60 protein-coding genes, 2 tRNA genes and 1 other annotated feature (1 of these 63 running past the window's edge) are annotated in these 57,671 nt (G+C 36.2%); of the genes, 16 read left to right on the top strand and 46 right to left on the bottom strand.

Translation table 11 applies throughout. The features are described 5' to 3' along the window. From EKM60_RS03860 to EKM60_RS03830, 7 genes are all read right to left on the bottom strand, one after another. Positions 1-995, bottom strand: the 5' portion of a protein-coding gene (locus EKM60_RS03860; protein ID WP_057765642.1) for a rod shape-determining protein. 7 nt of this gene lie to the left of the window's left edge; 995 of the gene's 1,002 nt are visible here — the first part of the coding sequence; it begins with the start codon at positions 993-995; its stop codon lies off the left edge, out of view. A gap of 94 nt (positions 996-1,089) precedes the next feature. Beyond that, entirely contained in the window at positions 1,090-1,725 is a 636-nt protein-coding gene (gene radC / locus EKM60_RS03855; RefSeq protein WP_125712630.1) for a RadC family protein, read from the bottom strand. An 11-nt stretch (positions 1,726-1,736) separates the two neighbouring features. Next, on the bottom strand, positions 1,737-2,999 hold the full coding sequence (locus tag EKM60_RS03850; RefSeq protein ID WP_225426991.1) for a bifunctional folylpolyglutamate synthase/dihydrofolate synthase: 1,263 nt from the start codon (positions 2,997-2,999) through the stop codon (positions 1,737-1,739). A gap of 130 nt (positions 3,000-3,129) precedes the next feature. Continuing rightward, a complete protein-coding gene (locus EKM60_RS03845; RefSeq protein ID WP_125712626.1) occupies positions 3,130-5,778 on the bottom strand; it encodes a valine--tRNA ligase in 2,649 nt (882 codons plus the stop codon). A 37-nt stretch (positions 5,779-5,815) separates the two neighbouring features. After that, positions 5,816-6,003, bottom strand: a binding site (T-box leader). 39 nt (positions 6,004-6,042) lie between these two features. Then, the gene (gene thiI / locus EKM60_RS03840; protein ID WP_125712624.1) at positions 6,043-7,260 is read right to left on the bottom strand and encodes a tRNA uracil 4-sulfurtransferase ThiI; all 1,218 of its coding nucleotides are present in this window, start codon (positions 7,258-7,260) and stop codon (positions 6,043-6,045) included. A gap of 23 nt (positions 7,261-7,283) precedes the next feature. After that, on the bottom strand, positions 7,284-8,429 hold the full coding sequence (locus EKM60_RS03835; protein ID WP_125712622.1) for a cysteine desulfurase family protein: 1,146 nt from the start codon (positions 8,427-8,429) through the stop codon (positions 7,284-7,286). A gap of 74 nt (positions 8,430-8,503) precedes the next feature. Continuing rightward, positions 8,504-10,192 (bottom strand): septation ring formation regulator EzrA, encoded by a 1,689-nt coding sequence (locus EKM60_RS03830; RefSeq protein WP_125712620.1) that lies wholly within the window; start codon positions 10,190-10,192, stop codon positions 8,504-8,506. A 310-nt stretch (positions 10,193-10,502) separates the two neighbouring features. On the opposite strand from EKM60_RS03830, the gene rpsD reads away from it, so the two are divergent. Continuing rightward, complete coding sequence (gene rpsD, locus EKM60_RS03825) at positions 10,503-11,111, top strand: 30S ribosomal protein S4 (protein ID WP_125712618.1); 609 nt, start codon at positions 10,503-10,505, stop codon at positions 11,109-11,111. Positions 11,112-11,166: 55 nt separating this feature from the next. On the opposite strand, the gene EKM60_RS03820 is transcribed toward rpsD, so the two are convergent. Further along, the gene (locus EKM60_RS03820) at positions 11,167-11,769 is read right to left on the bottom strand and encodes a DUF1054 family protein (RefSeq protein WP_125712616.1); all 603 of its coding nucleotides are present in this window, start codon (positions 11,767-11,769) and stop codon (positions 11,167-11,169) included. 51 nt (positions 11,770-11,820) lie between these two features. On the opposite strand from EKM60_RS03820, the gene EKM60_RS03815 reads away from it, so the two are divergent. The 3 genes from EKM60_RS03815 (at position 11,821) to EKM60_RS03805 (ending at position 13,951) form a co-directional block, all read left to right on the top strand. Continuing rightward, complete coding sequence (locus EKM60_RS03815; protein ID WP_125712614.1) at positions 11,821-13,125, top strand: replication-associated recombination protein A; 1,305 nt, start codon at positions 11,821-11,823, stop codon at positions 13,123-13,125. Then, positions 13,115-13,396: a hypothetical protein gene (locus tag EKM60_RS03810; protein WP_125712613.1), complete on the top strand. Its 282-nt coding sequence runs from the start codon at positions 13,115-13,117 to the stop codon at positions 13,394-13,396. Before EKM60_RS03815 ends, EKM60_RS03810 begins: the two co-directional genes overlap by 11 nt. Positions 13,397-13,474: 78 nt before the next feature. Further along, positions 13,475-13,951, top strand: coding sequence for a universal stress protein (locus EKM60_RS03805; protein WP_164508309.1), 477 nt, complete (start codon positions 13,475-13,477; stop codon positions 13,949-13,951). Between the two features lie 65 nt (positions 13,952-14,016). On the opposite strand, the gene EKM60_RS03800 is transcribed toward EKM60_RS03805, so the two are convergent. The 22 genes from EKM60_RS03800 to EKM60_RS03695 form a co-directional block, all read right to left on the bottom strand. Next, positions 14,017-14,880 carry a helix-turn-helix transcriptional regulator gene (locus EKM60_RS03800; protein ID WP_125712609.1) on the bottom strand — a complete coding sequence of 288 codons (864 nt, stop codon included), beginning with the start codon at positions 14,878-14,880 and terminating at the stop codon, positions 14,017-14,019. Positions 14,881-14,981: 101 nt separating this feature from the next. Beyond that, entirely contained in the window at positions 14,982-15,275 is a 294-nt protein-coding gene (locus tag EKM60_RS03795) for a glycine cleavage system protein H (RefSeq protein ID WP_125712607.1), read from the bottom strand. 10 nt (positions 15,276-15,285) lie between these two features. Next, entirely contained in the window at positions 15,286-16,488 is a 1,203-nt protein-coding gene (locus EKM60_RS03790) for an FtsW/RodA/SpoVE family cell cycle protein (protein ID WP_125712605.1), read from the bottom strand. 11 nt (positions 16,489-16,499) lie between these two features. Beyond that, a complete protein-coding gene (locus tag EKM60_RS03785) occupies positions 16,500-16,721 on the bottom strand; it encodes a DUF2969 family protein (RefSeq protein ID WP_125712602.1) in 222 nt (73 codons plus the stop codon). 9 nt (positions 16,722-16,730) lie between these two features. Beyond that, on the bottom strand, positions 16,731-17,021 hold the full coding sequence (gene yidD, locus EKM60_RS03780; protein WP_125712600.1) for a membrane protein insertion efficiency factor YidD: 291 nt from the start codon (positions 17,019-17,021) through the stop codon (positions 16,731-16,733). A 4-nt stretch (positions 17,022-17,025) separates the two neighbouring features. Then, a complete protein-coding gene (locus EKM60_RS03775; RefSeq protein ID WP_125712599.1) occupies positions 17,026-17,208 on the bottom strand; it encodes a DNA-directed RNA polymerase subunit beta in 183 nt (60 codons plus the stop codon). Positions 17,209-17,216: 8 nt separating this feature from the next. Further along, positions 17,217-18,206 carry a rod shape-determining protein gene (gene mreB, locus EKM60_RS03770; protein WP_125712596.1) on the bottom strand — a complete coding sequence of 330 codons (990 nt, stop codon included), beginning with the start codon at positions 18,204-18,206 and terminating at the stop codon, positions 17,217-17,219. 96 nt (positions 18,207-18,302) lie between these two features. Then, positions 18,303-19,625, bottom strand: coding sequence for a UDP-N-acetylglucosamine 1-carboxyvinyltransferase (gene murA / locus EKM60_RS03765; RefSeq protein WP_125712594.1), 1,323 nt, complete (start codon positions 19,623-19,625; stop codon positions 18,303-18,305). Positions 19,626-19,659: 34 nt separating this feature from the next. Next, on the bottom strand, positions 19,660-19,893 hold the full coding sequence (locus EKM60_RS03760; protein WP_125712592.1) for a DUF1146 family protein: 234 nt from the start codon (positions 19,891-19,893) through the stop codon (positions 19,660-19,662). Positions 19,894-20,028: 135 nt separating this feature from the next. After that, complete coding sequence (locus tag EKM60_RS03755) at positions 20,029-20,472, bottom strand: F0F1 ATP synthase subunit epsilon (RefSeq protein ID WP_125712590.1); 444 nt, start codon at positions 20,470-20,472, stop codon at positions 20,029-20,031. 17 nt (positions 20,473-20,489) lie between these two features. Next, positions 20,490-21,941 (bottom strand): F0F1 ATP synthase subunit beta, encoded by a 1,452-nt coding sequence (gene atpD, locus EKM60_RS03750; protein WP_125712588.1) that lies wholly within the window; start codon positions 21,939-21,941, stop codon positions 20,490-20,492. A gap of 20 nt (positions 21,942-21,961) precedes the next feature. Then, positions 21,962-22,879 carry a F0F1 ATP synthase subunit gamma gene (locus EKM60_RS03745; RefSeq protein WP_125712586.1) on the bottom strand — a complete coding sequence of 306 codons (918 nt, stop codon included), beginning with the start codon at positions 22,877-22,879 and terminating at the stop codon, positions 21,962-21,964. 17 nt (positions 22,880-22,896) lie between these two features. After that, positions 22,897-24,423, bottom strand: a complete 1,527-nt coding sequence (gene atpA, locus EKM60_RS03740) for a F0F1 ATP synthase subunit alpha (protein WP_125712584.1) — start codon at positions 24,421-24,423, stop codon at positions 22,897-22,899. 15 nt (positions 24,424-24,438) lie between these two features. Next, positions 24,439-24,987, bottom strand: coding sequence for an ATP synthase F1 subunit delta (atpH, locus tag EKM60_RS03735; protein ID WP_125712582.1), 549 nt, complete (start codon positions 24,985-24,987; stop codon positions 24,439-24,441). Further along, complete coding sequence (gene atpF / locus EKM60_RS03730) at positions 24,974-25,495, bottom strand: F0F1 ATP synthase subunit B (protein ID WP_125712580.1); 522 nt, start codon at positions 25,493-25,495, stop codon at positions 24,974-24,976. The genes atpH and atpF overlap by 14 nt, the downstream gene beginning before the upstream one ends. Positions 25,496-25,569: 74 nt before the next feature. Next, positions 25,570-25,782 (bottom strand): F0F1 ATP synthase subunit C, encoded by a 213-nt coding sequence (atpE, locus tag EKM60_RS03725; protein WP_057765691.1) that lies wholly within the window; start codon positions 25,780-25,782, stop codon positions 25,570-25,572. 26 nt (positions 25,783-25,808) lie between these two features. Further along, entirely contained in the window at positions 25,809-26,519 is a 711-nt protein-coding gene (gene atpB / locus EKM60_RS03720) for a F0F1 ATP synthase subunit A (RefSeq protein ID WP_125712578.1), read from the bottom strand. Positions 26,520-26,607: 88 nt separating this feature from the next. Further along, positions 26,608-27,237, bottom strand: coding sequence for a uracil phosphoribosyltransferase (upp, locus tag EKM60_RS03715; RefSeq protein WP_125676680.1), 630 nt, complete (start codon positions 27,235-27,237; stop codon positions 26,608-26,610). A gap of 11 nt (positions 27,238-27,248) precedes the next feature. Further along, on the bottom strand, positions 27,249-28,259 hold the full coding sequence (locus EKM60_RS03710; protein ID WP_125712576.1) for an L-threonylcarbamoyladenylate synthase: 1,011 nt from the start codon (positions 28,257-28,259) through the stop codon (positions 27,249-27,251). A 2-nt stretch (positions 28,260-28,261) separates the two neighbouring features. Beyond that, on the bottom strand, positions 28,262-29,113 hold the full coding sequence (gene prmC / locus EKM60_RS03705) for a peptide chain release factor N(5)-glutamine methyltransferase (RefSeq protein WP_125712574.1): 852 nt from the start codon (positions 29,111-29,113) through the stop codon (positions 28,262-28,264). Then, positions 29,091-30,188 (bottom strand): peptide chain release factor 1, encoded by a 1,098-nt coding sequence (gene prfA, locus EKM60_RS03700; RefSeq protein WP_125712572.1) that lies wholly within the window; start codon positions 30,186-30,188, stop codon positions 29,091-29,093. Before prfA ends, prmC begins: the two co-directional genes overlap by 23 nt. Before the next feature lie 20 nt (positions 30,189-30,208). After that, positions 30,209-30,781, bottom strand: coding sequence for a thymidine kinase (locus EKM60_RS03695; RefSeq protein ID WP_125712570.1), 573 nt, complete (start codon positions 30,779-30,781; stop codon positions 30,209-30,211). 149 nt (positions 30,782-30,930) lie between these two features. On the opposite strand from EKM60_RS03695, the gene EKM60_RS03690 reads away from it, so the two are divergent. Then, positions 30,931-32,268 (top strand): Mur ligase family protein, encoded by a 1,338-nt coding sequence (locus tag EKM60_RS03690; protein ID WP_125712568.1) that lies wholly within the window; start codon positions 30,931-30,933, stop codon positions 32,266-32,268. A gap of 168 nt (positions 32,269-32,436) precedes the next feature. Here the strand turns inward: EKM60_RS03690 and EKM60_RS03685 are convergent, their stop codons facing one another. The 4 genes from EKM60_RS03685 to EKM60_RS03670 form a co-directional block, all read right to left on the bottom strand. Continuing rightward, positions 32,437-33,417: a serine hydrolase domain-containing protein gene (locus EKM60_RS03685; protein ID WP_125712566.1), complete on the bottom strand. Its 981-nt coding sequence runs from the start codon at positions 33,415-33,417 to the stop codon at positions 32,437-32,439. A gap of 141 nt (positions 33,418-33,558) precedes the next feature. Then, the gene (locus tag EKM60_RS03680; RefSeq protein ID WP_164508308.1) at positions 33,559-35,943 is read right to left on the bottom strand and encodes a BspA family leucine-rich repeat surface protein; all 2,385 of its coding nucleotides are present in this window, start codon (positions 35,941-35,943) and stop codon (positions 33,559-33,561) included. A gap of 194 nt (positions 35,944-36,137) precedes the next feature. Continuing rightward, positions 36,138-38,012, bottom strand: coding sequence for an ABC transporter ATP-binding protein (locus EKM60_RS03675; RefSeq protein ID WP_125712561.1), 1,875 nt, complete (start codon positions 38,010-38,012; stop codon positions 36,138-36,140). Beyond that, the gene (locus tag EKM60_RS03670; protein ID WP_125712559.1) at positions 38,012-39,733 is read right to left on the bottom strand and encodes an ABC transporter ATP-binding protein; all 1,722 of its coding nucleotides are present in this window, start codon (positions 39,731-39,733) and stop codon (positions 38,012-38,014) included. The genes EKM60_RS03675 and EKM60_RS03670 overlap by 1 nt, the downstream gene beginning before the upstream one ends. A gap of 89 nt (positions 39,734-39,822) precedes the next feature. Here EKM60_RS03670 and EKM60_RS03665 point away from each other — a divergent pair, with 89 nt between their 5' ends. Together EKM60_RS03665 and EKM60_RS03660 are read left to right on the top strand one after the other, a co-directional pair. After that, on the top strand, positions 39,823-40,506 hold the full coding sequence (locus EKM60_RS03665; RefSeq protein ID WP_225426990.1) for a CPBP family intramembrane glutamic endopeptidase: 684 nt from the start codon (positions 39,823-39,825) through the stop codon (positions 40,504-40,506). Next, the gene (locus tag EKM60_RS03660; protein ID WP_125712557.1) at positions 40,506-40,712 is read left to right on the top strand and encodes a hypothetical protein; all 207 of its coding nucleotides are present in this window, start codon (positions 40,506-40,508) and stop codon (positions 40,710-40,712) included. Before EKM60_RS03665 ends, EKM60_RS03660 begins: the two co-directional genes overlap by 1 nt. 21 nt (positions 40,713-40,733) lie before the next feature. On the opposite strand, the gene EKM60_RS03655 is transcribed toward EKM60_RS03660, so the two are convergent. Beyond that, on the bottom strand, positions 40,734-41,114 hold the full coding sequence (locus tag EKM60_RS03655) for a VOC family protein (protein WP_125712555.1): 381 nt from the start codon (positions 41,112-41,114) through the stop codon (positions 40,734-40,736). Positions 41,115-41,461: 347 nt separating this feature from the next. On the opposite strand from EKM60_RS03655, the gene EKM60_RS03650 reads away from it, so the two are divergent. Further along, complete coding sequence (locus tag EKM60_RS03650; RefSeq protein ID WP_125712552.1) at positions 41,462-42,070, top strand: hypothetical protein; 609 nt, start codon at positions 41,462-41,464, stop codon at positions 42,068-42,070. Between the two features lie 171 nt (positions 42,071-42,241). On the opposite strand, the gene EKM60_RS03645 is transcribed toward EKM60_RS03650, so the two are convergent. Then, positions 42,242-42,314 (bottom strand) — tRNA-Glu (locus tag EKM60_RS03645). 173 nt (positions 42,315-42,487) lie between these two features. On the opposite strand from EKM60_RS03645, the gene EKM60_RS03640 reads away from it, so the two are divergent. Together EKM60_RS03640 and EKM60_RS03635 are read left to right on the top strand one after the other, a co-directional pair. Then, the gene (locus EKM60_RS03640; RefSeq protein ID WP_225426989.1) at positions 42,488-43,297 is read left to right on the top strand and encodes a DUF5067 domain-containing protein; all 810 of its coding nucleotides are present in this window, start codon (positions 42,488-42,490) and stop codon (positions 43,295-43,297) included. A gap of 20 nt (positions 43,298-43,317) precedes the next feature. Beyond that, on the top strand, positions 43,318-43,932 hold the full coding sequence (locus EKM60_RS03635; RefSeq protein WP_125712550.1) for an Ltp family lipoprotein: 615 nt from the start codon (positions 43,318-43,320) through the stop codon (positions 43,930-43,932). A 30-nt stretch (positions 43,933-43,962) separates the two neighbouring features. Here EKM60_RS03635 and EKM60_RS11280 read toward each other — a convergent pair whose 3' ends face one another. The 3 genes from EKM60_RS11280 to EKM60_RS03625 form a co-directional block, all read right to left on the bottom strand. Then, positions 43,963-44,091: a hypothetical protein gene (locus EKM60_RS11280; protein WP_263853080.1), complete on the bottom strand. Its 129-nt coding sequence runs from the start codon at positions 44,089-44,091 to the stop codon at positions 43,963-43,965. Positions 44,092-44,176: 85 nt separating this feature from the next. After that, positions 44,177-45,001: an aldo/keto reductase gene (locus EKM60_RS03630; protein WP_125712548.1), complete on the bottom strand. Its 825-nt coding sequence runs from the start codon at positions 44,999-45,001 to the stop codon at positions 44,177-44,179. Positions 45,002-45,063: 62 nt separating this feature from the next. Beyond that, on the bottom strand, positions 45,064-46,143 hold the full coding sequence (locus EKM60_RS03625; RefSeq protein ID WP_125712546.1) for a serine hydrolase domain-containing protein: 1,080 nt from the start codon (positions 46,141-46,143) through the stop codon (positions 45,064-45,066). A 167-nt stretch (positions 46,144-46,310) separates the two neighbouring features. Between EKM60_RS03625 and EKM60_RS03620 the strand changes: the two genes are divergently transcribed. The 4 genes from EKM60_RS03620 to glyA all read left to right on the top strand — a co-directional run bounded on the left by EKM60_RS03620 (position 46,311) and on the right by glyA (position 49,944). Continuing rightward, on the top strand, positions 46,311-46,859 hold the full coding sequence (locus tag EKM60_RS03620; protein WP_125712544.1) for a LemA family protein: 549 nt from the start codon (positions 46,311-46,313) through the stop codon (positions 46,857-46,859). A 12-nt stretch (positions 46,860-46,871) separates the two neighbouring features. Continuing rightward, the gene (gene htpX / locus EKM60_RS03615) at positions 46,872-47,786 is read left to right on the top strand and encodes a zinc metalloprotease HtpX (RefSeq protein ID WP_125712542.1); all 915 of its coding nucleotides are present in this window, start codon (positions 46,872-46,874) and stop codon (positions 47,784-47,786) included. A 97-nt stretch (positions 47,787-47,883) separates the two neighbouring features. Next, a complete protein-coding gene (locus EKM60_RS03610; protein ID WP_225426988.1) occupies positions 47,884-48,702 on the top strand; it encodes a DNA/RNA non-specific endonuclease in 819 nt (272 codons plus the stop codon). Positions 48,703-48,714: 12 nt separating this feature from the next. Beyond that, positions 48,715-49,944 (top strand): serine hydroxymethyltransferase, encoded by a 1,230-nt coding sequence (gene glyA, locus EKM60_RS03605; protein WP_125712538.1) that lies wholly within the window; start codon positions 48,715-48,717, stop codon positions 49,942-49,944. Between the two features lie 474 nt (positions 49,945-50,418). Here glyA and EKM60_RS03600 read toward each other — a convergent pair whose 3' ends face one another. The 3 genes from EKM60_RS03600 to EKM60_RS03590 all read right to left on the bottom strand — a co-directional run bounded on the left by EKM60_RS03600 (position 50,419) and on the right by EKM60_RS03590 (position 52,561). After that, positions 50,419-51,213 (bottom strand): DUF4931 domain-containing protein, encoded by a 795-nt coding sequence (locus tag EKM60_RS03600; RefSeq protein ID WP_125712536.1) that lies wholly within the window; start codon positions 51,211-51,213, stop codon positions 50,419-50,421. Positions 51,214-51,283: 70 nt separating this feature from the next. Then, positions 51,284-51,814 (bottom strand): DapH/DapD/GlmU-related protein, encoded by a 531-nt coding sequence (locus EKM60_RS03595; RefSeq protein WP_125712534.1) that lies wholly within the window; start codon positions 51,812-51,814, stop codon positions 51,284-51,286. 6 nt (positions 51,815-51,820) lie between these two features. Next, on the bottom strand, positions 51,821-52,561 hold the full coding sequence (locus EKM60_RS03590; protein WP_125712532.1) for an SDR family oxidoreductase: 741 nt from the start codon (positions 52,559-52,561) through the stop codon (positions 51,821-51,823). A gap of 109 nt (positions 52,562-52,670) precedes the next feature. Here EKM60_RS03590 and EKM60_RS03585 point away from each other — a divergent pair, with 109 nt between their 5' ends. After that, the gene (locus EKM60_RS03585; RefSeq protein WP_125712530.1) at positions 52,671-53,546 is read left to right on the top strand and encodes a LysR family transcriptional regulator; all 876 of its coding nucleotides are present in this window, start codon (positions 52,671-52,673) and stop codon (positions 53,544-53,546) included. 46 nt (positions 53,547-53,592) lie between these two features. On the opposite strand, the gene yjeM is transcribed toward EKM60_RS03585, so the two are convergent. The 3 genes from yjeM to EKM60_RS03570 are packed head-to-tail and all read right to left on the bottom strand — an operon-like array spanning position 53,593 to position 56,902. Beyond that, a complete protein-coding gene (gene yjeM / locus EKM60_RS03580) occupies positions 53,593-55,098 on the bottom strand; it encodes a glutamate/gamma-aminobutyrate family transporter YjeM (protein WP_125712528.1) in 1,506 nt (501 codons plus the stop codon). Between the two features lie 37 nt (positions 55,099-55,135). Beyond that, complete coding sequence (locus EKM60_RS03575) at positions 55,136-56,566, bottom strand: C69 family dipeptidase (RefSeq protein ID WP_125712526.1); 1,431 nt, start codon at positions 56,564-56,566, stop codon at positions 55,136-55,138. 9 nt (positions 56,567-56,575) lie between these two features. Continuing rightward, positions 56,576-56,902 (bottom strand): heavy metal-binding domain-containing protein, encoded by a 327-nt coding sequence (locus EKM60_RS03570; protein WP_125712524.1) that lies wholly within the window; start codon positions 56,900-56,902, stop codon positions 56,576-56,578. Between the two features lie 125 nt (positions 56,903-57,027). Between EKM60_RS03570 and EKM60_RS03565 the strand changes: the two genes are divergently transcribed. Next, a tRNA-Gln gene (locus EKM60_RS03565) sits at positions 57,028-57,099 on the top strand. Between the two features lie 453 nt (positions 57,100-57,552). On the opposite strand, the gene EKM60_RS03560 is transcribed toward EKM60_RS03565, so the two are convergent. After that, positions 57,553-57,671 (bottom strand): IS3 family transposase (locus EKM60_RS03560; RefSeq protein ID WP_164508307.1); only part of this gene is annotated, 119 nt, incomplete at its 5' end.

Genomic DNA, 57,671 nt, shown 5'->3' with positions numbered 1-57,671 from the left:
TGTCGACGCATTACATCGATATTTTTAAGAGACTCTCCAGTACCGATGGCTACACAATCTAGTGGGTCTTGAGCAATGAATACGGGTACTCCAGTTGCTTCAGAAATAACCTCTGGTAAATGATGTAATAAAGCACCACCACCAGTAAGTACGATACCATGATCAATTACATCCGCAGCAATTTCAGGAGAAGTTTCTTCAAGTGTTTCTTTGATAGTTTCAATGATTTCTTGAACATCTTCATGGATAGCTGTAGCTATGTCTTCACCAGTTAATTGAATTGTCTTTGGAAGACCTGTAACTAAATCTCTACCGCGAATTTGCATCGATTCAATTTCTTTGGCCTTCTCGATTGAAGCAGAACCAATTTGAATCTTAACGTCTTCAGCAGTTCTCTCACCAATTTGTAAGTTAAAGTTGGTTTTGATAAATGACGAAATAGACTCATCAAATTTATCTCCGGCCACTCTAATTGAACGTGATGAAACAATTCCGCCTAAGGAAATAGTAGCAACATCAGTAGTACCACCACCAATATCAACAACCATGTTACCAGTAGGATCCATAACAGGAAGACCAGCACCGATAGCTGCTGCAAATGGTTCTTCGATCACGTATGCTTCACGAGCTCCAGCATGTTGTGTTGCTTCAATAACAGCACGTTTTTCCACTTCAGTAACTCCACTTGGAACACAAACCATAACTGATGGTTTTGAGTTGCCAGCTGTTTTTTCAATGAAATATTTCATCATAGCTGCAGTTGTATCATAATCAGCAATAACTCCGTCACGCATAGGACGAATAGCTGAAATACTTCCGGGTGTACGACCAATCATTTCACGGGCATCGGAACCAACGGCAACGATTTCTCCAGTGTTGTTATTCTTTGCTACAACTGATGGTTCATTAAGGGCAATTCCCTTACCTTCTACATAGACAAGTGTATTAGCAGTACCTAAGTCTATACCAAGTTTCTTTGATCCAATACCAAACAATTTATATTCTCTCCTTTAAAGTACACACCACATTTTACGCTAAACAAAATTATATCATACAAAAGGCCAATTTAAAGTAGCACAGTAACTTAAACTAAATTAAATTAGACGACTTCATACTGAGATATGAATTTCTAGTTATAATCAAATGATCAACTAGACCAATACCAATTAATTGGCAACATTCTTGCAATCTTAAGGAAAAATCCTGATCATTTTTCGATGGCTTTAAATTACCACTTGGGTGATTATGTGCGATCACTACCCGCCGAGCCGAGATACTTAATGCATCTCGCATAATATCTCTCGGATGGACAGTTGCCGAATCAATCGTACCAATAAACACGATTCTTTCCATAATAATATGATTACTATTATCTAGATATACTGCGATTAATTTTTCTTGTGGTGAGCTTCCTATTTTTTTTATTAAGTGTTTCCCTAATATCGATAATTCCATTATCCGATCGGGTAACTTATCAGCTTTCAATTTACGATCGCCTAATTCTAAAGCAGCTAATACCTTGCAGGCTTGGGCAATGCCAACTCCTTTATTTTTCATCAACTGGTTTAAATTTAATTGAAGGTCTTCTGACTGCGACAAAATTCCTCTAGCTAATTCAAGAACGTTTTGTCCTTTAATACCATTGCCTAAGATCACAGCAATTAGTTCTTCGGTTTTTAAAGATTTGATTCCGTGACTTGAAATTTTTTCTCTTAATTTTATCATTGTAACCTAAATTACGAGAATAATTTCTCTAAATCAGAAACTAAGTAAAATGATCCGGTGACTAGTAAGATTTGCCGATTAGTCAAACCATTTTTTAATTCTTTTAACTTACTTTGATAGTCTCGAACAAAAGTTACATTATCATATGCTGAAAAATCATAATCAGTTACATCTGCTGAACGAGTCATTTCCAAAGTAGTTACATAAACTTGTTGTACATTTTTTGATAAATAATCTAAAATATCTTTTCGATCTTTGTCACGCATTCCAGCATACACTATAATTATATCTTTATTTGGCCAATTTGATATTAAAGAATTGATTAAATTGTGAATTGCTGAAAAATTATGCGATCCATCAAGGATCATCAACGGATCATTTTGAACAATTTGCATTCTTCCTAGGATCAAATGTGTTTCAGGACTACTTTTGATCAATTGAAGATCAATTTTTTCGTGATGGATCGTCTGATAAATTATAAAGGCCCGAATAGCAATGGCAATATTCATTGCAGTTGTTTTCTCAAATCCATGACATTCAATTTTCTTTATGGTCGTTCTGTCATCCAAGTAATCAAAGCGGCTGACACTACCATCAACCAAAAATCCATTGATTTTAAAATTATGGTCAAACTCAGACAAAAAGCTATCCTGTGATTTTGCCTTTTCTACTATAATATTGCGAATCTCTGGTTGCAAATACCCAGTTACGATCGGTTTGTTCTTTTTTATAATCCCTGATTTTTCTTTGGCGATATCTTGAATTGTTGGACCAATAATCTGTTCATGGTCCAAATCGATCGAAGTTATGATTGAAAGGTCAGGTATGATCACATTAGTTTTATCATGTTCAGCCCCAATGCCAACCTCAATAATAGCAACATCAACCTTTTTTTGAAAGTAGGCGAATCCCAAAATAGTAACAAATTCAAATTCGGTTAAATCAATCGCATCGGTAACTTTCCGAACACGACCCACCAACTCAACCAATTCATCATCACTGATCATTTGATGATTGATCTGAATTCGTTCATTAAATTTAGTGATAAAGGGAGAAGTAAACATCCCCACACGTTTCCCAGTTGCTTCTAAAAGATTTGCCAAATAATTACAAGTACTTCCCTTGCCGTTAGTCCCTGTCACATGAATAGTTGAATAACTATTTTGAGGATCACCTAGCTGTTTTAGCGCTTGTTTGATATTTTTAAGGCTATCCGTTCGATGAAATTTAGAAAAAGTATGGATATAATCAATCGTTTCTTGATAATTTAACACGAGATAAATCCCCCTAATATAATGAAAAAGTCGTCATTTGCTTAAGGCAAACAACGACTTTTTTTGTAGTCAAATAGAGATTGACTGCAAACTAACGATTCGTTAATTTGTCACATTCCCCATTATAAGACTATTTATTAGCTTTTAGTTGATCAATTCTTTGACTGATCTTAGCTTGACGTGATTGATAGTCAGCTAGTTTATCTTTTTGTTCATCAACAACCTTTTCAGGTGCTTTCTTAACAAAATTATCATTTGAAAGTTTCTTATTCAAACGAGTGATTTCTTTGTCCATCTTAGTCATTTCTTCTTCTTGACGGGCGATCTCTTCATCAAGGTCGATCAATTCTGCTAGCGGAATATAAACTTCAGTTCCATTTGTAACAGCAGTCATGGCCAAAGCTGGAGCTTTTAGATTTGTGTCGATTTGTAGTTCCTTAGGATGTGCAAAACGATCAACATAGTCTTTGTTATTTAGAATAACTTCTTTAACGGCTTCATCTTGAGGTTTGATCAAAATATCAATTGCCTTTGAAAGTGGTGCATTAGCTTCAAGACGGATCTTTCTAACTGATTTGATCAAGTCGATCAAGATATCCATGTCGTCCATTGCTTTCTCATTCTTAAACTCATCATGATTTTCTGGATAAGATGACAATGAGATTGACTTACCGTTATGTGGCATTGATAGCCAAATCTTTTCAGTAACAAATGGCATGATTGGGTGCATTAACTTCAAGATCTTGTCCAAAACATAAGTTAAGAGCATTCTCTTTTGATCCTTGGCATCCCCATCTTCGCCAGTTAATGTTGCCTTACTCATTTCAATATACCAGTCACAGAAATCATTCCAAATAAAGTTATATAGATTACGTCCAACTTCACCAAATTCAAATTTATCCATCAAACGGTTAACTTCATTAACTGTTTGATTCAACTTAGCCAAGATCCACTTATCTGAAAGGTCATAGTTAGTTACCTTAGATAGATCGTCCATTGCTGGTGTGTTTTCATCAAGATTCATAATAACAAAACGACTGGCATTCCAAATCTTATTGATAAAGTTCCAAGCTGAATCCATCTTATCATAACTGAATCGTGTATCTTGTCCAGGTGTTGAGCCATTCATCAAGAACCAACGCAAAGCATCAGCTCCATATTTTTCAATAACATCCATTGGATCGATACCATTACCAAGTGACTTACTCATCTTGCGTCCTTGTTCATCACGGATCAAACCATGAATAACAACGTGTTCAAATGGACGTTTCTCAGTAAATTTCAAACTAGTGAAGATCATTCTTGAGACCCAGAAGAAGATGATATCGTAGCCTGTAACCAAAGTATCGGTTGGGAAGTAACGTTTGTAGTCATCACTATCTGTATCTGGCCAACCCATAGTTGAAAATGGCCATAGAGCACTTGAGAACCATGTATCAAGAACATCACTTTCTTGAGTCCAGTTTTCAATATCTTTAGGTGCTTCTTCACCAACGTACATTTTACCCGTTTCGTTATTATACCAAGCGGGAATTTGATGTCCCCACCATAATTGTCTAGAAATTACCCAATCATGAACGTTATCCATCCATTGTGTAAAGGTATCTTCAAAACGATCAGGAACAAAGTTTACCTTAGAATCAGTCTTTTGATTCTTCAAGGCCATCTCTGCTAATGGCTTCATCTTAACAAACCATTGCGTTGATAAACGTGGTTCTACTTGCACACCAGAACGTTCTGAATGTCCAACACTGTGCACAATTGGTTCAACATTTAACATATAACCTTGATCTTGTAGATCCTTAACGATAGCTTTACGAGCCTCAAAACGGTCCATACCTTTATATTTACCAGCATTTTCGTTCATTGTTCCGTCAGCATTCATAGTATTGATTCTCTCAAGGTCATGACGATTACCGACAGCAAAGTCATTAGGGTCATGGGCTGGTGTGATCTTAACCATACCAGTACCAAATTCCTTATCAACATAATGGTCAGTAATAATTGGTGCTTTACGGTCAACTAATGGCACGATAACTTCTTTACCAACGATATCAGTGTAACGTTCGTCACTTGGATTGACGGCAATAGCAACATCACCAAACATTGTTTCTGGACGCGTTGTAGCAATTTCAATATATCCGGAACCATCAGCATATGGATACTTAACATGATAGAAAGCGCCTTGATCATCTTTGTGGATAACTTCAATATCTGACAAAGCTGTTTGTAGTTGTGGATCCCAGTTAATGATATATTCACCACGATAGATCAAACCTTCGTTATATAACTTAACGAAAACCTTACGTACAGCCTTTGATAAACCTTCATCAAGAGTGAATCGTTCACGGTCATAATCGAGTGATAGACCTAACTTACCCCATTGTGACTTAATGATTGAAGCAAACTCATCTTTCCATTTCCAAACTTCATCAACAAACTTCTCACGTCCAAGGTCATATCTAGAAATACCTTGTTCACGTAATTTAGCTTCAACCTTAGCCTGAGTGGCAATTCCGGCATGATCCATACCTGGAAGATACAAAGTATCATAGCCTTGCATACGTTTGTAACGAATCAAAGTATCTTGAATTGTTGTATCCCAAGCATGTCCTAAATGTAATTTACCAGTAACATTTGGTGGTGGGATAACGATTGAATAAGGCTTAGCCTTCTTATCGCCAGAAGGTTTGAAGTCACCTTCATCAAGCCATGTTTGATAACGGCCCTCTTCGACTTCTTTGGGGTTATATTTAGTATCCATGTCGATTTCTCTCATAAAAATTCCTCCATAAAATAAAAAAAGCACCCGTCCTGAATAGGACGAATGCTCGCGGTACCACCTAAATTAAGAGTCATAGACTCTTCTCTCAACAGATAACGGTGGCCCGATCATTTTTTTGATAGCTCACAGGTAACAACTAATAAACTTGAATAAGTACTTTTCAGCTAACGTACTCTCTCTAAAATCTTATTTACTAATACTCCTGATCAAAGCTGTTGATTATGATGATAAAACATTATTTAAAAAACGTCAATTGCTTTAAAGCAAGCTGTTGATATTTTCTTGATTACTTTCCATAAAATGATCACCATGCTCGATAGTCGTAATTTTAACTCCGGCAAGTGATCTCTCAATTAGACCATCAATATCTAAGCCACTTTCAAACTTACGTGTTTTTTCAACATTAGGTCTTGTTTTAGGACTTGGTGGAGCAAAAACTGTACAGCAGTCTTCGAATGGTTGAATTGAAAGATTGAACGTATCGATTTTTTCAGCGATACGAATAATCTCGGTCTTATCCATTGTAGCCACTGGACGTAAAATTGGTGTCGTCGTCACATCATTAATTGCCAACATACTTTCCAAAGTTTGTGAGGCAACTTGTCCAACTGCTTCACCATTAAAAATAGCTAGAGCATTTTCTTTTTCACGCAATAAATCAGTTAATCTAAGCATGAAACGACGTTGAATCGTCATTAAATATCCTTCAGGTACAGAAGCCTTGATCGTCTCTTGAATTTCAGCAAATGGTACTTCGATGAATTTGATATTGCCACCAAAGGCTGTCAACTTGCTAGTCAATTCCTTAGCTTTATTCAAAGCTTGTTCTGATGTATATGGTGGACTGAAAAAGTGAACCATTTCAATATCAACACCACGTTTTAGAGCAAAATATCCAGCAACAGGTGAATCAATCCCACCCGAAAGCATCAACATAGCTTTTCCAGCAGTTCCAACTGGCAAACCACCAGCACCTTTGATAGTTAAGTATGACAAGTAAATACCATCTTGTCGAACTTCAACCGAGATCTTAATATCCGGACGTTTCATTTCAACATCAATACCAGGAAATTCATCACAAATAGCATCCCCAAGTTGAAGGTTAATTTGGTTAGTATCCAAGTAGTAAGTATGATCTGAACGCTTAGTACCAACCTTAAAACTCATGCCTGGTTTGTATGCTTCATGCATCATTTCGATAGCTTTTTTCTTAACATCTTCAAAATCTTTTGAAACTTCAACACTCAATGAAAAAGTTTGAATACCAAAAACATTCTTTAACTTTTCCATAACTGGTTTAGCATCAACACCGTTCAATTCAATATGCAAACGGTCGCGATGTGGTCTCATTCTTAAATCAGGGTAATCTTTTAAAACTCGGGCAACATTACCGTGTAAACGGTCAATAAAACTTTTGCGGTTCTTACCCTTTGTCGAAAGTTCGCCGTAACGAACCATAATTTCAGTATATTCCATTAAATTCTCCTAGTTTTTGATACTTAGTTTAAAATTTGGAAATGCTCATGAATTTGATCCAAATTAGTAATAAATTCTTTCATCTCAGCTTCTGTATTATTCTCATCCAAGCTGACACGAACAGCGCTAGTAGCAACCTTTTCAGGTGTACTCATAGCTTTTAAGGTACTAGACTCCAAGCCCTTCTTCGAAGAACAAGCACTTGTAGTAGAAATATAGATGTCGCGATCCTCAAAAGTATGAACGACCGTTTCACCACGCACTCCATCAATCGTAAAGCAAATGATGTGTGGAGCAAAATCATCAGTTAGTTTTGAGAAAACATGCGTGTTAGGAAGACTTTGGATATGTTCGATCAATTCAGTCTTCAATTTTAACATCTTTTTTGCTTTTTGGGCTTCATTATCTTTTAGTAGACGTAAGGCCTTAGCCATAGCAGCTATTGCAGGTGTATTTTCAGTACCACTTCTAAGATTCTTTTCTTGACCGCCACCAGCCATAAGTGGTTCCAATTGTTTACCAGACTTCATGTAGATAAAGCCGATACCACGAGGAGCATGGAATTTATGTCCTGAGAAAGTATAGAAATCTACACGTGGATCCATAAATTTATCATCAATATTTTTACCAATAGCTTGTGTACCGTCAACGTGATAACTGATATTAGGATAATCGTCCAAAACACGAGCAATTTCATGGATCGGTTGAATCGAACCAATTTCATTATTTACAGCCATTGTTGAAACAAGGATCGTATCATCTCTAATAGCGTCTTTTAAATCTTGGGCACTAACATGACCAGTCTTATCAACTGGTAAATATGTAACATCATATCCAAGTTCTTCCAGTTGATGCATCGAATTCATTACTGAAGGATGCTCGATCGACGTTGTAATAATATGTTTACCAAATTCACGTTTTTTAAAAGCAGTTCCCTTGATGATCCAATTGTTACCTTCTGTACCACCACTTGTGAAAACCACCTCATAAGGTTTAAAACCCATTAGTTGAGCTATTTGTTTACGAGAAGTTTCTAGTAACTCATAAGCTTTCAAACCTAATTTATGCAAACTAGATGGATTACCAAAGTAATTCAAGCTAGCTGCATTATATGTTTGAAGCACTGATTCCTCAATTTTTGTTGTTGCACTGTTATCAAAATAAATCATATTTTTTCCCACCAAAACAAAAAGGCCCGTAGGCCTATATTTTTATCTCTTATACGATACATCAAAACAATTAATTATGCATTAATTGTCTCTCTAATTCTTTCGACTGAACCAGGTTCAACTCGTTCAAGTTCCCCGCTAATGATCTCGACTGACTTATTGTAATCGTAATCATTATCAAAAGCAGCTCTCGAACGTTCTAGTTGATCCTTTAATTCGCCGTCACTACCTGCATATCTATTAGCATATTGGATCAACTTTTCAGCTAAGCTAACTTGTTGCTTTAATTCAGTAGTTTTTTGAACCAAATTCTCTAAATCTTCTTGAGCAACGATCACTTGCTTACTAATATCTTCCATATTAATCTGTTCTGAATTCAACTCATCATATAATTTATTGATTTCGTCGTAGACCATGTAGAAGTAGTCCAAATAATAATCAGGTAATCCATTTAATCTTAATTGTTCAACAATTTTCTTTTGAATTTCTAATCGTTTAGCATATTGATCGACACTATTAACAGCAATTTTTTCACTCGAAACCATCTGGTTCAAGCTGTCATTGATCGATTTTTCTTCTTCTTCAATACGATCAAGTTTTTCGATTATCTCTTTAAAGGTAGCTTCGGCCTTAGAGTAGATGATCTTTTTATCCGCAATATCTTGCACATCTTGATCGTAACCTTCGCGTAAACTGGTCAAAGACTTTCTATTATCTTCCACAGAAGTTCTATCACTCTTTTTAAGAACATAGTGTTCTTCAAGTTCTTGCATACGATGTTCCAACTTATTATGTTGATAATTTGAGTGGTTAATATAGTCCAAAACTGGTTTTTGCTGTTTAAGGACACTTTGCTTAGACTCCACTTCGACTGTAAGAATATCATAAAGATTTTCAATATCAGACTTGATAGTATCATTTAAACTACTTGTCTCATCAAAGTTCAATTCACCTAAAGCATTGTCAGACTTGATCATATTCTCTTGAACACCATTGATCAATTCAGCAATATTGTCACCAAATTGAAACTGTTGATTCAATAATTTTTGATATACATCATTGATTTCTTCAACTTGTCCAGGAAAAACCTCATTTAACTCATGATGTAATGGCTCGATCACCTTAAGTTGATCAGTGATCAAGGCAATCTTGACTCTGGCATCATCCAAATACTGACTGGCTTCCAAATGATCACCACTTTTAGTAGAAGATTCTTCATCATCTAATAAAGTAGCAACTTCAGAAAGCTCATCCTCAAGATTATCAGCCGCTGATCCATAATCAAATGACTGTGTAAGAACCTTTTTACGTAATAACTGATAACCCTTATGTAACTCATCACGTCTCAAAGCATTTTGTTCATCACTATTCGACAAGTTATCTAATGAAGTTTCTAGATTTGAAAATTCTGCTTCAACATCAGAAATCTCAGTTCCAATAGTCTTTAACAGCTTATTAGCTCCGAAAATCTTAAACTGTGTATTCCGGTATTCTGCTTTACGCATGTCAGCTGAAATATTAGGAACGACCTCATTTAATTGCTTTTGATATTCCTCTTTTACGCTGACAAACCGTTCGCTACTGGAACCAGTTAAATTCATATCTTCAATTTTTTTGATTTTATCCTTGAAACGATCTTCCATTAAAGCGGTTATATTATCCTTAAAACCGTTTAATACACCAGCATTCTTCTTTTGTAAGAACCACATGTACCATAGGAAAACCAGCACCAATAAGATAATTATAATAATAATTATAGACACATTTACACCCCTAATGATGTTACTTAACATTCATACTCAAAATTATAACAAACATTTATGATACTATTACCCATGACAAGGATTCATAATAAAGTTTTAAAGATTTACTTTGACATTGGTTATTTTTCACGTTACACTAGTCTTCGTGTAAAATATGCAGCAAAGAGTGGCAAGAACGTCAACAGTTAAAGGCTTTTAGTTTGATCAGTAACCTGCGGGCTGCACAGGGTGAAAGTTATAGCAATAACTGCACGAATGCTAAACTCTTGTTAATTATTTTACTCCATTACAATTTTGGAGGAATTTATTTATGTCTAGATATACAGGACCTCGTTGGAAATTATCTCGTAGATTGGGAATTTCCCTATCAGGATCAGGAAAAGAAATCGCACGTCGTAACTATGCTCCAGGTCAACATGGACCAAATAGTCGTCGTAAGATCTCAGAATACGGCCAACAATTAACAGAAAAGCAAAAATTACGTTTCATGTATGACGTTAACGAACGTCAATTCCGTAATCTTTTCTTACGCGCTGGTAAGCTTGAAGGTATCCACGGTGTTAACTTGATGATCCTTCTTGAAACAAGACTTGACAACGTTGTTTACAGATTAGGTTTAGCAAGTTCACGTCCACAAGCTCGTCAACTTGTAAACCACGGTCACATCACTGTTGATGGCAAACGTGTTGATATTCCATCATACGAAGTTAAGATTGGTCAAAAGATCAGCCTTCGTGAAAAGTCAAAGGACTTGGCTATCGTTAAAGAAAACCTTGAAAATGTTGTTGGACGCCCTGGCTTTGTTAGCTTCGATGACAACACATTGACAGGTTCTCTAGTACGTAACCCAGAACGTGACGAACTAGAACCAAATGTTGATGAATCTCTAATCGTTGAATACTACAACCAAATTCTTTAATATTTGTAATCAAACATCCACCTGGTGGGTGTTTTTTTTATAGTAAAAAAGCCGCCTAATTGGCGACTTTTTCATTTATTTCAACCATTAACTGACACAACTTCATAAATTTATCAAATAATAATTTATCAAAGTCACCTGATTCCACTATTTCTGAATCTCTTTTTAAAACAAAACCGATGACAAAATCACTCGATTTAACGGACATGTATTTCTTGACTGATTTAGTATATACCTCTTCAGCAGGAAATAATTCAGGCTGAGTATGATCATTCGATACTCCCCAACCTTCTTGAACGACTCTCGAACTTAATTTTTGTATAAGCGGATAATATTCAGGCCTTTTATTTATATCGGCCAACAAACTAAATGTTATAAAATACCGATCTGGCCACAAGCCCAATTCAACATGTGGCGTTTTCTTGTATCCACGTTTATTTTGATTAATGGCCAACCAAGTATCTGGAGGCGGATTTTTAGTTCGTCTTTGATGCTTAGCTATTTTCATATAAAATTTAGCTTGATATTTATCTTCCAGGGCAATCATCAATTGATCTCCAATTTCTTGAAACTTAGGATCAAGTTGTTGTCGGATCAAATTCAGACGACCTGATAAGGTATTATCATTGAAAACTTCAAAATCACTTTTCTTAAACATCATATTCTTCCTTTGTTGTAGAATATACATATTGATTATATAGGAGGTATTATGCAAAAACCACTAGCATATCGAATGCGACCGACTAATATTGATGAAATTGTCGGTCAACAACACCTAGTTGGTCCAAACAAGATCATTCGTAGAATGGTTGAAGCTAAAATGTTATCTTCAATGATTCTCTATGGACCACCTGGTATTGGTAAAACCAGTATTGCCAGTGCTATCGCTGGAAGTACCAAATACGCTTTTAGAAAACTAAACGCTGCTACTGATAGTAAAAAGGATTTACAGATCGTAGCTGAAGAAGCAAAGATGAGCGGTACAGTTGTTTTACTTTTAGATGAGATTCACCGACTTGATAAAACTAAACAAGATTTTCTACTGCCATTATTAGAAAGTGGATCAATAATTTTAATTGGTGCCACGACTGAAAATCCATACATCAATATAAGCCCTGCCATTCGCTCCAGAGTCCAAATATTTGAACTCCATCCATTGTCAGTCGATGACCTTAAAAAGGCCGTAGAGCGTGCACTACATGACAAAGAGAACGGTTTAGGCAAGTACAACGTTAAAATCGATGAACTAGCATTAAATACTTTAGTAGAATCAACTACTGGAGATCTACGAAGTATTTTAAATGGCTTAGAATTATCAGTACTTTCAACTAAAAAAGATGATCAAGGCGAAATTCACATTGAACTGCATGATATTGAAGAATCAATTCAAAAAAAGGCTATCTCGGCAGATAAAGATGGTGACAGTCATTACGATGTGATCTCAGCCTTTCAAAAGTCAATTCGTGGTAGTGATCCTAATGCTGCCCTACATTATTTAGCAAGATTACTTGAAGCTGGCGAATTGACGACTGCTATCAGACGACTACTAGTCTGTGCATACGAAGACATTGGTCTCGCTAATCCTCAAGCATGCTCACGAGCCGTACAGGCTGCACAGGTGGCACAAATGGTTGGCTTACCTGAAGCTAGGATACCGCTAGCAAATGCCGTGATCGACCTCTGCTTGTGTCCTAAATCTAATTCAGCCATGACTGCGATCGATGCCGCCATGGAAGATGTCAGATCTGGAAAAGCCAATTCTATCCCTGACGATTTGAAAGATGCACATTATAGTGGTGCTAAAAAGCTCGGTCATGGTGTAGGATATAAATATCCTCATAATTATCCAAATGACTGGGTAAAACAACAATATCTTCCTAACAACCTAGTCAACTCAACATACTATGAACCTAAAAACACTGGTAAGTATGAACAAGCATTAAATATGCGTTTGGATCAATTAAACGTTTGGAAGAAAAAAACAAATTGGAGTAATACAGAACATGGTAATTAAGATTCTAATGGCACTATTTATTTTATTCTTGCTAGCTCTTTCCTATAACTTATGGTATCACAGTGACAAAAAATTCTTGATATACTCACCTGATGAAAACACAACTTTGAAATCAGCAATGAGAATTACATCAGTTATTTTAGTTGTCATATCTGTTGTAGGCGTTATCATATTACTAGTAGGTGGTGAGAAAGCAAACTTCATCACCCTACTCTTAGGTAGTTTGACTGCAGCCGTCTTTTCAATTTATTTAGCAAATATCAACAGATAGCTGTATTTATTTTTCATAATAAACTAAAATATAGATATAGGTATAATATTTATACCAATACAATAACGGGGTGATATTATGTTACAACAATACAAAAACATTCTCGTACCAATCGATGGATCATTTGAAGCTGAATTAGCTTTCAAGAAGGCTGTCGAAGTTGCCAAAAGAAACAATGCTGCCGTACATTTGCTACACGTAATTGATACACGTGCCTTCCAAAATGTTTCCAGCTTTGATTCAACAATGGTTGAACAAATTACAGAAAAGGCTAAAGAAACTGTTAAGGGTTATGTTGAGACAGCCAAAGATGCTGGTTTAACAGAAATTGACTACAGCATCGAGTATGGCGCCCCTAAAGCAATCATTGCCAACGACTTCCCTAAGAAATTAGGAATCGATTTAGTTATGATCGGAGCAACCGGTTTAAACGCAATGGAAAGATTACTGATCGGTTCAGTTACTGAATATGTAACAAGAACAGCCGCATGTGATGTGCTAGTTGTTAGAACTGATTTGGACAACAATCCACTAAAGAACCCTAAGAAAAAATAATTTATCACATCAAAAAAGTGAGCCGGATTTTTAATCCAGCTCACTTTTTTATTTGAAATTAATAATTAATTGTTAAAGATGTTTAGATTCATATCTTTGATTTTTGCTTTTAACTTATCAAAAATATTCTTGTTATCAATAATACTGGAGATCACATAGGCCTTAATGTAATCTTCATCAGCTTTTTTGCCTTCACGTGTACCTGCTTCAGCTAAAGAACAGTACATTGCATCTAGTTTAAACAAAGATTGTTCTTTTCTAGCAATATAGATACCTTCACTAGCATACTCTGCTGCTTTCTCACTATCACCCAGATTTAGAGAAAGTTCAGACATATTAGCGTAAATAGAAATACTATCGTGATAGTTTTCATCGCTGATCTTTTCTACACTAGCTTTGATCAATTCCTTAGCCTGTTCAAAGTATACCTTGGCTTCATCAGTTGATTTCTTATTAACGTAAGCCTTTGCGGTGTAGATATCGATTAAGATATCATACATGTCAACGTTTGCAATATTGACATTCATCGCACGATTGAAATCAAATATGGCCTTATCATAATTTCCACTCAACTCGTATTCCACTAAGCCGTTGAAAAAGTGAATCAATTTGATTTCCTGCTTGTTATTGATATTAATATTACTCAATTTGCTGAGCTTATCATCAATTGCTTGATAATCGTCAAAGTAAAATGATTTTTTAATATCACTGATGATCGAATAGATCTGACTATCGTCATTGACGATTACAAGGTTCATTGTGATACCCAGTCTTTCACAAATGCGAACCAAGATCTCCATACTTGGAATCTTATCTTTTTTCTCGATCAAACTTACTGTTGCCTGTGTGCATATGCCATCGGCCAGCTCAGATTGAGAAATACCTCTGAGCTTTCTGTAGTGGCGAATTTTTTCACCTAATATTTTCATTTTAAACTACCCCATTCATTTATTAATTTCAGGATAATTTAAACAGTTCTTAAAAAAAGTTGCAAGGAATAAGCAACAATAAATGTATTGGTTATAATTATTTAATTATTCACTTCAAAAAGCCAAGCATCTTCTTCAGAACCATTTAATAATTCGGGATTATCAGTCAACTTATCGTTAACCTTAACGATTTTACCGGCAATTGGTGACTGTAATTCGACGACAGCTTTTTGTGCTTCGACCTCACCAGTAGAGTCCCCGACCTTAATATCATGTCCTAAAATTGGCAAATCGACAAACTTTACTTTACCCAAAGCTTCTTGTCCGACCTTAGTCAAACCGACTCTGGTTGTCTCTTTTCCAGCTTTTGTCCATAAATATTTTTTTTCAGACATACTTTTCTACCTACCTTTGATTAAATGTACCATTTTCAAACATATAACTCTTATGATGGAATCTCATCGACATAATTAATCCTATACCAATCATATTACCTAAAAGTGCGGATCCACCTTGAGAAATAAATGGTAATGGAATACCTGTCAGTGGTAATAAACCGATACTCATACCAATGTTTTCGAAAACATGGAACAAGATCATCATAATAACACCTGTTGAAACATAGGCGTAGAATTCATTTTTAGTATCAAATGTCACTTGGATCATTTGGTAAATCAATAAGAAATACAAGAATATCAAGACACATGAACCAATAAATCCAAAGTTCTCTCCGACGACGGAGAAAATCATATCTGATTCACGAACTGGAACGTAAACATTCGAAACATTGAAACCCTTACCAAATAATTGTCCGGACCCAATAGCCTTCATATTCTGCCAGATCTGATACCCGTTTTCAGAAGTATCCTGTGAAGGGTTCAACCAACTGTCGATTCTAGCAAATTGATAGGCCCTAAAGCCTAAATGAGACAGTTGTGATCTTCCCCAGTCGGTAGTAGCAAACACCAAAGCGACACCACCAACAACAGCAACAACTAAGAAGGCCGTTCCAATGATTCGCCAATCGATACCTGAAACAAGGATGATGCCACCCAAAATGGCAATAAATACTAATAATGTACCCAAATCATTTTGTAGCTTTAGCAATACTAAAACTGGCAATGTCCAGAGGATCAACTTTCCTAATAGTGAAAAATCACTTTTCAATGTATGCTTTTGAAACTCGGTATTATGATTCGTTACGACTTTACTCAACATCAGTATATACGCGGGCTTCATTACCTCAGACGGCTGGAAAGTAAATGGTCCCAAAGCAAACCAACTCTTAGCACCCGTTTGAGCAAAGTAAGTTCTACTGTATAGCAGCAATACCAAAACCAGTAACGCTAATCCACCAAAATAGGCAATATTAGCGACTTGCCATAGCTGTTCAGCATCAAGCTGCATTATGACTACCACAATAACAGCTCCAATTGCATACCAGACCACCTGTGAAGCAACGTTCTTTAATGGATTCTGTGAATCCTGGATCGTCGCAACATAAATAGACATCAAGCCAATTATGGCCAACATCATAACCGAAAAGATGACTCCGTAATCAATTCTTGATTCTAAATCATTTTCTCTTTTATTATTTTTTATTTGCATTTTAACACCTATTAATGATTATGTAGATTATACTGCATCAACAATTCGTTTATTGCATCGTCAAGTTTAACTGACTTAAATGGGGTATCGTTACTTTCAACATATGATAGGTAACGTTCGCCCTCTTTTTTAATAGTACCAATGTACTTCTTACCATCCCAAAGTTCATAAACTTCAGGATCATCACTAATATCTTTTAAACTAATTTCAACTGCTTTCTTTTTTCTAGCCATTAAATCTTCCTATTCTTTACTATGAAATTTCTTAGCAATAATCTCATCTTCGTAGTCTTCAGGATGAGGATTGCGAAAAATGGTGAAATTATCCGGAACAGGATCCACTCCACCACGAACAAACGGGTTACAACGCAGAATACGTGCAACTCCCATAATAGTTCCTAAAATGGCACCATGCATTTTTACGGCGTCAATAAAGTAAGTGGAACACGTTGGATAATATCGGCAACTAGGTGGTAATACTGGTGATATAAATTTCTGATATATTCTGACAAGGCCAATCAATAGTTTCTTCACTGTGCTACCTTAAAAAGTCGAGCATATGCACCCAAGTTCCAGGCCACAATACGGCTAATGGGTTTGATCCGCCCAGTGCAGAACCAATTAACATACCAAGAATAAAGAAAACCAGAATTAGTAGAAGCACCCAACCTATTTTTCGAAAAATATCCTTACGATATTCTCTACCAAAATCTTTTTTCATTATTCACCCTAGTATTTTTTATGTTTTTCAATATTTTCTAGTAAAATCCCTGTTCCTAAAGCAACTGAATCAAGTGGGCTTTCAGTCATTAAAACAGGAACTTGTAATTCTTCAGCCAATAACTTATCCAAGTTTTTAAGTAATGAACCACCACCGGTCAACATAATACCACGATCAATGATATCTGCAGATAATTCAGGAGGTGTTTGCTCCAGAACACCTTTGGCAGCTTCAACAATTTGAAGAACACCGTCATGCAATGCATCCTGAATTTCTTTTTCATTTACTGTTATTTCTTTTGGCAAACCAGTAACGATATCGATACCACTAGCAGAAAATGTGACTTTTTCGTCAGCTTCCATAGCAGAACCAATTTCAATTTTGATTCTTTCTGAAGTTCTTTCACCAATAATCAAACCATGATTTGATTTAATATACGATTGAATTGCTGTGGTCATCTTGTCACCAGCAAAACGCAGTGAGCGACTAGTTACAACATCTCCCATTGAAAGAACAGCAATATCACTAGTACCACCACCAATATCAATAACCATGTTTCCTTGTGGTTTAAAAATATCAAGACCAGCACCAACAGCGGCAACTTTAGGTTCAAATTGTAAATAAACTTTCCCGCCACCAGCTTGTTCAGCTGCTTCAATGATTGATTTTTGCTCAACTGGCGTCACATTGGTTGGAGCACAGATCATAATCGTTGGTTTTGAAAAACGACTTCTAACATTTAATTTATCGATAAAATATTGAAGCATTTTTTCAGTTATATTAAAGTCAGCAATTACACCATCTTTTAAGGGACGAATTGCTTTAATATTTGCTGGAGTTCTACCAACCATTTGGTAAGCATCCTCACCAACAGCAACGACATCATCGTTCTTTGTATTAATTGCTACTACTGAAGGTTCATTTAGAACGATACCTTCTCCTTTTACATCAATAAGTACATTTGCTGTACCCAAATCAATTCCTAGATATTTCGACATACTATATCCTCCAAAATCTAAACAAAAAAAGTATATCATAACAAGCGCCATCATTAAATTGCCATAAATAAAAAAAGAAAGTGGATCAACCACTTTCTAAGCCAATTTATTGATACTTGAAACGGTATGTAATACTAGATTTTCTCTTCCGTCTTTATCAATTGATACACGTCTTATATTGGCGCCTAAACTTCTTAACTTTTCAGTGAAATGATAATAACCACGATCTAAATACTGTAGGTTAGAAACTCTTGTTTCGCCTTCAGCAACTATACCAGCTAAAACAAGTGCGGCAGCAGCTCTTAAATCAGTTGCTGAAACTTTAGCACCTGTTAATTGTGCTGGTCCAAACATAATAACAGAATTACCTTCTATCTTATAATCGGCTTTCATTTTCCCAAATTCTGGAAAATGCATAAAGCGATTTTCAAAAACAGTCTCCGTCATAACGGTAGTACCTAAACTTAATAATTGTACTAAAGTCATTTGTGCCTGCATATCTGTTGGAAAACCAGGGTGAGGCAATGTTTTAACATCTACTGGACGAAGATGATCTGTTCCAATAACTCTAATTCCTTCATCTAATTCTAAAATATTAACGCCCATTTCCTTTAATTTGGAAATAAGGGGACGATTATGAGCTGCAATAGCATCTTTGATCATAATGTCACCGTCTGTAACGGCGGCAGCAACCATAAATGTACCCGCTTCAATTCTATCTTGCATAATTGAATGTTCACAACCGTGAAGTGCCTTGACGCCTCTGATACGAATTGTATTAGTACCGGCACCACTGAGATCTCCACCCATTTTACTCAACACGTTAGCTAAGTCGACGATCTCTGGTTCGCGAGCAGCATTATCGATTACTGTTTCGCCTTCAGCCAAAACGGCTGCCATCATAATATTTTGTGTAGCACCGACACTTGGGAAATCTAAGTAAATGTTAGTTCCCTTCAAACCATCAGTTTTAGCGTCGATAAATCCACCGTTCTGTTGGAATTCTGCGCCCATAGCTTCTAGTCCCTTAATATGTAAATCTATCGGACGAGAGCCAATAGCACAGCCTCCCGGCATCGCTACATGTGCTTCCTTGTTACGGGCCAAAAGTGGTCCTAAAACAACGATTGAGGCACGCATTTTATCAACTAGTTCTTCTGGTGCGGTCGTTGTGATTCCCTTTGAAGCATCAACAGTCAATACTTCGTTATCTTCATCAAAAGTTACGTCGGCACCAAGTGCACGCAACATCTTTGTCATCGTTATGACGTCTGACAATGGAGGGATATTTGTTAGGGCTACTTCCCCTGACGAAGCCAATAGAGTCGCTGCTAAAATTGGTAACGCGGCGTTTTTAGCTCCTTCAACTTTAACAGTTCCCTTTAACTTAGATGGTCCATTTACGATAATTTGTTGCACAATATTTTCCTCCAAAATGCTGGAATCATTAGAATTAGAAAAGTAAGGTCAAGTTCTGTGAAACACTGATTATGTTCAAGAAAAATGAACTGACAGTGTAGCCTAAAGCAACTGCTAAGAATGCTATAAGTAGTTGTAACATTCTAGGGTTGACTGATTTATTATAAAACTTTTTCCAGTCAATTACTTGTAAACAATTAAAACTTAGCCAAATAAAAACCAGATGACTTACTAGCGTAAAAATTGCATTAACGCCTAGATTTTGCATTCTATAACCTCACTTTGTATAGCATAACACTGTCATAATGATATGTTTTACTTTATTAAAAATACTTAACTCTTTTCATAGTACCAAAAAAAGGACAAAGACTAAACCCGAAAGTTTTATCTTTGTCCTTATTTATTATAATTTTGTATCTTCATGTGAGCTAACGTTGATTCTGTTGATAGCTTTACGCAATGATACTTCGGCACGATCAAGATCGTCCACATTATGTTTTTCTTTAGCAGTTTGAATTTTCTTCTCTGCTGTTTCCTTTGCATACTTAGCACGTCTCAAGTCAATGTTAATGGCTCTTTCAGCACTATTAGCAACAATAGAAACAAGATTATTGCTGAACTCCAGGAATCCACCGTTAACCGCAATTGCATCTTCATGATTAGGAGTATCGTCACGCTTTACACGGACTTCATCGATCTTTAAAGGTGCGATGATAGGTTCATGGTTAGCCATGATCCCGATATTCCCACTGATGGTGCTTGCTACGATAAGATTTGCATGATGGTCATAAACAACACCATCAGGAGTGACAATATTGACCGTCATTGGTTCACTTTGATCAGCCATATTATTCCCCTCCCTTTTTAGTTAGCAACTGCCTCAGCAGCACCATTTTGTTGTTCATCTTCTGGTTTCCAACCGGACTTCTTAGCTTTTTCAAGTACATCTTTAATTCCACCAACACCATTAAAGGCATCTTCTGGAACATCGTCATACTTACCTTCTAAGATATCCTTAAAGTCCTTAACTGTTTCTTCAACAGGAACGTAAGAACCTGGAACACCAGTAAATTGTTCGGCAACACTAAAGTTTTGTCCCAAGAAGAATTGAATACGTCTTGCACGTGCAACAGTAGTCTTTTCATCATCAGACAATTCATCCATACCAAGAATTGAGATAATATCTTGCAATTCACGATATCTTTGAAGAACTTGTTGAACTCTTGTAGCAACATCATAGTGTTCTTGTCCAACAATCGAAGGATCAAGAGCTGAAGATGATGATGCTAATGGATCAACAGCAGGATAAATACCTTGTTCTGTTAACTTACGTTCAAGGTTAGTTGTAGCATCCAAGTGAGCGAAAGTTGTAGCAGGAGCAGGGTCAGTATAATCATCAGCTGGAACATAAACGGCTTGAATTGAAGTAATTGAACCCTTCTGTGTAGAAGTGATTCTTTCCTGCAATTGACCCATTTCTGTAGCCAATGTTGGTTGATAACCAACGGCTGATGGCATACGTCCTAATAGGGCTGAAACTTCAGAACCGGCTTGAGTAAATCTGAAAATGTTATCGATAAACAATAGCACATCTTGACCCTCAACATCACGGAAGTACTCAGCAATTGTCAAACCTGTTAGGGCAACACGCATACGAGCACCAGGTGATTCGTTCATCTGTCCATAAACCATGGCAGTCTTTTCAAGAACACCTGATTCTTTCATTTCATAGTAAAGGTCATTACCTTCACGTGTTCTTTCACCAACACCAGTAAATACTGAGATACCACCATGCTCTTCAGCAATATTGTGGATCAATTCTTGAATAAGAACGGTCTTACCAACACCGGCACCACCGAACAAACCAATCTTACCACCACGAACGTAAGGTTCGAGAAGGTCGATAACTTTGATACCTGTTTCAAGAATTTCTGTTGATGTATTTAATTCATCATAAGCAGGTGCTTGACGGTGAATACTATCTCTTCTGAAGTCTGCGGGAAATTTCTCGCCTCCATCGATTGATTCACCTAAAACGTTAAACACACGGCCCAAAGTTTCTTTTCCGACAGGAACAGAAATTGGACTACCAGTATTAATAACGTCGACACCTCTTTGAAGTCCGTCAGTAGAACTCATGGAAATGGCACGCAAAGCACCATCACCTAATTCTAGAGCAACTTCAAGGGTAATTGTTGATCCGTCATGCTTTGTAATTTTCAAAGCATCATTAAGTTCAGGAAGATCTCCGTCTAAAGGAAACTCCACGTCAACAACCGGACCAATTACCTGAATAACTTTACCTTTGCTACTCATTAATTTGGCTCCCTTCTAAACTATTCTAGTGCAGCAGCACCGCCGACAATTTCAGTAATCTCTGTAGTAATTTGAGCTTGACGTGCACGGTTGTAATGTAATGAAAGATCTGAGATCAAATCATCGGCATTATCCGTAGCACTCTTCATGGCTGTAACAGAAGCAGCATGTTCTGCTGTCTTTGCATCCATAATTGCTCCGAAAGTTAAGCATTCAATATATTGAGGTACGATTGAAGCCAAAACTACTTCAGGACTTGGCTCTGTTAAATATTCACTAGCGATATGTTCTTCCTCAGGTGTAGTGTCTTTAGGTTTAGTTAATGGCAATAACTTGTCATTAGTAAATCTAGATACAAGTGAGTTGACATGATGATTATGACAGACATAAATTTCATCAAAACTACCAGCTTGATATAATTGCAAAATAGTTTTCACAATAGGTTTTACATCTTCAACTGTTGGAATATCCTCTAAACCACGATATTCATAAGCAATATCATAACCACGTGTCTTGAAAAACTCTGTTCCGGTATTGCCCAGTGAAATAATAGTAAATTTACTTGTATCGTTATGATATTTGGTCTTAAAAAGATCCATCATAGCTTTCAAAATATTACTATTATATCCACCTACAAGACCACGATCACTAGTTATAACAACATAAGCAGTCTTTTTGACCTCACGCACTTGAAGAAGATTATTTAGACTCATTGGATCCTTTGAGTTTCCACCAGCAGCAATCTCACCAAAGACATCACCAACTGTTAAGTGTCTAATAATTTCTTCAACTTTGTTTGCATATAATTGATAAGCAATAGATTTCTTTTCAATACGAGAGAGTTTAGCACCAGAAACCATTTGCATGGCTCTTGTTATTTGACCGGTTTTCTTAGTAGAAGAGATTCTTCTTTTAATGTCCATAAGTGACTCAGCCATAATTTAAACCTCCTGTATTATTTATCTTGCTTGTCAGATTTTGAAGCCAAGAAGTTTTCGGTGAATTCTTGTACACCTTGTTTCATCTTGTCTTCATCAGGTAGTTTACCTGTTTCCTTAATTTCTTTTAAGAGATCGGCATGATTTGCATCGAAGAATTCAGAAAGTGAAGCTTCATATTCTAGGATATCGTCAACTTTAACCTTATCAAGGAATCCTCTAGTTAAAGCAAATAAGATCAAAACTTGTTTTTCAACAGCAATAGGTGCGTGTACTGGTTGTTTTAGAACTTCAACAGTACGACGACCACGATCTAGTTTTGCCTTAGTAGCCTCATCAAGATCAGAACCAAATTGAGCAAATGATTCCAATTCACGATATGAAGATAGATCCAGACGTAATGTACCGGCAACCTTCTTCATAGCCTTAATTTGGGCGTCACCACCAACACGAGAAACAGAAGCACCAGCATCGATAGCTGGACGTGTACCTGAATAGAACAAATCACTACCCAAGAAAATCTGTCCATCAGTGATGGAAATAACGTTTGTAGGAATATATGCGGAAATATCACCGGCTTGTGTTTCGATGATTGGTAGAGCAGTCATTGAACCACCCCCGAGATCATCACTCAACTTAGCAGCACGTTCTAGTAAACGTGAGTGCAAGTAGAAAACATCACCAGGATATGCTTCACGCCCAGGTGGTCTACGAAGCAATAGCGATATCTCACGATAGGCAGTAGCTTGCTTGCTTAAATCATCATATACAATAAGAACGTGCTTACCGTTATACATGAAATATTCACCCATAGCAGCACCAGCATATGGTGCAAAGTAAAGCATAGGAGCTGGTTGACTAGGTCCAGCTTCAACAACAATGGTATAATCCATTGCGCCGTTCTTTCTTAATGTTTCAACTTGACTTCTAATAGTTGATTCCTTTTGACCAATTGCTACATAAACACAGATCATATCTTGATCTTTTTGGTTAATGATTGTATCGATAGCGATTGAAGTTTTACCAGTCTTACGATCACCGATAATCAATTCACGTTGACCACGTCCGATAGGAACAAGTGAATCAACGGCTTTCAAACCTGTTTGTAAAGGCTGGAAAACTGATTTACGTTGCATAACACCTGGTGCAGGTGATTCGATAGGTCTTGTCTTATCAGTCTTCATTTCTCCAAGTCCATCAACTGGTTGTCCCAAAGCATTAACGACACGTCCAATAAGTGCATCACCTACTGGAACTTCCATGATACGACCAGTTCTTTTAACTGTATCGCCTTCACGAATTTTGTCATAATTTCCTAAAATGATAATACCAACATCATCACTTTCAAGGTTTTGAGCCACACCAAAAGTACCGTCTTGGAATTCAAGTAATTCACTTGCCATAGCGTTTTCAAGGCCATTAGCACGAGCAATACCATCACCGACATATGTAACTGTACCTACTTCATCAACTGAGAGTTCATTTTTATAGTTCTTTAACTGTTCTTTGATCAGTGAACTAATCTCTTCAGTTTTGATGCTCATTCTTTTCACCTCTACTTATTTATTAACTAATAGCATGTTTTTGATGTCATTAAATCGCTTAACAACGCTGCCATCAATTACTTGATCACCAACACGGATAACAACTCCGCCGATGATTGAAGGATCGATTACTTTTGTTAAGTTTGCTTGTTTTACAGAAAAACGTTGTTTAACAACAGATCTTAGATTTTCTTCTTGTTCTGAGTTGAGAGGAACTGTTGTTGTTGCAGTAACTTCAACGACCCCATTGTCTTCGTCATATCTTTCGATATAGGCGTCAGCAATTTCAACTAAACAATTCATACGATCACGATCAAAAAGCATACTCAAAAAATCCTGCATTAGTTCGCTTAAACCAGATTTTAAAGTTTCTACGACTTTTTTTCTCTCATCTCGAGAAACTGAACGTCCAGCAAATAATATATTCAAACTTGGATTTTCAAGATAAACTTGCTTAAGACTTTGTAAATCTTTCAAGTTTTCTTCAACTGATCCTCGTTCTTCAGCAACTTCATAGAGTGCTCTGCTGTAACGCTTGCCCACTTGAAATTTACTTAGTTTCATTATTTACTGTCAGCTCCTTAATATAAGAGTCAACTAGAGACTTTTGATCGTCTGCATTAAGCTCTTTAGAAATAACTCTTGAAGCTATCTCTAAAGACAAGTTTGCGATGTCATTTTGGGCATCTTGCATAGCATCTTGTTTTGCTTTTTCAGCATCTTGCTTAGCTTTTGTTCTTACAGTTTCAGCTTCGCTATGAGCGTCTGCTACGATGGCCTTCTTTTGTGAATCACCATTGTCTTTAGCTTTGTTGACGATCTCAATTGCTTCAGCACGTGAATTTTTAAGTGCTTCTTCACGTTCCTTACCCAGCTTGTCTGCACGTGCACGTTCTTGATCAGCGTAATCTAAGTCTCCAGAGATTTTTTCTGATCTGGCATCCATCATCTTTGTGACAGGACCCCATGCATAGTGTTTAACAGCTAGCGATAACAGGATAAAAGAAATAAGAATAAAAAGCATATCACCTAAAGCTATTTTGCTTGCTCCGAGTACTAATAAACTTGCCAATATTCTCAACTCCTCCCTTTCCTATAAAACATAAAAAAGGCGATTATATTTTTTATCGCCAACTAATGTATGTATTATACGAAAAGAATAACGAATGAAATAGCAATGGCAATGATAGGAACAGCTTCGATAAGACCGACACCGATAAACATAGTTCCTCTTAATTGACCAGCTACTTCTGGTTGACGAGCCATACCCTCAAGGGTTTTAGAAATAACAAGTCCGTTACCAATTGATGCACCAAAAGCTGCTAAACCAGCTGCAATAGCTGCCGCGATTTCTTTCATAATTTAAAAATCCTCCAATATAAAAGTTATTCTCTTTCCATTTTACGTGAAATATAGACCATAGATAATGTGGTAAATACATACGCTTGGATGGCTCCAATAAAGACTGAAAAGCCTTGCCAGATCATTTCTACCGGAATGGCAACAACAAATGATACTAAGCCAAAACTCTTAGCAACAGTTCCAATAAGTGCAAGAAGTACTTCACCGGCAAATATATTACCGTAAAGACGCAATGACAACGTTAAGAAGTTCGTGAACTCCTCCAGAAGGTTAATTGGTAGCAAAAAGCTCACCGGTCTCGCATAATTGGACAAGTATGTGCCGAATCCGAATTTCTTTACAGAATAGTAATGTGCCAGCATTAACGAAATTAAAGCTAGCGACATAGTAATTAACGGATTAGTTGTTGGCGACTTAATATACGTGAAACCATCAACCTTGATTTGGAATATTAATCCTAGTTGGTTAGATACAAAGATAAACAAGAATAATACAAATGCGTAAAGACTAAATCGACTACCAGAACCGTCCGGAAAAGCCGACTTAACGATACTATCTGTAAAATCAATCATCCACTCTAAAACGTTCTGAGCTTTTCCTGGTTTCATTGTAATTTTACGTGATAACGAAAAAACTAAAATAAAAACAAGAATAGCTGCAACGAGTGCTGATAAGTCGTTTGCAACATTGAATCTCAAACCTAAGAAATCAATAAACTTGTACTTATCATCCAATAATAACCCCCCTTTCTTTACTTATTGAAAACATATTGATACCTCAAAATAATAACACTATAAAAAAAATATTCAAACAGTGTTTTTTTTATTTAGTACCAAATAATCTGTCTCCAGCATCACCTAATCCAGGGAAAATGTAACCACTATCAGTAATTCTTTCGTCAAGTGAGGCGGCATAAATGTCAACATCAGGATGTGCATCTTGTACCGCTTTTACACCTTCTGGGGCAGCAACTAAAACAACAAGTCTCATGTGCTTTGCTCCACGCTTCTTCAAAGCATCGATGGCCATATTAGCTGAACCACCAGTAGCCAGCATTGGATCAACGATGAATAGGTCACGTTGATCAATATCACTAGGAAGCTTTACAAAATATTCATGTGGTTGAAGTGTTTTTTCATCACGATACATACCGATGTGACCAACTTTAGCAGCTGGGATCAATTCCAAGACACCGTCGACCATTCCTAATCCAGCACGAAGAATAGGAATAACAGCTAATTTCTTTCCGGCTAGGACCTTTTGTGTTGATTTGCCCATAGGTGTCTCAACTTCAACATCCTTTAGTGGCAAATCTCTAGTAATTTCATAAACCATTAATTCACCAATTTCATTGGCTACTTCACGGAAAACCTTTGTTCCTGTGTGTTTACTTCTGATGATTGTTAGTTTGTGTTGAATCAATGGGTGGTTCAGTACTTGAAATTTAGACATTATATTTCTCCTTATTTTTCGTAATGTTTTTGACCAGCAGATTTATTTAAACGGTTTCGATATGCATCCCCGTGGTCAGCATTAGGAAATCCTTGTGCCAATATGTAATCAACCTTTTCAGCATCCAGACCTCTTAATCCTGCAAAGAGATGTTTTGAAGCAGAGATCACGTCTTCACCTAATGAGAATTTTCTGAAACTATCAGGTGCTTCTTGAAGAATTTCGTCAGTTGCTAGTATTCCAACGGGAACCTTCATGTCCTGATACTCAGAAATTGCCTTAGGAAAGTCATTCGTATCATCGACGATAATCACCTGTGCACTAGGAGCATAATGTTTGTATTTCATTCCTGGTGCCTTGGGGATTTCCTCGTCTTTTACCTTATGATGATCACTCTTTATATTACCGATAACTTTTGTCAAATCATCATATGTGATCATTCCAGGTCTTAGGATCGTTGGTACATCAACTGATAAGTCGATTACAGTCGATTCAACTCCCAAGATCGTTGGACCATCATCGACGATTGCAGCTATCTTTCCTTTTAAATCATGATAAACATGTTTTGCCAAAGTTGGACTTGGTTTTCCACTTGTATTGGCGGAAGGTCCTACGATAGGTTTACCAAATTTTTTGATCAAATCTAACGTGACTTTATTATTTGGCATTCTAAAGGCAGCGGTTGAAAGCCCACCTGTAACCTCTTTTGACAAAGCATTTTTCTGAATAGGCATGATAATCGTCAATGGACCTGGCCAGAAACTTTTCATTAACTTTTCAGCTAATGGCTTGTAACTATTGTCAGCATATTGCCAGACCATTTCAGGACTGGAAACATGTACGATCAAAGGATTGTCACTGGGACGTCCCTTAGCCGCGTAGACATTTTTAACAATATCCGGTCTAGTTGCATCTGCACCCAAGCCGTAAACTGTCTCAGTCGGAAATGCCACAAGTTGGCCATTAGCTAAGAAGTTAACCGCTTCTTGGATCTGTGAATCTTTTAGTATCTCTGTTTCCAAATCTACACCCTCTCCTTTTTTGCTTTAAGATACCGATCATTACCATTAATATCCTTATAGAATTTTACCTGATATTCAGACATATTATTAGCAAAAATTTGTTTTATTTCAGATTTTTGATGATATCCAAATTCCATATAAAGTGAACCATCGATATTTAAATGTTGATCGGCAACTTTTGTTATATCCTGATAGAATTCTAAACCATTATTATCTCCATATAAAGCTAAATCAGGCTCATATTTAATAACACTCGGATCCATGACTTTTTTTTCATCCAAAGCAATGTAAGGTGGATTAGAAACAATTACATCAAATTTCTCATTATCAATTTTTTTAAATAAATCACTCTGTTTAAAGAAAACATTATTCGTCTGATAATTATCAGCATTTAACTGGGCAACCTTTAGAGCATCTTCTGAAATATCAGTTGCCAAGATATCATCACCAGGAAACTTCAAAGCCAAATTAATAGCAATAATACCCGAACCTGTACCAATATCTAAAATTGATTGATTTTTGTTGGAATGGTCAGAGATTATTTTCCGAACCATTTCTTCGGTCTCTTGTCTGGGAATCAAAGTATTATCATTAACCGCAAAAGTTTTATCCATAAAGTAAGCATAGCCGAGTATATATTGCACTGGCTCATCCATACCTAGACGAACAACCCCATCACGAAACTTGCGCATGATATCACTTGGCACTACCTCATTACGATGTAATTGTAATTGCGTATAGTTAAATCCGGATAATTCTTCCATTAAATATTGAGCATCTTCAGGATATTTATTTTGTTGTTCTAGCATCAAAAAAGCCCTTTTCAGGGCATTAGAATAGTTTAGTCTCTCCACTTTGAATTTGCTCCAGTTTTTGAGTTTGGTCGTAAACGATCAAGGCATCGATGATTTCTCCCAATTCCCCATTCATAATACGATCCAACTTATTCAGTGACAAACCAATTCTGTGGTCTGTAACACGATTTTGTGGATAATTATATGTTCTAATTCTTTCTGAACGATCACCTGTACCAACAGCTGACTTGCGCTTTTCATCATATTCACTTTGATTTTCTGATTCATAGTAATCATAGACACGTGATTTCAAAATTTGCATAGCTTTTTCACGGTTTTGTTGTTGTGAACGTTGATCTTGCATGGCAACCACGATACCAGTAGGTAAATGGGTCATACGAACGGCTGATGAAGTCTTATTGATATGCTGACCACCAGCACCAGATGAACGATAAACATCAGTACGGATATCTTTAGGATCGATCTCTAATTCAACTTCATCGTATTCAGGCATAATAGCAACTGTTGCAGTTGAAGTATGAACACGGCCTTGTGATTCAGTTGATGGGATTCTTTGAACACGATGTGCTCCATTTTCATATTTCAATTTAGAATAGACACGGTTACCTGTGATCATAACGGCAACATCTTTGTAACCACCGACTTCAGTATCAGTTTCATCAATAATTTCAAAAGTCCAGCCTTGCTTTTCAGCGTACTTACTGTACATAGACAAAAGGTCGGCAGCGAACAAACTGGCTTCATCACCACCAGCGGCACCACGGATCTCCATGATGATATTCTTATCATCGTTAGGATCTTTAGGAAGCATCAAAAGTGTGATCTCATGTTCAACTTTTCCGATTTCTTCTTTTGATTCATTTAGTTCATCTTTAGCCATAGCTTGCATCTCAGCGTCATCTGTTTCACGCAAGATCTCGTCACTATCACTAATACTTTGCTTTAATTCTTTATAGTGTTTAAAGGCATTAACAACATCGCGCATATCAGCTTCTTCTTTAGAATACTGCATGTAACGTTTCGTATCGTTAATAACTTCAGGGTCACTCATTAATTCTTGTAATTCACTGTATCTATCAACTAGGGTCTCTAGTTGTTCTAATATTTTATCCAACTTAACGATCCTTTCTTAAACTATTTTATTGGAGGATTATTATAATGACGACGGCAAACAGGATAATACATTTCATTGCCACCAATGACGATTTGATCACCCTCATAAACTGGTTTACCATCATCCATTCTCATGTTCATTGTTGCTTTCTTCTTGCAGAACCAACAGATAGTCTTCATTTCTTCTAGCTTGTCTGCATATAATAGAAGATACTTTGAGCCATCGAACAATTCATTTCTAAAATCATTCTTCAAACCAAAGGCCATAACCGGGATATTCAGTTCATCCACTAATTTAGTGGCCTGCAAAACTTGATCTTTAGTCATGAATTCACATTCATCAATTAAAATACAAGCTGCTTTAGGGTTCAATCCAACAACGATGTCATAAAGATTTGAATCAGGTGTAAGAGCAATCGCATCAGCTGACAAACCGATCCTACTCTTAATTGTACCAACACCCGAACGTGTATCAAAGGCACTGGTCATTAAAATAACTGACTTGCCTTGTTCTTTATAGTTGTGAGCCACCTTTAATATCTCAATCGACTTACCACTATTCATCGCACCATACTTAAAAAATAATTGAGCCACTCTTCCGCCTCCAAATAGATTCCTTGAAGATTATAACTAAAAAAATCGTTATTGAACATATTAAACATTATCTAAATTGAATCAATTTGCGATAAAATAACGTTTAGTTATGATAATATTATTTTATTCAAGTTAATTGGGGTTTTATAATGACATTCAAATCAAGTATTGCAACACTAACAGGAAAGACATCATATTTCATTTTAAGTAAATTTTTTAACGGCGGTTCATCTTACCCTGGAAAAATTGCTTATAAAATTGATCCAGATATTTTAAAGAGCCTCGGTAAAAACTATGATCTGATCATTGTCACCGGTACAAATGGTAAAACTTTAACTACATCTTTGATCAATAAAATGTTAACACAAAAGTACGATGACGTTTTGACTAATCCTACGGGATCAAATATGATCCAAGGAATCGTCACAAGCTTTGTGACACATCATAAGAAGTCTAAACGCCCTCTAGCCGTTCTAGAAGTCGATGAAGCAAACGTCGAGATCATCTGTAGATATATCAAACCAAAGTACTTTATTTTGACTAACATTTTCCGCGATCAAATGGATCGTTATGGTGAGATCTACACAACCTATCAAAAAATCTTAAATGGTATTAAGTTAGCACCAGAGGCTACTATCATTGCTAACGGTGACGCATCTATCTTCTCATCAAAAGAGCTTCCAAATAAGGTCATCTACTATGGCTTCAACGCCGATGGCCACGAAAATGAAGATTTCAAGGCTCCTACAAACACTGACGGCGTCCTCTGTCCTAAGTGTAATCACATCATGCACTATCATATGATCACTTACGCTAATCTAGGCGACTACTTCTGTCCTAACTGCGGTTTCAAGCGAAATGATTTGAAGTATCAAGTAACTTCGGTCGACGAATTACTTCCTAATATAAGTAAGTTCTCAATCGACGGTAATGATTTTGAAATGAATATCGGTGGTAAATATAATGTCTACAATGCTTTAGCAGCTTATGCAATTGCCAAAGAAATGGGTATTACTATCGATCAAATCAAAAAAGCCTTTTCATATGATGAAAAAGTCTTTGGTCGTCAAGAAACTATCACCGTTGGCGAAAAGAACGTTAATATTATTTTGGTTAAAAATCCCGTCGGTCTGAATCAAGTTATCGAAACCATTCTTAGTGACACAGATGACTACTCACTGGCATTCTTGTTAAATGCTAACTACGCTGACGGTATCGACACTAGTTGGATCTGGGACGGTAACTTTGAAGATTTCGACTATCAAAAACTACCACTCGTGATCACTGGCGGTAAACGTGTCAAAGATGTTACCTATCGTTTCAAAATTGCCGGTTTAGATATGGATAAAAACATTGAAACAGTGGAAATTGAAGATTTCGTTAAAGAGATCCCTAATATTCCAACTAAGAAAATATACGTACTAGCAACCTATACCGCCATGCTTTCACTTAGAAAAGTATTGAATGATAAAGGTTATATAAAATAGTTCAAAAGAGTGTGACAAAACATGGTCAGCTTTCGAGCATTAAGGCAAACAAGACTAGTAATCCGATTTTGGATTACTAGTCTTGTTTGTTTTAAGCGGAAAAAGCTATGTTCTGTCGCACGTTTATGCTGCATGTTTGAGGTGAAAATAGTTATGTCACAGACCATTTTATTTACTCTCATTTAAAAAACTGTCCAAAATAGTATAACGACGTTCCAAGAAAATTTGATTGTGTTCGATTGGATGTACTCGATTAGTCAAAACAACCATCGCATTTTGATGTTGATAATCCAAGGCAATAAAATGACCTGTATAACCTGTGTGAAATAGCACATTGCCAGGTTTAATATCCCAGCCCAATGAACGACCAGGATCTAAATCAGTGAAATTTTTATAAAGGAACTTATAATCTGTCTGAAGCATCCCTTTAGCAAATTGCATAACATCAACCAAATTATCAAACATACCAGCTGAACCGCAATGTTCTCCCAACTGTCTTGCTTTAGGATCATTAGGAATACCAACTAGCATGTGTCCATTCACTGGATACGTCGGTGTACAACGACTAATTTCAGGATCAAATGTGGCATCTTCTAGGTTCCAAGTATTATGAACAAACTCTTTAATTACTCTTTGAACTGGTTCTTGACAGATTTTTTCAATTATTAAACCTAAGAAAATCATTCCAGTATCCGTGTAAACAACCTTCTTATTGAAATTGTCTGTTACAGGTAAATTTAACAATGCATCGATCAATTCCTGAGTATTCAACTTATCACGATCAGGGATATAACCCGCAATGCCTGAAGTGTGCGTCAACAAATGAAATATTTCAATTCGTCCATCTTTAAATTGTGGTAAATATTTTTGAATGGGATCATGTAGATCAAGTTTTTTCTCATCGATCAATTTTAAAATAATTGGGACCGTACCCATGACTTTAGTCAAAGATGCTAAATCATATAATTCATTTCCTTCAAGTGGTGTGATCTTGGGTTGCCATGACTTATTACCTGCAAAATTAGCTTCATCATAGCTAGTCTTGATCTGCTTGCCATGATTACTAATAAATCCATAACTGACTCCTGGAACAATTTGTTGATTCACTAAATTTAGAATTTGTGCTTCTGTCTCTTGAAATTTTTTCATGCCTTATCTCCACGGTTATTAATGTCCTAATTGTATCGTAAAAATAACATCTAGGATAATTTAATAATCATGAATATAACAAATCAAATAGCGTTCCAAAAATCCTCTGATATAAGGGTCTTTAGAACGCTATTTTAATTTTTAGATATTGTCATTCAAACTGACATCTGATGCTTTGACCCACTCATTAGTCGATACACGATACATTTTGACATCATTGATCATAGCTACTTTATCCGTCTTCCAAGCTGTATTGGCCGATAAGATATGCTTTGATGTGACACCTGTTTCATTATAAACTGCAACGTTATTTGAATTAGTATTAACTACATTATTTACTGCTGTATAAGGAACAACGCTGTCTTCTTTAACGAATCCATTGGTTGATACACGATAATACTTATTACCATTGATCTCAGTATAACGATCAAATAACCAATCAGTACCAGCGGCTAAGAAACGACTTGATTTATTAGCATGACCATCAACTAAAGTCTTATCGCTATCTAAATAGGTCTTAACAGTACCATTATCGGCAACATATACATAAACATCATCAGCTCTGACCCATTCATTAGTAGAAACACGATAATACATCGTACCATTACTGATCAAAACTTTATCACTTTGCCAATCAGTATTTGTATCTAGAAAACGACCTTTTATAATATTTCCACTAACATCATAAAGCTGGGCGGCTGGCTCATCTGCATATGTAGCAATGGTCTGATCCTGATCAATTATTTGCGAATCATTAGTTTCCGAACCACCAGGATTTGTTCCGGTTGAACCATTATTGTCGGTATCACCAGTATTATTATTGTTATTATTTGTATTTCCAGTGTCAGTTGAACCTGAGCCACCAGTTGATGCATCTGCAGTATATTTAACTTCTTCATCTGTAGTAATAGTTTTATTTGCATTGACGATTGCGCTAACTGTATCTTTGTCAGATGTATAACCTTTGATTTGTGGAACCTTAACCGTTATAGTATCTCCAATATTTCCCTTTTGATTATCAACTATTTGAGGTCCTAAATTAGATTTGATAGTAACAGATGCAGTTACACTTGTATCAACCTTAACGCTTTCACGAACCCAAGTGTCATCTGGACCACCATTATTGGCATACAAAGCCATCAATTCCTCTGATGAGAGCTTAGAGCCACCTTGAGGGTTATCGACTGTTCCTGTACCAACATTGATCCATTTACCTGTTAAAGTGTCTGAAGTAGACAAATCGGATAAAGCCGGATCACCACTAAAGACATCACTTCCGCTTAATGTCAATTGTTTAATATTAGCGTTAGCAAACAAAATATCTGAATTAGCAGTTGGATTCATTTTCCAAGTCGATAAGTCTAATGAATCAATATTTCTATCACCAAGGAACATGCGGCCAAAAGTAGTAACTTTTGATACATCCCAACCACTTACGTTTAGTGATTTTAAACTTGAATCTGATTGAAACATACCGTTCATATAAGATACATTTGATACATTCCAGTTTGATAAATCTAGTGATGTAAGATCTGATTGTCCACTGAACATACCAGACATATCTTTAACATTCGAAACATCTAAATCAGACAGATCTAGTGACTTAAAGTGACCTCCACCGGCAAACTGGTCCCCAAAGAACATGTGGTTCATACTTACAACATTCTTTGTGTCCCATTTTGAAAAATCAACGTCTTTAAGCGAAGATAAAGAAGATAAAGTTGAAAACATATAGTCCATATAACGAACATTAGATGTATTGAAATTATCAGCATTAACGATTGAAGTAACTTTTGTTAATCCTGCAAATAAATAACTTGAATCAGCATTACCATTTACTTCATCATCAAATACTATTGAAGTTATTTGATTTGAATATGCTGCCCATGGACTGGCATAAACTGATGTTGCAAAATCACCTGCACCGATATGCAAAACATTATCTGAATTGATATACCAATTAGAAGTACCAAAGCTACCTTCCGCAATATTAGGAGCAGCTACTTCTGCACTTGCTGCCACTGGGGCTGCCGCAGGTCCTTCATTAGTTGTATCACTGCCTGTACCAGTTGTTGGATCTTCAGAATCTGTATTTCCAGGTGTTGCTCCTTCTGTTCCATTATTATTACCTTCAGTACCAGTACTTGTATCACCTGTACTAGAAGCTGGAGTATTTTCAGTGCCACCAGAAGCTAAATTAGATGAAACACCTATTCCAGACTCAGTATTTCCAGAACCATTATTTTCAGAACCTTCATTCGTAGTTCCCTCACCTGTGCTCTTTGAACCATCGTCATTTGAGTCAGATACTTGTTCTTTTGTTGAATCGTCTACCGTGCCCTCTGCTCCAGTAGTACCATTCGCTTTTGTACCAGTATCTGTTCCTGACTGATCACTTGTACCAGTCAAAGTTGTTGAAACTACTGGAGCATCAGCAGCGTGAACTGTCGTTGCTCCACCAATGAAAATCGCTCCAGCAAAAAATAAACTGCTAACGACGACCCATTGTGTTCCAGATTTTTTCAATCTTTTTTTAACAATGCTGTTCGGATTACTTTTTAACTGGTTGAACCTCATTTTTAAACACCCTCGATTTATAATATCAATATATGCATATTGTAAATCTAACAACGTTGTTAAAATTTTCATAATTCGTATGTAAATTTTATAAAATTCGGAATACAAAAAATCTACCTGCTAATAGCAGATAGATTTTTTATTTACATAGCAACATTACCAGCAAATTGTGAATTATATAAGTCAGCATAGAAACCATTCTTAGCCATTAATTCATCATGATTACCAGTTTCAATAATTGAACCATCATTCATAACAATGATCTTATCGGCATTTTGAATTGTTGACAATCTGTGAGCTACTACGAAACTTGTACGGTTCTTCAATAGTCGTTCCATAGCATGCTGAATATGGATCTCAGTTCTTGTATCAACTGAAGATGTAGCTTCATCAAGGATCAAGATCTCTGGATCAGCGACAAACGCACGGGCAATCGTGATCAATTGGCGCTGTCCTTGAGAAATGTTTGAAGCCTCTTCGTTTAGGACTGTATCGTAACCGTTTGGCAACTGACGTACAAAGTTATCAACATGGGCTGCTTTAGCAGCGGCAATGATATCTTCCTTAGTTGCGTCTTCACGACTATATTTCAAATTATCATAAATGGTTCCTGTAAAGAGCCAAGTATCTTGAAGTACCATCGCATAGTGGCTTCTGACTTCTTCACGAGTCATATTACGAATATCTTTACCATCAAGCTTGATTGATCCGCCTTTAACTTCATAGAAACGTTCCAACAAGTTGATAATAGTTGTCTTACCGGCACCAGTTGGTCCAACGATAGCAACCATTTCACCAGGTTTAACTTGTAAGTTATAATCCTCAAGTAAAATTGGCTTATCATCATAGCCGAATTTAACATGATCCAAAGTTACTTTGTCATCAGTTTGAACGTCAGGTACATCAACTTTTTTGTTTTCCATATCTGGTTCATCAATAATTTCAAAGATACGTTCTGCTGAGGCAACAGTTGCTTGAATTGTATTAGTTAAATTGGCCAGTTGAGCGATTGGTTGTGAAAATTGGTTCATATATTGTAAGAAAGCTTGAATATCACCAATTGGCAATTTACCATTGGCAACTTGGATACCACCATACATGGCAACGAAAACATAACCTAAGTTATTTAAAAATGTCATCATTGGCATAACTAAACCAGAAATAAATTGTGCTTTCCAAGATGCCTTATATAGTTTTTCGTTCTCTTTCTCAAATACATCAATTGATTCTTGTTCATGAGTAAAACTCTTAACAACAACATGTCCGGAATAATTCTCTTCAACTTGATTATTCAAGAGTCCCAATGACTTTTGTTGACGCTTAAAGAATTTCTGTGACTGTGGTGCAATTAATCCAACCACGATCAAGCTGACTGGAATAGTCGCTAAAGCAATCAATGTAAGCTTCCAACTGATCGTAAACATCATCCACAAGACACCAATAAAGGTCACGGTACTTGTTACCAGTTGAGTAACACTTTGTTGCAATGTACCAGCGATATTATCCATATCATTGATAGCACGCGACATAATATCACCGTTTGAATGTGAATCATAATAGTTGATTGGCAAACGTTCCATCTTAGATTTAAGATCACGTCTTAATTTGAAAACAGTTCGTTGAGAAATACGTGTCATAACGAATTGTTGCAAGAAACTAAATAACGCTGAAGCTAAGTACATCAACAATACGATCAAAATAATATGCTCGATCTTTGTAAAGTTGATTGGGAACTTGCTAACTTGAATACCAGCCTTTTGTTGAGCCACACCAGTCATGAAACCTTTGTAGATCTCAGTTGTAGCTTCACCCAAAATCTTTGGCGTTCTAATTTGAAAAATTGCTGAAACGATTGCAAGAACCATAACAGTAATAAGTCCAATTGTATAAGAAGACATATATTTAGCCAGTCTTCCAGTTGTCTTCCAAAAATTCTTTGGTTTTACTTTGATTGCTGGACCATGATTACCTGGACCATGTCCACCGGATGGGGTTGTTTTGGATTGTTCTTTAGCCATTACTTACCCTCCCTTAATTGAGAATCAATAATTTCTTGATATGTTTCATTGTTTTCTTTTAGTTCTTCATGTGTTCCTAAACCGACCATCTTACCGTCGTCAAGGACAACAATTTGATCAGCATCAGCAACAGTTGAAATTCTTTGACCAACAATAACGACAACACTTTGATTGATACGTTTATCATTCTTCAGGGCCGTTCTTAGATTCAAATCAGTCTTGAAATCAAGAGCTGAGAACGAATCATCAAAGATATAAACAGAAGCATCTTTAACCAAAGCACGAGCAATAGCCAAACGCTGACGTTGACCACCAGAGAAGTTCTCTCCACCTTGTTCAACTTTAGCATCAAGCTGTCCATCTAATTCCTTAACAAAATCAGCCGCCTGTGCAATCTCCAAAGCGTTCCAAATTTCATCATCCGTCGCGTCTTCTTTACCATAGGTCATATTATCGCGAATATTACCTTTGAAAAGAATTGCCTTTTGAGGAACCATCGAAACGTGTTGATTAATGTCCTCATTGCTCAAGGCTTTGACATCAGTTCCATTAAGACTTACGACACCCGTTTCAGCATCAAAAAATCTTGGGATCATATTGATCAAGGTACTCTTACCGGAACCAGTACCACCGATAATAGCCAAAGTTTGACCAGATTCGATCGAGAAGTTCAAATTAGACAGAGCTAAGTTTTCAGCTCCATGATATCTGAAATTAACATCGCTGAAACTTAATGCAGGATCATCTTTTATCTTAATAGGCTTGTCGATCGTATCGATTTGACTTTCAGCAGCAAATACTTCTTGAATACGAGCAGCTGAAGCTGAAGCACGAGGTACGAACACAAAGACCAATGAAAGGATCATAAAGCTCATTAGAATCTGCATTGCATATGTCATGAAGGCAATTAAATTACCAACTTGCATAGATTGGTCAGCAATATATTGTGCACCCAACCAAGTAATACCAATATTTGTTCCACTCATAACCAAAGTTACGATTGGAAACATCAAAGCTACAATAGTAAATACTTTAACAGCATTGTTAGTGTAGTCAGCATTAGCATCCTCAAAACGATCTTGTTCAAACTTATCCTGTCTGAAAGCTCTAATAACACGAACACCAGTCAATCCCTCACGGAAAATAAGATTCAAACGATCAGTCTTTTTCTGCATAGCTTTAAATAATGGCACAGCAAAATACATGACTAATCCAACCAAAACGATTAGAACAGGTATTGAGATCAAGAATATTTTTGTCATAGCCGCATTTTTTTGATAAGCCATGAAACTAGCACCAATTAACATGATTGGTGCCATGATCATCATTCTCAACATCATGATCATAACGTTTTGAATCTGAATAACATCATTTGTTGTTCTAGTTGTTAATGATGAAGTGTCGAATTTGTCGAATTCATCATTAGTAAAGTATAATATCTTTCTAAACAGGTCTGATCTTAACTTTCTACCCAATCCTTGCGATGCCTGAGAAGCCATAAGAACATTTCCCAAAGCAGCAATGATTGCAATGAAAGAAACAACCACCATCCTCAAACCTGCATGCATGATATAGTTAGTATCACCAGTAGAAATACCGTTATTAACAATATCAGATGTAATATTTGGCAGGTACAATGTCGCAATAACTTGGATTGTCATAAATAACAGCGCACCAAGAACTTGCCAGAGATTAATTCTCCCTCGAGCAATTTTAAGCATATATTCACTCCCTTTAAAAAACTCATTATAGTATTAAAGCACTTATTCGCAAAAAATTCTAATTTTTATTAAAAAAGGTGGAACTTCTATTGAAAACGAATAGCAATAAAAACAACTTCAACCCCTTGATAGGTTTCTTCCACGTCATGGCTTTTCTGGGATTATTCTTACTTGAACAAATACCATTAGGACTACTAACGCTGACAAAAAAAGATCTCGGTCATAATTATGCTTCATATTTAAAAATAGTGCCAATTATAACTATTATACTGCTAGTTGTTGTCGCTTTCATTATTTGGAGCGTATTTAAAAAGGCACAACCATTCAAAGCTGTGCCTTTCAAGAAATCAACCTGGATCATAGTTGGATTTGCGACATTACTAACCTTTGCCATCAATGCTGTAACTGTTCCTTTGATGAATAAAACCAATTCCAACGTTGATGCATTACAATTAGTCGCACAGAATAATATTGTTATTCTTGTTCTTTTTACTATTGTAGTAGCACCAGTTTTAGAAGAAATCCTCTTTAGAGGTATCTTCATGAATTGGTTCTTCCCAAATACTCCGATAGTTTCTGTCTTACTCAGTGGATTGTTCTTTGGTTATGCACATGCACCATTCAGCACCAATGTTGATTGGATCTACTTCTTATCAAAAGTACTCTTAGGTGTTGTTTTAGCCGCTGTTTACGCCAGAACTAAGAATATTAAAGCTGATATCACAGTTCATTTCCTCAATAATTTTCTAGCTATTATAGTAGGCGTAATGTAATGAAGAATAAAGAAAAAAAAGAGTTGAACCAAGCCTTTCAAAGCATTCTAAGACAGTTCGCTATGTTCAGTGTAATGTCGATCCTTTTATTAGCAACTTCTAAAATTACCAATTGGATAATCATGGAGTTTGCTGGATTTGCCGGAGTAGCATACTCCGCTGTTCTGTTTTTCATACTGATCTACATCGCAATCATCAAACATTAAAGTCTTCTTAATGAAGGCTTTTTATTTTGCCTCGTACACCATCCATTGGTAATTATCACTGTCTTTTAATAGCATGTAGAGCATACCCTCATAAGGTTCTTTAGTAATTGGAATAGTTAACTCAAATCCAGCTTGAACGGCAGCATCTTTAGTCTTCTCAATGTCATCAACAATGATATTGACCCAGAGAGATTCCGGAGTGGTTATAGGAGTTTTGAACCCAACTGCATCATTCTTGCTCAAGAAATGAATGTTCATCCCTTCCATATTTACCAAAATGGTATCATCTTTTGCTGCTGTGCTTTGAACCTCAATTATTTGAATGTCGAAAACCTTTTGAAACTGTTCTACCGTTTCTCTCGCATTTGAAACCACAATGTCTAATTCAATTCCCTTTTTCATTAGATAGCTCCTCCAAATTTAGTGGTGACTTAAAGATAATAGATTTTGGTGGAGATTGGTAGTGATAACACTGGGAGATTTAAAATGTTTAAAAATGGTTCTCAATAATTAAGTTCAATGTTTGCTTATTTAAACATCAAATTTCTAAAATTTTTTCGGACGAATATTATCAATTATTAACCATAATTTTCCCATCCTTCTAAAATTGCAATTCTGATATACTTAATTACGAGTAATTTGAGAAGATAACAAGATTTATCAATTAAATAAATATTATTATAGAAAAACTAACATTTGTCCAAACACTGATGACTAGAAAAGCTGACTATATATTTGGGGGATCATATATGTTATTTTTATTCTCTTTAGCCATAACTATTATTTCTGGAGTTATCGTTATGATGTGGTTTAATGCAAGAAAACAAGAGAGGAATAGTTTCATAGGAAATAAAGTAGCTGGAATTTCTTTATTAATTTGTATCATTTCATTTATATTGCTAATGACTTCTACATTTAGTCCAGGTGAAAACACTTCAAGTAAAGATAATGTCAAAGTTGAAAATAAAAAAAAGAAAAAGTCACCAGATAAAGATCAATTAAATTTAACAAGATCGGATGTAAAAAAATATAATCAAAGCTTAATTGATGGATTGAATGAAGATAAATCATACGCAAGTTCTGGTGATGATCGATATGATTATGCTAATTACATCGATACTCTTAGCTATGACAGTAATCGAGGTTTAAGGATCAGTATTACACCTGATTTTGTTAATTTAAACGAAAATGAAAAAAATACAATTGCAGGAAACGCAGTAGGTGCTGCTGAGGCACAATTAATAATCATAGGTAAAAATAAAGATGGGACCGATAAAATCCATTCAAACGTTTATCAAGGTGATACAAAACTAGGTAGTGCAAAATTTTCAAATAATCGAGAGTTTAATTGGAAATAATCTAAGCAACTTAAATGAGTCTATACTTAGGCTTATTTATTTTTTCGAAATTGAATAGAATTTGTGGGACAAAAGTTTATTTTGAGTTAATTTTTGGAAAACAAAAATGCCGTAAACACAAGGTTTACAGCACTTTTGTCAAATTAAGATTTATCAGAACTTGGTACAAAATCACCCGTATGGGAATCGAACCCATAACTCCACCTTGAGAGGGTGGCGTCTTAAACCATTTGACCAACGGGCAATCAAACAACAAATAACATTTTAACTTGAAATAAGTATCTATGTCAATATTGTTTGAACAATTATTTTTTTATTCGAAGATTTTTACTAAACGCTTTCAACTAAACAATAAGTCTTATACTATATAGGAAAGATACAGTTTCAATTTGGGATTAATTCACGGGGGTGAAATTATTGAACGATAACCAGAATATGACTCGGGGAGAATTTCACAGTAGGCACAATAAGAAAAAGCGAAAACGTGGTCCTATCCTGCCACCTAAGGGATCTAAATCGTTTCTCAGAAAATGGTGGTTCTGGACCCTAATTGGCTTAATAGTAATTGGTCTATCTGGTACAGGGATAAATGCTGCCGCAAAAGCTAGGAATCAAGCTGATACCACAGAAAAAACTCACAAGGTCTCCAAAAAGAAACCTGAAAAGAAGACCGCTAAGCCTAAAAAGAAAGTAACTCCTAAGAAAAAGTCTGCTAAACCTGAAACTGCTAAAGATGAAACTCAGAATAATCAAAATAACGATCAAGCCACAAATTCAGATGCAAATAATAATTCTGATCAAAATACTGATTCACAATATTACTTTAAAGATAACAAAGCTGTGATCCATGATCTTGATATTGAGATAACTCAAACTAAGGTCATCCAACCTGGAGACACTGGTAATGAGCATGGTGACAAGCCTATTTTTGCAATTTGGTATAAAACGACTAATAAAACTGACAAGGATATCAACCCTACTACTGCTTGGGTGGCTGTTTTCAAAGCTACACAAAAGAGCGACAACGGTGAAGAAAAGGATCTCGAAGTAGCCGCACAACCGGACAGTAAATTTGTCGATACGCAATTAAACACTATCAATCAGGGAGATACTGTTGAAAGTGCTGTTGCTTACGCATTGGATGACACATCAAAGCCAGTAACTTTAATAGCTACTAAGGGTGTTAATGGTGATACCATTGGATCACAAGAATATCCAATTAAATAAACATGAAATCAGGGAATGTTATGAATAGGAGCAAAAAACACAAACATAAATCGCAAGCAATTTATAAAGATTGGATCTTTTGGTTAATCATAGTTTTATTTTTAATAATCGGATTTTCTGTTAGTGCTAATGGTCAGACATCTACAAATAAAGTTGCTAAAGATACTACTTCAAAAGTAACAAAAAAATCTAAGCCAAAAGTAAAAACTGAAGACGAAGATGATTCAGAGGACGTTTCATCTTACGATAATACCAAAGATGACGAGAACGCTTCGTCAACTGAAACTGATCCACCGCAAGAACCTGAGAAAGCAGCTGAACCCGAAGTCCCTGCTGATTACCAATCAGCACTCAATAAAGCTAACGAATATTCAGAAATGATGCATATGTCTAAAAATGGCATCTACGATCAACTAACCTCTGTGGATGGAGAACAATTCTCTGCTCCTGCCGCACAATACGCCATGGATAATATTCAAGCAGACTGGAATAACAATGCCCTTCAAATGGCAAAACAATATCAAGAAACAATGTCCATGTCTCCAGAAGAGATCCGTGATCAGCTATCATCGACCGACGGTGAAAAATTCACACCTGAAGAGGCTGACTATGCAATTCAACATTTAAACGACTAAAAAAGCTCACGAAAATTCGTGAGCTTTTATTTATTTCTTATTTAAAATTTTTCTAACAGCTTCTTCAATTGATTTACCGTGTGCAGAAATGTTTTTGTTCTTTTTATCAACAACGGTAAACAAATGATGCTTTTTATCCATAGTTACACAATATCTCATATGTCTACCTCCTTTAATTTAGTACCAAAGTTTATAGGCATAGCTCTCAAATGTCAATAAAAAAAGACGCCACAGTAGGCATCTTCTAAAATTCTTCATATTCTGCAGGATCTTGGTCATGAACTCGACCGTCTGCTTTAGTTAATAAGTTGATTTGACTCATATCAGCATCAGAAATTTTGAAATCAAAAATGTCAAGATTCTCTTTTTGACGTGAAGTCTTAGATGATTTAGGAATTGGAATTGTCTTTAATTGATATTCCCATCTTAAAATAATTTGTCCGACTGACTTATTATATTTAGCGGCCAATTCATTTAAGGTTGGATCAGACATGACTGAACTTCCACGTCCTAACGGACTCCAGTCCATAGTGATAATGCCATTGTCAGCATCATATTTGCGCATTTTAGCTTCATTAAAGAATGGATGTAACTCAATTTGATTGATAGCTGGCAAAATTCCAGTATCATTTTGAAGTTTCTCTAAGTATTCTGGTAAGAAATTGCAAACACCGATCGACTTAACTAAACCAAATTTTCGTGCATCGATCAAAGCTCTCCATGCTTCTGGATACATCCCCTTTTTAGGATTTGGCCAATGTAATAAATACAAGTCAAAGTAATCTAAATGTGCTCGATAAAGTGACTCTTGAAGTGCAGTAATTGCATCATCATATTGATAATAACGTCCGGGCAATTTTGAGGTTACAAATAAGTCAGATCTCTTAACTGAACTTTCAGCAATTGCTTGTCCAACTGTACCTTCATTTTCATAATTATAAGCTGTATCAAGCATTCTATAACCGTTATTAATGGCAGAAACGATACTTTGTACTCCTGAATGACCTTTTAGTTTATAAGTACCAAAACCAATTTCAGGAATTTCTCTTCCATCATTTAATTTATACATAGCAACTCCTCCTTACTTATAAACTACACCAAATAGTTTTATTAAAAAAGAAATTGCTGATATTAATCATTGACCATATTAAAGATTTCTTTAGCAACTGGTTTTAAATCATCACTGATACGAGAATAATTACTCAATACGATAACGGCATTCTGTCCATCACTGGATAAATGAACTACGCCTTGAAATCCATAACCCCAGCCATCAGAGTAATGATCATTGTATTTATTGTAAAAGCCACCTCCATAATCACTAACGCTGGCTGGAACAAACAACTCGGCACGTGAGGCTTTGGTTAGCATATCACCTGCTAAAATATAATTTTCTACCTTATATAGGTCGTGTGCACTCATAAACATCTGACCAGTTCCCAGTTCATCGAATGTTTCAAATCTCGTGATATTAAACGGATGACTATACGATGATGCTCCAGAAATTGGATCAAGATTCGTATATCCCGTGGCCTTATTTGCTGATTTTAGACGATGTGAATAGGCAAATTCGGTATGCTTCAAGTCTAATTTTTTAATATAGGATTCATAAAACAAATGACGATAACTCTGACCGGTCACTTTTTCCAAAATCCCACTTAGCAAATTAAAGTTGATCGGTGAATAGTACCAATTGTTATACAGTGCGTGACTAAACTTGATCCGTTTAATATCGCTACTAATAATGGCTTGATCAGATAGAACTTTTTGAGGACCAACATCTCCCGGCAAGATCAAACCAGACTTCATATCAAGCATCTGTCGAATAGTTATCTTACTGCTTCCAGGCACCGACGGATAAAACTTGCTAAGTTTATCATCCAATGACAATTTGCCAAGTTCAATTTGTTTCATCAGTAATGCAGCAGTCATTGATTTTTGAATCGAATCAACTTCATAACTCGTATTAAAATGATTCTTATGTTTTTCTTGACGATCAGAATAACCCTGACTTGTTGAATAAAGAACATGACCGTCTCGGACTACCAAAACTGTCCCTGAAAAATTCTTCTGGTCTAAAAGGTGATCTACCTGCTTTTCAAACGAATCAGTATTGACGACATCTGCCTTAACTGTGTCTGCTTTAACATTAGTTGTGCTAAAAAAACTTCCAAATAATATCGTTAAAAGAGCTAAAATTGTTTTTTTCATAACCTTTCCCTCTTTAAAAAGCAATCAATATATTTATAAAGTCTATTATAATTACTATTTTTTCAAAGTAATAGTTATACGCTCTTTTCAGTAAAGATTCCTACTAGTAACCGTTCTATAACGAATATGTTAAAATGTAAGATAATCTATATAAGAAGGAGAAACCTATGACTACAATAATAATTGTTGTTATCGTGGCTGTACTCGTGATTGCCTATGCTGGACTATACAATGGTTTAGTTAAGTTCCGTAATCGTGCTCGTGAGTTCAGTTCACAGATCGATGTTCAATTGAAACGTCGTACCGATTTGATCCCTAACTTGGTTGAAACTGTTAAGGGATATGCTACCCATGAAAAGGAAACTCTTTCAAAAGTAGTTGAGTTAAGAAACAACGTTACAAATGCTGACTCACTTCAAGATAAAGTTGATGCTGATACTGCTCTGACCGGTGCTTTAAGACAAGTCTTTGCCCTAGCTGAAAACTATCCTGATCTAAAAGCTAACCAAGAATTTTCTAAATTAATGGAAGAACTTTCTAATACTGAAAATAAAGTTGCTTATGCCCGTCAAGCATACAACAGTCAAGTTCAGTCATATGACACTGCTATCCAAACATTCCCAAGAAATATCATAGCTAAGATTCATGGATTTAAGGAAATGGACTTCTTACAAATTCCTGAAGTGGAAAAAGAAGCTCCAAAAGTTAAGTTTTAATAGGAGCACATTATGATATACCAGCAAATTGATCGTAATAAGCGTAAAACATATTTGATTTTTACCATTTTCTTCATAATATTAGCTGGTTTAGGTAGTTTTATTGGTGAATACTTTTTAGATAATCTCTGGAGCGGTGTAATAACCGCTCTTGTTATTGCATTGATCTATACACTGATCACTTATTTTCAATCAACAAGTATTGTGATGCAAATGAATGGTGCTAAAAAGCTCAAGTCTGAGGCAGATGCACCTGACCTGTGGCATATTGTTGAGGATCTTTCAATGGTAGCTGATATTCCTCTACCTGATATTTATATCATCAATGATAAAAGTCCCAATGCTTTTGCAACTGGTCGTGATCCTAAACATGCTGCCGTTGCAGTAACATCTGGACTTTATGAAATGATGGATCGTGAGGAACTAGAAGGTGTTTTAGCCCATGAAATATCTCACGTAAAAAATTACGACATTCGAGTGTCGACAATCTCACTAGCCCTCTCATCCGCAATTATCTTTATCTGTTACCTAGTGGGTAATGCTTATCGTTGGGTATTACCGTTTGGCGGCGACGATGATCGAGATAATTCCAATTGGGTGGCTATCAGATTAGCACTCTGGGTCGTGGGATTGATCTTCATGATTCTTGGACCTTTTATCGCCAGCTTAGTTCAAATGGCAATTTCGCGAAATCGTGAATACTTGGCCGACGTTTCTGGTGCAGAATTGACTCGTAATCCACAAGGATTGATCAACGCACTAGAAAAATTGAAAGCCAGTACTGAACCGATGAAAAAAGTCGATGATGCAAGCGCTGCTTTATATATTGATGACCCTATGAAGAAAAAGAAACACTTCTCAGGATTATTCGATACTCACCCTCCACTGGATGATAGAATTGCCGAACTCAAAAAAACATTTATGTAAGAGGATCTGCGTGGCCAGATCCTCTTTTATTTTCCAATGTAACCCGCCATATATGATAAAATGACTATTGAAGATTTTAGTCTTTGAGTTGAGGGGATTGAATTATATGTATTCAGTATTATTGATTTTATTAGGGGTAATTGTTTTATTCACGACTTTTATGACAAAGCCTAAAAAAAAGATCCATAGAAGTTTAGTTTCAGCCAGTTTAGTTTTGATTTTAGCTGGTGGTTCAGGAGTTTATGAGACTTATCAGAATAATGCTCCCAAAGCTGGAGATAATCCGCGACAAGAAGAAAAAACAACTGATTCATCATCAACAGATCTGGCTAATTTGAATTATCAAAGTGATCAAGAAATAACAGTCAATAACAATAAACCGACCTTTTCAAAATCAGATTTGAGTATTCAAAATGGTGCTTGGCAAAGTTTTGCCGACTTGGACAAACTAAATCGTGCTGTTCAAGCTGATGCTCTTTTGAATAAGAGTTTAATGCCGACTTCCAAACGTGAACCATTATATGTAAATCCAACTGGATGGCATAACAAAAAAATTGCTAGTGGTTGGCTTTATAATCGTTCCCATTTGATTGGCTATCAATTATCTGGTCAAAATAACAATCCCAAAAATCTGATGACAGGAACTAGATCTTTGAACGCTCCTGAAATGTTAAAGCATGAAGACGATATTGCTTACTATATCAAGCAAAATCCGAATAACTTTGTCAGATATCGAGTACAACCAATTTATCGTGGTGATGAATTAGTTGCTCGTGGAGTTCAAATGATGGCTGAATCGCTTGATAGTCAGGGTAATAGTGATGGTCAAGTTTCGTTCAATGTCTATATTTTTAATGTTGAAAATGGTGTTACTATCGATTATTCTACTGGTACTAGTACCGTTAATAATAATTAAGGAGATGGTTAAATGAATTACAGTACAGGTGATAAAGAAATTTTTGATTTAATCAATAAGGAAGAGGCTCGACAAGATAGGAATATCGAATTGATTGCCTCAGAAAACATTGTTTCTGACAATGTTCGTAAGGCCCAAGGTTCAGTTTTAACTAATAAATATGCTGAAGGTTATCCCGGCCACCGTTATTATGGTGGTTGTGAATATATCGACCAAATTGAGTCACTCGCTATTGACCGTGCCAAAAAACTTTTTAATGCCGAATATGTTAATGTTCAACCACATTCTGGATCACAGGCTAACGCTGCTGCTTACCAAGCTGTATTAAAACCTGGTGATACTGTTTTAGGAATGGATCTAAACGCTGGTGGTCACTTAACACACGGATCTCGTGTTAATTTCTCTGGTAAGATGTACAATTTCCATTCATATGGCGTTAATGACGAAGGATTCATTGATTATGACGACGTACAAAAAATCGCCACAGAAGTTCAACCAAAATTGATCGTAGCCGGTGCTTCTGCATACAGTCGTGTGATCGATTTCAAGAAATTCCGCAAAATTGCCGACTCAGTTAATGCCTTACTTATGGTTGATATGGCCCACATTGCTGGTTTAGTTGCCGTTGGACTACACCCCACTCCAATTGGTGTAGCTGATATCGTTACTACGACTACTCACAAGACACTCCGTGGACCTCGTGGTGGTATGATTTTTGCTAAACCAGAACTTGGTAAGAAGATTAATTCTGCCATCTTCCCTGGTACACAAGGCGGACCTTTGGAACATGTCATTGCTGCTAAAGCTGTTGCCTTTGGTGAAGACTTACAACCTGAATTTAAAGATTACATTGCTCAAGTTATCAAGAATGCTGCAGCCATGGCCGAAGTTATTAACGATTCAGAACACTTGTCAGTTTTGACAGGCGGTACTGATAACCATCTTCTAAATGTCGTTTTAACTGACACAGATTTGAATGGTATGGAAGTTCAAGACCTACTTGATTCGATCCACATCACAGCTAATAAAGAAGCAATTCCAAACGATCCATTACCTCCAAAATTAACATCAGGTTTAAGATTAGGTACACCAGCAATCACATCACGTGGTTTTGATGAAGACGATTGTCGTGAAGTTGCTCATATTATTATTGAAGCAATCGAAAATCACGATAATGCTGATAAACTTAAAGAGCTGGATGATCGTACAAAAGTTTTAACAACTAAACATCCTGTTAAATAGTGGTTTACTTAGCCGACTTCGGTTATGAGTGATTCCACCTGTTGTCGGATCGGTCCCAGCCTCGGTCTGGGGCCTCGATTTTGAGCTTTGTTATCGCAAATCTCAGAATCGTCCGTGGAGTAAAGTCGCCGTCCTAACTCCACTGTGATAACTGGTTCCATCACTCATAACCTCCGTCTAAATAATATATAAAAATCCCCCCTAATCAATGTTAGATGAACAACATAATCTGACCTCGACTAAAGGGGATTTTTTATTTAAAAAAGACTATATCCAAATATTTACTAGGATATAGCCTTTTTAGATCAATTTCAAAAACCGGAGGAAACTAATGAGTTTTGCTAGCAGTGACAATGGCGTTGAACGGTGGTTTTCCGTTCTTACGGCATGAACGATATAGAGATTTGCGTAGCAAAGCTCTATATCGAGTTCCAAGACCGAGGCTTGGAACGGTTCCACTGCAAGCAAAATTCATTAGTTTCCGGAGTTAACCCCCAAGTTAAAACCAGCATTAAAATCAATAATTTCTTTCTCAATTTTTTGGATCTGTTCAAGATTATCAACCTGCGGCATCTTATACCCCATAACAATTGGTGAAGTACTTGTCCTAGGAATCATTTTACAAATGATCTCGTTATTAACGTGATAGAAGAACAGATTATAACTATCAAACTTACCATTAAAGAATTTATGCAAAATATAATTTGTTAGCATTCTGACTGAATCAGACATGCTTTTAGCATCAGATATATCTTTGATACGTACATTGAATTCCAAGAAACTCAAGATAGGTTCAGTGGAAATATTCAATTCAGCATTACCAATTTTTAAATAATCATGTCCAACAAAATTATTACCATGAATATGTGCATAAGCGTCTACATTATCTAATCCGATGATCTGCATGTGTGGATGTAACAGACTTCCACCAGAATGTGGACCATAGTTCTTATACATAACTACTGATTTGTATTTGGGGTCTTTGATCATTTCATCAAAACATCTCAAAGCAAATTCCATGATCTCCTCACCATTTTTGGAACTGTAATTTGACCAATCACCATTGTGATCAGATGATTCGATCAAAACTGTCTGCATACTATCGGCCAAAACACGAAATTTATTCATCAGCCAAATACGATCGTCCTCATGTTTAAAAATATTCGTCAATGATTTCACATCACAAAATGGACAGTAATTATCCTCATGAACTATATTCTCAGGCTTACCCTTCGCATTGCTGACGATAAATTCAATTTGCTCTTGCATTCCAAAAACCTCCCGTTAGATACAATTAAAAATTATAAGCTAACAAATATATTTTTGAAAACAAATTCTCTTATATCTTTTTAATAACTCGAGCGGGATTACCCACAGCAACTGAATTATCAGGAACATCTTCGGTAACGACTGAACCGGCGCCTACTACCGAATTTTTACCAACTGTAATACCCGGCAAGACAATTGCTCCAGCTCCAATCCAAGCATTTTCTTTTATTAACACTGGATCTCCAATAACATTATGCCGTCTATGTGGATCTAAAGGATGATTTACTGATAATAATTTCACATCAGGACCAATCAAAACACCATCCTCCAGAGTAATTCCGCCTAGATCGACAAACATACAATTACGATTAACATAAATATTTTTTCCTAATTTAATATGTGGTCCGTAATCAGAACTGAATGGTAAATTTATTTCATTGCTAGAATCGATCTCATATCCAACGACCTCTGACAAAATTTTCAAAACTGCTTCATTGTCGTGGTATCCAAAGTTTAATTTGGAAATCAATTTATTGGTATGTTCAACAACTTTATCTATATTCTCAAAATCAGTTGTCGATTGCTTATATTCAACAGTCATAAAATTCTATATTTCCTGAGCAGTAGGACGAATAAGCACTTCACTGACAGAAGTATGATCGGCACTGTCTAGCGCATAAATAACACCGTCAGCGATATCTTCTGCTCGCAAGGCCATGTTAGGTTGTTTCCAAGATTCGATCAAATCTTCTTGAGCTTTCTCATCACTAATACTCTTATATAATTCCGTATCAACAGCTCCTGGTGAAATAATCGTCGACTTGATACCCTTAGAACCTTCCTCTTGACGCAATCCTTCCATGATGGCACGAACAGCAAATTTTGTTCCGCAATATACAGCTGATCCAGGGTAAACAACGTGTCCTGCAACTGATGATGTTGCTAAAATGTGTCCACTACCCTGCTTTTCCATAGTTGGTAAAACAGCTTCAATACCATTGAGAACGCCCATAATATTAATGTTGACCATTCTCTGCCATTCGTCATGGTGATATTCATTCAACGAGGCTGTAGGCATAACACCAGCATTGTTATAAATAGCGTCGATCTTGCCAAATTTATCCAAAGCCAATTGAGCTAATGATTTCATATCTTCTAAATTTGACACGTCAGTCTTTTGATAAATTACACTACCTTCTTCAAATTGATCAGCTAATGATTTTAATCTTTCTTCACGACGTGCGCCAATAACAACTTTGGCTCCATTTTCAACTAACTTTTTAGTTGTTGCGGCTCCGATACCGCTTGATGCACCGGTAATAATTACTACTTTATCTTTTAATGACATAAATTTATTCCTCCGTTTTCTTTTCAAAAACTAGTATAAAACGTTAAAATGTACATAACAAATACCAATAAACTATACTTATATATAATAAAAGGTTATGGAGGATATCATGGAGTTACGATTGATCAATTATTTTATTGCCGTCGCTAATGAAGGCAATATTTCCAATGCTGCCAAAGTTTTGCATATTTCGCAGCCTGCTCTATCCAAACAAATGTCAGACTTAGAAAAAGAACTCGATACGCAACTATTCATCAGAACAAATCGTAAAATTCAACTAACTGATTCTGGAAAATATTTCTTAGAACATTCACGTGAAATAATCTCCTTAGTAGATAAAACGGTCAAAAATATGAAACCCGGCGACATTCAAGGTGATATCTATATCGGTAGCGGTGAAACACAGGCTTTCAAAATGATTGCACAAACTATGGGAAACTTACTTAAGAAGCATCCTAAAATAAAATTTCACTTATTCAGCGCCAACGCCGATGATATCTATTCAAAGATGTCGAATGGATTATTAGATTTTTCAATTTTGATCGAACCATTTGAAACGAAAGAATACGACTATTTGAAGCTTCCCTTCATTGATCAGTGGGGCGTTTTAATGAGCCGAGATTCACCATTAGCTAACAGGAAATTTCTAACTCCAGAAGATTTGACAGACAAACCTTTGATGATCTCCAATCAAACCTCAGTCAAAAACATTTTCAATACTTGGTTCGGTCAGCCTATCGAAAATTTAAATATTTTCTGTACATATAATTTAATAACCAATCCTTCAAAAATGGTTGCCCAAGGATTCGGTTATGCCTTCTCACTTGAGAACCTGATAACACCATCTCCAGAAAACAATTTAGATTTTGTCCCCTTAAAACCTGATCTATTAGCTAATTTAGATTTGGTCTGGAATAAAAATTCTCACTTCTCTAAAGCTGCAGAAGCATTTTTGCAACAATTCCGTGAAGATTGGCAAATTTAGGGCAACAAAAAAAACGATACTCGCATATAAGCGAATATCGTTTTTTTTAGGCAGCGTGTTTCTTTTTATAAGAATATCTACCATAAAGAATCAATGCAATAATACCAAATAATACTGGTCCAATAATAGTCCAGAATGCATCCATATAAGCATGTTCCAGAATTGGTTCGATCAATGTAAAGATAATGGCAAATGTGAGTACAAATAGTACTCCAACTGTCGTGATCCACATCCAAGTCTTATTTTTATAGAAAGAATAAGGCTTTTCGATCTTATCATTCAGATTAAAGAATGGATATGCTCCAACTAAAAATAAATATGGTACTGTGGCTGAAACATTGGCCATCAATGTCAAAACATTATATAGTGCTTTGGCATTTTTACCACCAAAGTCAACTAGGATGATCACAACTGCTACAAAGATTGCTTGAATCCACATAGCATTTGCAGGCATACCATTTTTGTTAACTTTAGTCATACGTTCTGGCCATAAATCCTTTGGTGTTCCTAAAATAAATGATTTAATTGGTGAATAAATCAAAACGAAGAATGAGCCCAAGTACAAGATAAACATATCTAATCCTGTAAAACGAGCCATCCATTCACCAACAGTAATGGCAGCAGTACTGCTAAGTCCGATATGTTGTCCGAAAGTATATCCTAAGTTACTCATCATAACATAGGTAATATTACCAAGGTTAACACCGTCCTTACCAAGGATTGCATGCCAGTTCGTGCTGACACCCCATAAAAGGATCGTCAATGAATAAAGTACGGCAATTACTACAGCAGAAATCAAAACACCACGTGGAAAATCACGTTTAGGATTTTTCATACTGTCGGTAACACCACCCATTGATTCCATACCACCATAAGCAAAGATAGCATAGACAACGAATGAAACCATACCAACTGGTGAAGCAAACGCTGGATTTGCTGAGTGAATAAAGGTTTCAAACCCATGTATTGGTTCAGCTGTGTGGAATCCAGAAAGAAAGATCATACTAATACTTAAAACTAAGAACAAGACATTTAAGACGATCATCATTGTTCCACCAAAAGATGAAATTTTTGAGATCTTATCAACACCCTGTGTTGCAGTAAAAGTAATCAAAAGGATCCAAAATACTGCCAAAATACCAATAACTTGGTTTGAATTTAAACCTAATACATGCCAAGTTTGAGTAACATCATGTCCCGCAAAGAATGTGGATAATGGAATCCAGACCTTTGATGATGTAGAAACGAGCCAAACTTCCCAAGAAGCAAGCCAAATGAACGTTCCAGTAAAGGCAAAGCGAGGTCCGACTGCTCCTTCGATCCAAGAATAAATTCCACCTTGTGCTTCATTAAAGGCAGAACCATATTCGGCCATCATAAATCCTACAGGTAGGAAGAAGAATACAGCCGCAAAAACGTACCAAATAATACTTGCCAAGCCCATTTGTTCATAGGCCACTGTGGTATTAGCAAATCCATATACCGACGTGAAGATCATCATTATTAACGCAAATAATGTAATAGTCTTCTTTGTCGAACTACTATCATTCATAGTAAAACAATCCCCTTATTAAGTTTTCAATGTGCAATTATAAGTTGCTATCGTGCTTGAAGTTGAGGGGCGAAAAATCAGTCGAGTCCGTAATTAATTGGGCGATCAATTCCTTGTAACCATCTAAAGCTGTTTTAGACAATTGGAATGATGCGTCGGTCAAAAATTGTGGTAATTCTTCAGCATCCTTGCTCAAAGCTTGCATATCAAAATCGCGCAACATTTTACGCAATGTGATATTGATATCTTTTTGTTTCTCTTGATACATTTTGCCGAACTCAGAATAGTGAGCATCTAACAAAACACCGGCTAATTTATAGGTCCAGTAAGCTGACTTACTATCATATGGCAATTCGCCAATTTTGTATTCTGCTGGTGTGTCAGTCATCCCTAAGTAGAATGGTACATAGACACTCTGTGAAGATACTCCCATAGCTAACCAGTGCACGCAGGCAACGTCGAGGTCCATATCAGGTCTAATCTGTAAGACATGTGATTCTTGTGTCTTAGCAAGACTGACAGGGCGATATTTCTTACCATTAATCCCCTTCTTCAAAGGATCAAACTCAGTTTTTTGATAATGTGAAGATAAATAATCTTGTGCATCATCAACACTAAGCAATCTATCGGCCTGCTTTACGAAAGACAAGTCTTCACTCTCTGGGCTCTCCTCAGACCTTCCAGAAAGAAATTGTTGTCCCCACCAAACACGTGGTGTGTTGTAAACTTCATCTGATTCGTCATGTGTACCAAAAATTTCTCTAAAATTAAATCCTTTAACAGCTGGATTTAAATTATTGTCATTAACAAATTCAATTATATCTTCTCGATAAAGAAAGTCATTTAGGTTATTAAAATCAACCTCTTGAATAGCCAACTGATTGGCTACGACCGCATAGCTGTCATCAGGAATACGTTGTGCGACCCAATAATGACCAGAACCATTTTCAAAATACCAAACTTCATCTTTATCAGAAAAAATAATTCCATTCGTTTCACAGGTACCATATTTTTCAATTATTTCGCCAAGACGTAAAACACCTTCTCTGGCAGTCTTGATATATGGTAAGACAACCGTGATCATTGCTTCTTCGCCAATTCCATCTTCTAGTAACGGATCGGCACCTAATACTTGTTGATTCGAATAAGCACTTTCTGTCGCACTCATTGCTACACCATACTCATTGAAGCCATCTTCTTCAAATAAACCTTCTTTAAAAGTCCATTCGGGAGTAGAAGTATACTTGTAGCGAGTTTTTGGCAGATCCATTTGGAAGCCATTAGCTTTAGAAATGAACTTTTGAGTCTCGGGAAACTCAGTGTGTTCATGAACAACAAAATGCTTAGGCCATGATGCTTGTGAGTCTTCATTACGACCCACGATCGTTGAACCGTCAATTGTTGCTTTCTTTCCTATTAAGATACTTGTACATGCTGACAAAGTATTTTTGTTATATTCTAAAGACATAATTTCACCTTACTTAAATTTTACGGCGGTACCATAAGCGGCTACCGTTTCCATATCTTGACTAATTGAATCAGAATCAAATCTCATCACTACAACAGCATCTGCACCCATTTTGACAGCATTATCACGCATACGTTCAATTGCAATGTCACGGGCTTCAGATAAAAGTTCTGTATAAGCTTTAATCTCACCACCGACCAAGTTTTTTAGACCAGCACCAATATTTTTTACAACATTTTTAGACTGAGTCGTGATACCAAAAACTTCACCGATAATTTCGTATTCAACACCAGGGATATGCTCCGTCGTGCTTACTAAAATCTCACTTTTATCCATTTGTTCACCTCGCAAATTATTTATTGATCACTCCTGATATATAAGATAACACACTAGTAATAAATAAGTTGCGGATATTTTGAACTTGACATAAAGATAATTCTTTTATAAAATTTTACTGTTAATGGGCAATCGCCAAACGGTAAGGCCACGGACTCTGAATCCGTAATTTGTAGGTTCGAACCCTACTTGCCCAATCGATACACTTCAATACAACTCAATGAGGCTCAAATAGCTGATTTAAAAGCATTCTTGATTTTTATAGATTCAACTAAATTCAATGAAGTTCAAACAAAGATAGTCAAAATAAAAATAAACTGTCTGTGGGAAACGTTGCAATGCGTGGGTTTAAAGAGCCCACGCTTTTTATACAGAAAAAAATAAGCCTCCAACTCAATTAAGAGTTAGAGGCTTTAATTTTATTTATTTCCGCCACCAATCGTATAGTAAGCATCAATGTACTGATCAATAGAAACTTGAAAATGTAACCTTACGTTAATCATCTTCATTGATTTATCTGGTGACTTCCATTGGCTCAAATCTTTAAACGTTGATTTAGTTCCTTCCCACTTATATCCAAACTCCACACAACAAAAAGCCCTCAATCACACACATGATTGTGATCTGAACCCTTAAGTTTGGACAAATAGTTATGCTGCTTTTTGAACGGAAAGTTCTCGGTATTTTACCGGAGACTTTCCGTTTAATTTTGTTTTAATACGTCTATTGTTATAGAAGTCGATCCATTCAGTCATTGACTGAATGAGAT

The organism is Companilactobacillus kedongensis, assembly GCF_003946625.1.
GTDB classification, from domain to species: domain Bacteria; phylum Bacillota; class Bacilli; order Lactobacillales; family Lactobacillaceae; genus Companilactobacillus; species Companilactobacillus kedongensis.
Note: the sequence above shows the minus strand (reverse complement) of the source record. Positions and strands in the feature narration are given on the sequence as shown.

Coding starts and splice junctions, on each gene's coding strand:
- EKM60_RS03670 (WP_125712559.1), bottom strand. CDS start 39,733: ATGCTTAAAATTGCTCGAGGGAGAATTAATCTCTGGCAAGTTCTTGGT.
- EKM60_RS03650 (WP_125712552.1), top strand. CDS start 41,462: ATGTTATTTTTATTCTCTTTAGCCATAACTATTATTTCTGGAGTTATC.
- EKM60_RS03810 (WP_125712613.1), top strand. CDS start 13,115: ATGGTAATTAAGATTCTAATGGCACTATTTATTTTATTCTTGCTAGCT.
- EKM60_RS03805 (WP_164508309.1), top strand. CDS start 13,475: ATGTTACAACAATACAAAAACATTCTCGTACCAATCGATGGATCATTT.
- radC (WP_125712630.1), bottom strand. CDS start 1,725: ATGATAAAATTAAGAGAAAAAATTTCAAGTCACGGAATCAAATCTTTA.
- EKM60_RS03815 (WP_125712614.1), top strand. CDS start 11,821: ATGCAAAAACCACTAGCATATCGAATGCGACCGACTAATATTGATGAA.
- EKM60_RS03690 (WP_125712568.1), top strand. CDS start 30,931: ATGACATTCAAATCAAGTATTGCAACACTAACAGGAAAGACATCATAT.
- yjeM (WP_125712528.1), bottom strand. CDS start 55,098: ATGAATGATAGTAGTTCGACAAAGAAGACTATTACATTATTTGCGTTA.
- EKM60_RS03575 (WP_125712526.1), bottom strand. CDS start 56,566: ATGTCTTTAGAATATAACAAAAATACTTTGTCAGCATGTACAAGTATC.
- atpH (WP_125712582.1), bottom strand. CDS start 24,987: ATGAAACTAAGTAAATTTCAAGTGGGCAAGCGTTACAGCAGAGCACTC.
- EKM60_RS03585 (WP_125712530.1), top strand. CDS start 52,671: ATGGAGTTACGATTGATCAATTATTTTATTGCCGTCGCTAATGAAGGC.
- EKM60_RS11280 (WP_263853080.1), bottom strand. CDS start 44,091: ATGAGATATTGTGTAACTATGGATAAAAAGCATCATTTGTTTACCGTT.
- EKM60_RS03625 (WP_125712546.1), bottom strand. CDS start 46,143: ATGAAAAAAACAATTTTAGCTCTTTTAACGATATTATTTGGAAGTTTT.
- glyA (WP_125712538.1), top strand. CDS start 48,715: ATGAATTACAGTACAGGTGATAAAGAAATTTTTGATTTAATCAATAAG.
- atpD (WP_125712588.1), bottom strand. CDS start 21,941: ATGAGTAGCAAAGGTAAAGTTATTCAGGTAATTGGTCCGGTTGTTGAC.
- rpsD (WP_125712618.1), top strand. CDS start 10,503: ATGTCTAGATATACAGGACCTCGTTGGAAATTATCTCGTAGATTGGGA.
- EKM60_RS03745 (WP_125712586.1), bottom strand. CDS start 22,879: ATGGCTGAGTCACTTATGGACATTAAAAGAAGAATCTCTTCTACTAAG.
- EKM60_RS03835 (WP_125712622.1), bottom strand. CDS start 8,429: ATGATTTATTTTGATAACAGTGCAACAACAAAAATTGAGGAATCAGTG.
- EKM60_RS03600 (WP_125712536.1), bottom strand. CDS start 51,213: ATGCAAGAGCAAATTGAATTTATCGTCAGCAATGCGAAGGGTAAGCCT.
- EKM60_RS03630 (WP_125712548.1), bottom strand. CDS start 45,001: ATGTATAAATTAAATGATGGAAGAGAAATTCCTGAAATTGGTTTTGGT.
- EKM60_RS03820 (WP_125712616.1), bottom strand. CDS start 11,769: ATGTTTAAGAAAAGTGATTTTGAAGTTTTCAATGATAATACCTTATCA.
- EKM60_RS03790 (WP_125712605.1), bottom strand. CDS start 16,488: ATGCAAATAAAAAATAATAAAAGAGAAAATGATTTAGAATCAAGAATT.
- EKM60_RS03595 (WP_125712534.1), bottom strand. CDS start 51,814: ATGACTGTTGAATATAAGCAATCGACAACTGATTTTGAGAATATAGAT.
- EKM60_RS03755 (WP_125712590.1), bottom strand. CDS start 20,472: ATGGCTGATCAAAGTGAACCAATGACGGTCAATATTGTCACTCCTGAT.
- htpX (WP_125712542.1), top strand. CDS start 46,872: ATGATATACCAGCAAATTGATCGTAATAAGCGTAAAACATATTTGATT.
- EKM60_RS03570 (WP_125712524.1), bottom strand. CDS start 56,902: ATGGATAAAAGTGAGATTTTAGTAAGCACGACGGAGCATATCCCTGGT.
- thiI (WP_125712624.1), bottom strand. CDS start 7,260: ATGGAATATACTGAAATTATGGTTCGTTACGGCGAACTTTCGACAAAG.
- upp (WP_125676680.1), bottom strand. CDS start 27,237: ATGTCTAAATTTCAAGTACTGAACCACCCATTGATTCAACACAAACTA.
- EKM60_RS03800 (WP_125712609.1), bottom strand. CDS start 14,880: ATGAAAATATTAGGTGAAAAAATTCGCCACTACAGAAAGCTCAGAGGT.
- EKM60_RS03845 (WP_125712626.1), bottom strand. CDS start 5,778: ATGAGAGAAATCGACATGGATACTAAATATAACCCCAAAGAAGTCGAA.
- EKM60_RS03685 (WP_125712566.1), bottom strand. CDS start 33,417: ATGAAAAAATTTCAAGAGACAGAAGCACAAATTCTAAATTTAGTGAAT.
- EKM60_RS03785 (WP_125712602.1), bottom strand. CDS start 16,721: ATGGCTAGAAAAAAGAAAGCAGTTGAAATTAGTTTAAAAGATATTAGT.
- EKM60_RS03675 (WP_125712561.1), bottom strand. CDS start 38,012: ATGGCTAAAGAACAATCCAAAACAACCCCATCCGGTGGACATGGTCCA.
- EKM60_RS03620 (WP_125712544.1), top strand. CDS start 46,311: ATGACTACAATAATAATTGTTGTTATCGTGGCTGTACTCGTGATTGCC.
- mreB (WP_125712596.1), bottom strand. CDS start 18,206: ATGTCGAAATATCTAGGAATTGATTTGGGTACAGCAAATGTACTTATT.
- EKM60_RS03760 (WP_125712592.1), bottom strand. CDS start 19,893: ATGCAAAATCTAGGCGTTAATGCAATTTTTACGCTAGTAAGTCATCTG.
- EKM60_RS03795 (WP_125712607.1), bottom strand. CDS start 15,275: ATGTCTGAAAAAAAATATTTATGGACAAAAGCTGGAAAAGAGACAACC.
- EKM60_RS03775 (WP_125712599.1), bottom strand. CDS start 17,208: ATGAAAAAAGATTTTGGTAGAGAATATCGTAAGGATATTTTTCGAAAA.
- EKM60_RS03655 (WP_125712555.1), bottom strand. CDS start 41,114: ATGAAAAAGGGAATTGAATTAGACATTGTGGTTTCAAATGCGAGAGAA.
- atpA (WP_125712584.1), bottom strand. CDS start 24,423: ATGAGCATCAAAACTGAAGAGATTAGTTCACTGATCAAAGAACAGTTA.
- EKM60_RS03635 (WP_125712550.1), top strand. CDS start 43,318: ATGAATAGGAGCAAAAAACACAAACATAAATCGCAAGCAATTTATAAA.
- EKM60_RS03590 (WP_125712532.1), bottom strand. CDS start 52,561: ATGTCATTAAAAGATAAAGTAGTAATTATTACCGGTGCATCAAGCGGT.
- atpE (WP_057765691.1), bottom strand. CDS start 25,782: ATGAAAGAAATCGCGGCAGCTATTGCAGCTGGTTTAGCAGCTTTTGGT.
- EKM60_RS03660 (WP_125712557.1), top strand. CDS start 40,506: ATGAAGAATAAAGAAAAAAAAGAGTTGAACCAAGCCTTTCAAAGCATT.